This window comes from Aeromonas sp. 75A, from assembly GCF_051919425.1.
Taxonomy (GTDB): Bacteria; Pseudomonadota; Gammaproteobacteria; order Enterobacterales; family Aeromonadaceae; genus Aeromonas; species Aeromonas veronii.
The window spans coordinates 2704449-2760203 of sequence record NZ_JBQBES010000002.1; the positions used below are offsets into that span (position 1 = coordinate 2704449).

Genomic DNA, 55755 nt, shown 5'->3' on the forward strand with positions numbered 1-55755 from the left:
GAAGATGGGCGACAAGATCGGCCTCTCCGGCAACACTGGTCGCTCGACCGGTGCTCACTTGCACTACGAGCTGCGGATCAACAACCGCCCGGTCAATGCCATGACCGCCAAGCTGCCTATGGCTGAACCCCTGAGCGGCAAGGAGCGTCGTCAGTTCCTTGCCAAGGTGAAGAGCTACCGCAAGGAGTTGGCAGCGGGTTGATACCTGTCGTCACAGCCTGAAATGAAAGGCCCCGCCAGATTGGCGGGGCCTTTTTACATGCGCAGTGAGGGTTAGTAACCCTTGTCGAAGTCGATTTTGCCATCCAGTGGCTGGCCATCGATAAAGCGGATGTAGTTGCGCACAAAGATCTGGGCTACATCATCCGGGAAGCTGTAGGCGCTGTTGTGGGGGGTGATGATGAGGTTGGGTTGGCCCCACAGTGGACTGTCGGCGGGCAGTGGCTCCTGCTCGAACACATCCAGCACCGCCATCGCCAGCTTGCCGGTGCGCAGTGCGGTGAGCAGATCGCCCGAGTGTACGGCGCTGCCACGGCCGACGTTGAACAGGATGGCGCCCGGTTTGCAGTGTTCGAAGCGGGCGGCATTGAACAGATGACGGGTATCGCGGGTGGCAGGCAGCACGCTGACGATGACATCGGCCTGCGCCAGCATCTTGTTGAGCGCAGGGAGTTGATAAACCTGATCAAACCCGGCCCGCTCCCGACCGCTGCGGCTGATGCCCAGCACCTTCATGCCAAAATGTTTGCCGGTGTGGGCAATATGCTGACCAATGCTGCCGGTCCCCAGGATCAGCATGGTGCGCCCCTTGAGGCCCTGATAGGAGTGACTCTGCCACAGTCGCTGTTTCTGCTGTTCCCGATAAAGGGGAATTTGGCGCATCAGGCTGAGCAGATGACCAAAGACATACTCGCTCATCAGCGGGCCGAAGATGCCGCGGACATTGGTGAGCTGGTAGTCGCGGCGACTGTCAGGGTCGAGCAGCACATCGACTCCCGCATAGGTGGACTGGAACCAGCTCAGCTTGTTGGCTTTGGGCAGCAGCGGTTTGGCACGGGCCGGTTCGGCCATCAGAATATGGGCTTCGCCGATCAGCTTCTCGGCATCGCTCTGGTTATCGGCTCGCAGAATGCGCAGATGGGGGAGATTGGCGGCCTTGAGCAGCCGTTCGTAGTGAGCATTATCCTGGCTGAGCAAAAGAAGGGTACGTTGGCTCATACTCTTGTTCCTTATCAGAATTTGCGGCGCAACAAGATGCCGCTCTCGACCCATCTTACCTGACTTCATATCGCAACATAGCCGACCAGGGCGCTTTTTCGTTTTCGCCGCGCCCCTCGTGGGCTACAATCTGCCCCACATTTTGCAAAGGATCCGACTCCAGTGTTTGGTGACAAGTTTTATAAGCGACTGGCCGAGCTACAGCCTTGGCAACAGACCGTCTACACCCTGGCGCTGGCAGAGCGCATGTACCCCAACTATGCCCTGTTCTGTCAGGCTTCCGGCTTTGGCAATGCTGGTGCTTTCCGGCATGCGCTGGATCAGATGTGGGTCTACCTCACCGTCAAGGGATCCCGGGTCAATCTGGGTGCCATTCTCGAAGAGTTCGAGTCTCACATTCCGGATCCCCGCAAGTTTGAATCCTACGGTGCCTATCCCGCGCTGGATGCCTGTGTTGCGCTGGGCTGCGCCTACAACTCGGTGATCTGCCGGGTCGGCGAAGAGGCCAACGATGCCAGCCATGCGTCAGTCGGTACCGTGGCCGGTTTTATCGAGCTGCTGGAAGAGCGGGATCTGACCGAAGAGGAGCTCTACGAGCACGAGTACATGGAGGCCGAGCTGGAGTTCCAGGTTGAACTGCTCAAGCGGGTTGCCCATGAGCGCGACAGCGATCGTATCCTGGCTATCAGAGTATTCGCCTCTCAGGATGGCGTCTCCAATATCGGGATCAGCCTGGAAGAGTAATTCTCTGCGGCCCCTGATCGAAAAAAGCTCCCGTTCGGGAGCTTTTTTTATGCCTGAAATTGTTCAGCAGCTTATGCCTGCTCTTCGGTGAGGGGTCTGACGCTCAGCACCGGGGCGGCATCGATTTCGTCTGCATTCATCATGGAGGAGATGCGTTGCAGGGAGGAGAGCAGCAGGGTCTGTTCCCAGGTTTCAAGGGATTGAAAACGTTGGATAAAGCGCTCTTGCAGCGGGGTCGGGGCCTGAGCCAGCAGGGCGCGGCCTGCGTCAGTCAGTGTCGCGTGAACCTTGCGCTTGTCGGTATTGCTGCGAACGCGCTGCACCAGTTGGCGGCTCTCCAATCGGTCCATGATGGTGGTGGCGGTGGCCTGGCTCATGTTGGTGTGATCGGCCAGCTGACGCATGGAGATCTGTCCCAGCTCGTCGATCCCTTTTAGCAGCAAGAGTTGCGGAGAAGTGAGCCCGGCTTCTTTGATCAAGCGCCTGGAGTGCATGTCGATGGCACGAATAATCTGGCGCAGGGCGACCAGCACTTCATCATGTTTTTCCATGGGGTATGCGTCATTGGAAGGCTATGGAGAGGCGCAAAATTTTCCGCCTAATTCGTCACAAGGTCAATATGGTTTTTGTTGTAATAATTTCTGCTCTAATTAATTTTGTGTTAGGTTGACGGGCATTTCACGGAGTTCACCCTGACATTTGAGGAGCGAAATGATGAATGACGAGCTGGATATCAAGTCTCTGGTGGCCGAGTTACGTGTGGTCAGAGTGCGCTATGAACTGCCGGATACCTCGGCTTTTGTGCGCTATCAGCCTGCCTATGATGAAGACCCCAACAACCTCAAAGTACACCACTATGATGGTGAGTTACCCCTCTCTTGCAGTGAGACAGGTACTTTCAACCTAAAGGAGTTGGTGAATGAATTGCGCTACGCCTATGTGCTGGTGCACCTCTTTCCTGACGAAAGTGCCATGAACTTCTATCTGACCGGCCTCGATACCGGCCTGGCCCAGCTGGAGTTCATCGGTGGCTCTTACGACTTCAACCGCCTCTGGATCACCAGCGGTGTCTCCAATCTGGGTGTCCCCATGGCCATCTTCCTCGGCAAGCGTCACGCCGTGAACGGCCAGCCCTCGGTTTCGCTGGTAGATCACCGCGAACAAGCAGCTGGCAAACTGGTCTATCGCGCCATCGGCGGTGCCGGTGATCATGTGGGCGAAGACTTTTTCAACAACGACTAAGGAGGCTGGATGCGAGCAAGCAAAGGGCTATTGAAAGGCCTCAACCCCACCATGGCCATGACGGCCCTCACCGTGATCACCCTGTTTTTGCTGTTTGGCGTATTTGTTCCCGATACCGCGGCCGCCTGGTTTGTCGGTGCCAAGGATCAGATTATTGCCGGGTTCAAGTGGTACTACATTCTGGTGGTCGCCCTGTTCTTGTTCTTCGCTGTCTACCTGATGTTCAGCCGTTTTGGCAGCATCCGGCTGGGTGACGACGACCAGGTACCGGAGTTCGGCTACTTCGCCTGGTTCTCCATGCTCTTTAGCGCTGGCATGGGGATCGGTCTGGTGTTCTGGAGCATCGCCGAGCCGATGAACCATCTGCAGGGCAATCCGTTCATTACCGAAGGGATGACCCCGGAAGCGGCCCAGATCGCCATGCGCCTCACCTTTTTCCATTGGGGCCTGCACCCCTGGGCCATCTATGTGATCGTTGGCCTGTCACTTGCCTTTTTCAGTTATCGTCGCAAGTTGCCGCTGGCTATTCGCTCCGTGCTTTACCCCATCCTCGGTGAGCGCATTTACGGTTTCTGGGGCCATGCGGCCGATGTGCTGGCGGTGTTCGGCACTGTCTTCGGGGTGGCGACCTCCCTCGGTCTGGGGGTCTCCCAGATGAACACCGGCCTCAACCAGATGTTTGGTATGGCGGTGTCGCAGTCCAACCAGCTCTGGCTGATTGGTGGCATCAGTCTGATCGCCACTCTATCGGCGGTCTCCGGGGTCGGGCGCGGGGTGAAGATCCTCTCCGAGCTCAATATCTGGCTGAGCGTGTTCGTGCTCGCACTCTTTCTGGTGCTGGGGCCGACCACCTATATCCTCAACGCCTATGTACAGAACATCGGTGATTACCTGCAGAACATCGTCAAACTGAGCTTCTGGACCAACACCGAAGCCAACGGCACCTCGGCCTGGCAGTCGAGCTGGACGGCGTTTTACTGGGGTTGGTGGATTGCCTGGGCGCCGTTTGTCGGCATGTTTATCGCCCGTATCTCCAAGGGGCGTACCATTCGCGAGTTTGTGCTCGGTGTGTTGCTGGTACCCTCGCTGCTCGGCATGTTCTGGCTCACCGTGTTTGGCGGTACGGCGATGAATCTGGAGCTGTTCGGTGGTGGTGGCGTGGTCGCTGCGGTCAATCAGGATGTGACGCTGGCGCTCTACAAGACGGTCGAGCTGCTGCACTGGGATACCTTCGGCTGGATTGCCAAAGCTGTGCTGACCCTGCTCATCTGCACCTACTTCATCACCTCCAGTGACTCGGGTACGCTGGTCATCACGACTCTGCTCTCCATTGGTGATCAGGAGCCGCCGGTTCTGCACCGCGCAGTATGGGGTCTGGGGCAGGGGCTGGTTGCGGCCATCCTGCTGGTCTCCGGCGGTCTGGCAGCCTTGCAGGCGGCCAGCATCATAGCGGCGCTACCCTTCTCGGTGATCATGCTGGCGATGTGCTATTCGCTGATGCTGGGGCTCAAGCAGGAGAGCCAGCGCCAGTTCGAATATCGCCAGAATCTCAAGCGTCACGATGGCTCATCCCATATGAGCCTGATGGAGCGAATTGGTCCGGCATAACAGCACCAGCAGGTGTTAGCGCCCCTTTACATATAAACCTGGATGCAAAACGGCCGCCCTGGCGATGCTCTCCTTGCGGAGCTCATCATCAGGGCGGCCGTCTGTTATGGGGCCGAGGTTACTCCTCGATAAAGGTCCACTCATCCTTGATGCGGCTGATGGCATCGGTGCGCTTTTTGGCGAGCTGCTCCTTGATCTCTTCCCCCTTGTAACCCGCCGCCACTATCTCTTTGACCGGCACTGCCTGGGCGGCTGCCAACGCTTCGGCCACGTAGTCTGGTTCGGCGTAGACCCGCTCCTCGAAACCGGTGCGGCCGTGGAAGTCGGCGCGGCAGGCATCTAGCAGCTGGGCAAAGCGCTCGGGGCGACGCCAGGCATCAGCCTTGTCGAACACCTTGAGCAGGGTGGCGGGCTTGAGCTCAAAGGCGATATGGATGTGGGTGTGCAGATCGCTCACCAGCAGCGCCAGATCCCGGCACTCATTGGGTACCCGGAAACGCTCGCACAGAGCGCGAATAAGCGGCAGCCCTTTCTGGCCGTGACCGTGATGGCTTGGCCAGAACTCCTTGGGGGTTACTCCCTTGCCAAGGTCGTGGCAGAGGGCAGCAAAGCGGACGGTCAGCTCGGGGGAGAGCCGGCACGCCTGCTCCAGCACCATCAGGGTGTGGATGCCGGTGTCGATCTCTGGGTGCCACTTGGCCGGGGCAGGGACGCCGAACAGAGCGTCGATTTCGGGGAAGAGCGCCTTGAGGGCGCCGCACTGGCGCAGCACCTCGATAAAGATCTGCGGGGTTGGCCCCAGCAGCACTTTTTCCAGCTCCTTCCAGACCCGCTCCGGCGTGAGGTGGGCCAGCTCGCCAGCGGCTGTCATCTCGCTCATCAGGGCGAGGGTCTCCGGCGCTATGGTAAAGCCCTGAGCGTGGAAGCGGGCGGCGAAGCGGGCGACCCGCAGGATGCGCAGCGGGTCTTCGGCAAAGGCGGGGGAGACGTGGCGCAGCAGCCGTTTTTCCAAATCCTCGATGCCACCGTAGGGATCGTGGAGTTGGCCCTGATCATCTTCGGCGATGGCGTTGATGGTGAGATCCCGGCGCAGCAGATCCTGCTCGAGCGTCACATCGGGGGCGGCGTGGCAGACAAAACCGGTGTAGCCCTGACCCTGTTTGCGTTCGGTACGGGCGAGGGCATACTCCTGCTGGGTTTTGGGGTGAAGAAACACGGGAAAGTCGCGACCGACCTGGGTAAAACCCAGCGCCAGCATCTGTTCCACGGTGGCACCGACCACCAGATGATCCCTGTCGCCCTGCGGCAATCCCAGCAGGCGATCCCGCACTGCGCCCCCAACCAGATAAGTCTGCAAACCGTCTCTCCCGTCATCAATCGTGGGGCCGATTATATCGTCTTTGTTACCGCTTTGCTGCCTGACCACCACCTGCCCGCAGCGCCAGTCAGCGCGGCTTTGACTTGGGCGTGACGAGGCCTTACGCTGCCGCACCAGACAGCTGGCGCTGTGCTGCGGGATGACCTTTATGCCCGCGCAGGCCAGATGAGCCGAAGGAACCGCAGAGTTCCCCATATATCAACGACATGAGAACAACGTGAATCAATCAACCTTTGCAAGCCGGGTTCTGGAGTGGTACGAGCTTCATGGCCGCAAAACCTTGCCCTGGCAGCAGGAGAAGACCCCTTACCGGGTCTGGGTCTCGGAGATCATGCTGCAGCAGACCCAGGTCGCTACCGTGATCCCCTATTACCAGCGTTTTATGGCGCGCTTCCCCGATGTGGTGGCGCTGGCCGATGCCCCTGTCGACGAGGTGCTGCACCACTGGACCGGGCTTGGCTACTACGCCCGGGCCCGCAACCTGCACAAGGCGGCTCAGCAGATCCGCGATCATCACCACGGCCTCTTTCCCGAGCGCTTTGACGAGGTGATGGCGCTGCCGGGGATTGGTCGCTCAACCGCCGGGGCAGTGTTGTCACTCTCTCTGGGTCAGCCCCACGCCATCCTTGATGGCAACGTGAAGCGGGTACTCACCCGCTGGCTGGCGCTGCCGGGCTGGCCCGGCCAAAAACAGGTGGAGAACGAGCTGTGGGAGATCGCCATCCGGCTCACTCCCAAACTGGGCGTGGCGCAATACAATCAGGCGATGATGGATATCGGGGCCACTATCTGCACCCGCAGCAAGCCTGCCTGTGATCGCTGTCCGGTGCGGGCCGATTGCCAGGGGCTGTCGCAAGGCAAGCCTACCGCTTATCCCAACAGCAAGCCCAAGAAGAGCATTCCGGCTCGCGATGGCATCATGCTGCTGATCCGCCACGGCGATGAGTTGCTGCTGGAGAAGCGGCCGCCACAGGGGATCTGGGGCGGGCTCTACTGCTTCCCGCAGGTGGCCTCGCTGGCGGAGGTGGATGGTCTGCTGGCGTCCCTCGGCCTGAGCCATCACGGTTATCGTGAACTGGCCGGTTTTCGCCATACCTTCAGTCACTTCCATCTCGATATTCAGCCGCTGCTGATTGACATTGATGAGGCGCAGCCGCTGCGGCTCATGGAAGCAGATAGCCGACTCTGGTATAACTTACGCCATCCTGCCGAGGTGGGGCTGGCGGCCGCCACGGCCCGTCTCCTCGCCTATCCAGAGTTACAACCATAGAGGTCAACATGAGCCGTACTGTATTTTGCCAACGCCTGAAAAAAGAGGGCCCGGGTCTGGATTTCCAACTCTATCCCGGTGAGCTCGGCAAGCGGATTTTTGACAACATCAGCAAGGAAGCCTGGGCCGAGTGGCAGAAGAAGCAGGTGATGCTGATCAACGAGAAAAAGCTCAACATGATGAATCTTGAGCATCGCCAACTGCTGGAAAAAGAGATGGTCAGCTACCTGTTTGATGCAGGTGAAGTGCAGATCGAAGGTTACACCCCGCCTGCCCAGTAAGCTCTCCGCTGTTGTACGTGTGAACAGGTGCGGGAATGGCGCCACACTGGCGTGACCGCTTCTGAAGTCGCAGCAAATGAATGATGGGCAGCTCTGCTGCCCGGTTTGAGGATCCTATGGGCCGAATTTTTTGGCTGCTGTGCACCCTGCTGTTTCTCTCTGCCTGCTCATCCTCCCCCAAGCCCAGCGGGAGTGAGGATGACGATCTGGTCAACGGCAAGGACATCCGCGGTTTTGAACACATGATCAGCGCGCTCTCCCATAACGTGAACGAGATATGGGGGCGGGAGGCGCTGTTTGCGGGCAAGTTTGACTACGTCAAATACACGGATCAGTACAAGAGCCGGGCCCACATCGACTTCTCCAGCGGCCACATCATGGTGGAGACGGTATCTGGCATCGATCCCCGCGCTCACCTGCGTCGCGCCATCATCGAGACCCTGCTGACGCCGGACGATCCGGCCGAAGTGGATCTTTACTCCGATCGGGAAATTCTGACCGGCGGCGAGCCTTTCCTCTACGGTCAGGTGCTGGACAATCAGCGCCAGCCAATCCGCGCCTCCTGGCGCGCCGAGCGTTATGCCGATTACCTGCTCAACACGGCGATGAAGAAGCGCACTCTGGGTATTCGCACCATCTTCTTCGTCGATATACCCATGGTGGCCAACCATGAAGATCGACGGGGCTACAAGTATGCGGGGATCATCCGGGAAGCATCGCGCAAATACGGCGTGCCGGAGAGCCTGATCTATGCGGTGATCAAGACCGAGAGCAGCTTCAACCCCTATGCGGTGAGTCATGCCAACGCTTATGGCCTGATGCAGGTGATCCCGGCTACCGCCGGTCGTGACGTCTATGTTCGGGTCAAGGGCAAGAACGGCCAGCCGACCCGGGAGGAGCTGTTCAACCCGGCCTACAACATCGATGTTGGTACCGCCTATCTGCACCTGTTGCAGACCGTCTATCTGGCGGATATTCAGGATCCGCGCTCCCGTCGCTATGCGGTGATCTCCGCCTATAACGGTGGTGCGGGCGGGGTACTCAATACCTTCTCCAGCGATCGCAAGGCGGCGCCGGGCCGGATCAACAGGCTCTCCCCCGAGGCGGTCTATCAGGTGTTGACCGAACAGCATCCCAAAGAGGAGGCGCGCCGTTACCTCTACAAGGTCAATCAGGCCGAGAAGGGGTTCAAGAGAGCCTTTGCCAGTCGGGCTGGTTAAGCGGTGACGCCGGGTTAACCATGCAAAAGGGCGCTTGATATCAAGCGCCCTTTTAACGTCTGGCCAGTTCGTCGTTGAAGTGGCCTTATTTGGCAATAAAGCCGCCCTTGGTCTGCGGGGCCGCGCCCACTTTCTCCAGGGTTTTGACTTCCACTTCGGTCTTGTTCCAGCTGTGGTCCACTTCACCACGGATACGGATCTGATCATCCGGGCCCACTTCGGTGCCACGCCACACATCCTGATCCACTTCGACCTCCACCTCACCGCTGGCATCGCGGAACAGATAGTTCTCGCCGCCCAGGTGCTTGACCAGTTTCCCTTCCAGGGTGGCCCAGCTGTCATCGGCCAGATCTTTCAGTTGAGCAACGGAAACCTTGTTCTGCTCTTGCGGGCCGGTATAGGCCGCCATGGCAAAAGAGGAGACAGACATCAGGGTCAACAGTCCGATTACGCTTGCGCTTGCCTTGTTCATTTCATACTCCTGTCGTTGGTATGGGGGCATTGTGCCGGGGGGGGCGTGAAACAAGCGTGAAAGAAATAGGCTGGTGTGATTGTCTGTTTTGTGAGCGCAAGCGATTTCATCGGTGTCGGAACATGTGTGATTTCATCTGGAACTGTAATCTGTCGCCTTCACCAGAAGTCAGTGGCAGCAGACTCTTCCCATGCCTGTCGCCACTCGAGGAGAAGTCCGCAGGTCTCACCTGCTTAATCGAAGAGCATAACAATATGAAAAAATGGCTTGTTTGTTTATTGGGGTTAATGGCATTGACCGCGCAAGCGGCAGAGGGACGCCAACCTTTTTCCCGGGTTGTGATGTTTGGTGACAGCCTCTCCGACACCGGCAAGATGTACAAAAAGATGCGGGGGTATCTCCCCTCCAGCCCACCCTACTTCAACGGGCGTTTCAGCAACGGCCCGGTGTGGCTGGAGCAGTTGGGTGACGAGCGCTTCCCCGGTCTGGTCGTGGCCAACGAGGCGGAAGGCGGTGCAACCGCGGTGGCCTATAACCATCTGGGGGCCCTGAATGGCTGGCTCGGTTTCTGGTCCTGGGATCCCAAATATCAGGTGATCAACAACCTCGATTACGAGATCGATCAGTTCCTGAAAAAGGACAAGTTCCGTCCCGATGATCTGGTGGTGATCTGGGTCGGTGCCAACGACTATCTGGCCTATGGCTGGAACACCGAGCGGGATGCGGATCGGGTGATCGATACCATCCGGCTGGCATCTAATCGGTTGGTGCTCAACGGCGCGCAGCAGATCCTGCTGTTCAACATTCCTGATCTGGGGCAGACCCCGTCAGCCCGCAGCATGAAGGTGGTGGAGAAGGTGCGCCATGTGGCCAGCTACCACAACCAGAAGTTGCAGAACCTCACTCGCGAGCTGGCTCCCCTTGGCATCGTGAAGCTGTTCGAAGTGGACAAGCAGTTTGACGAGATGATGCGCGATCCCCAGCAGTTTGGTCTGAGTGACACAGAACACGCCTGCTACGGTGGTGGCTATACATGGAAGCCGTTCTCCGGCAGCGCCGCCGAGGTGGCTGCGACCCCGGCTTTGAGTGTCTCCGAAAGAGTGGCTATTGCCGGTAACCCGATCCTGGCGCAGGCGGTGGTGAGCGGGCAGGCAAAAGGGCGAGCAGCGACTCTCAACTGCGATGAGCATATGTTCTGGGATCAAGTGCATCCGACCAGGACGGTGCACAAGGTACTGAGCCAGCGTGTTGCTGACTTTATCGATCAGCACTACGAGTTTGTTCGTCACTGATATCGCTTCGGGCCAGCATGTTGCTGGCCTTTTTCTCCTATCTGCCCTCATCTGTGCGTCTTTTTGCGTCACATTCAGTTCAAATAACAAACGTTTGTTGCTGTTTTTGTAACGTGGTTGCGTTAGAGTGTTTTTTGTTAATTGATATCAGTGACTTGAAAATAGGCTAACGTTGATATGCTGCGATCGCTTTTGGGTGGTTGCACCTATAAGACGAGGTGATATCAATCAACCTCCTCCTACATAAAGTTGCAGAGGCTCAAACATGAAAAAATCATTGATTACCTTGCTGGTTACCGGCTTGCTGGCGGCCAATGCCCAGGCTGCCGGTCAAGACAACACCTGGTATGGTGGTGCCAAACTGGGTTGGTCCAACTTCTACGGCATTGATGAAAGCAACAGCTTTACCCTCGGCAATGAGACCAATGATGCTCTTGGGGCTGGTGTATTTGCCGGCTATCAGCTTAACAAGAACCTGGGCATCGAATATGGCTACGATTATCTGGGTAAGTACAAATATGATGCCCGCTCAGCCACGGGCGCAGCGTTTCAAGATGAAGTTCAGGCCCAACTTATTCATTTATCATTGAAGCTGGGCTTCCCTGTAACTGATAGCCTCGACCTGTACGGACGTATCGGCGGCGGTTATGCGGCCGCCAACAGTGATCTGAAAGGCGGTGATGGCCGGTTCAACTTTGTCAGCGCGCTGGGTGCCGAGTATGCCTTCAATCGTGATTGGGCTGCCCGTCTTGAATATCAATACACTACCCCCTACGGCAGTCGAGACAATACCGGGTTGCGTATGGACAATGGCCTGCTCTCTGTGGGCGCAGTCTATCGTTTTGGTCAGGTTGCCCCTGTGGCGCCCGCCCCGGCTCCGGAACCTGCTCCTGCACCTGTGATGGTTGAGAAGCAGTTCACCCTGAGCTCCGATGTGCTGTTTGACTTCAACAAGGCGACCCTCAAGCCAGAGGCCAGTCAGGCACTGGATAGCCTCTATAGCCAGATTGAAGAAGCACGACCCAAAGATGGCGTGGCAACCGTAATTGGTCACACCGACCGTATTGGTTCCGATGCCTACAACCAGAAGCTCTCCGAACAGCGTGCCCAGACCGTTGCCAACTATCTGGTTGGTAAAGGGATCCCGGCCGCCAAGATCAATGTGGAAGGGCGTGGTAAATCCTCACCCGTTACCGGCGACAGCTGCGTCAGCAAGTCCAAGCGTGAGCTGATCGTCTGTCTGGCTCCGGATCGCCGTGTTGATGTGAAAGTCGAAGGTGTCAGCGAGGTGCAGGAGTAATCCTTCACACTGAGCAGAGTTCCACTGGGGCTGGAATGAACAGCCCCTGTCGGAGCAAGAGAGACCAAAAAGCCAGTCAGTTGATCTGACTGGCTTTTTACATTGGCATTGCGGTCGGGCAGGGGACTAAATCAGGAAGGGAGCGGCATCACCCGGTTGCGCCCCAGCTCCTTGGCCTTGTAGAGCAGCTTGTCGGTACGTTCGACCAGACAGTCTGCGCTCTCCTGACCGTTGAACTCACCCACGCCAAACGAGGCTGTGATGTGGTCGATGCGGCGGCCCGATTTGCGATCCAGAATCGACATCCGCTCGATGGCGCGGCGCATGCTCTCCGCCATCTGTCTGGCCAGCGCCAGCGAGCGATGGGGGACCAGCATGGCGAACTCCTCCCCACCCAGCCGATAGGCGGTGACCCCCTCCTTGCAGGCATCGCGCAGCCGTTTGCTGAAGGCGCGCAGTACCTGATCGCCGAGCAGGTGCCCATATTCGTCGTTGAAGTTCTTGAAGCGATCGATATCGGCGAGGATCAGCGAGAAGGGGTGCTGGCTGCGGATCAACCCCTCCAGCTCCAGATCGAAGGCGCGGCGGTTGAGCAGGTTGGTTAGGGCATCCTCGTTGGCCAGTTTGCGTGTCTCGTTGAGCGCCGCCCGCAGCTCCTTGATCTCTTTCTCCGCATTGCTGAGCTGGTTGCGAAAGTGCATGGTGGACATGCGCACGTCCCGTGATTCGCGCACCAGCTCCCGCAGGATCCCCATGGTGTCTTCCAGGCTGAAGCCCTCGTCATCAATGCGGCTGAGCTTGTCAAAACTCTTGTCGAGCATTTCCTGAAACATGCCGGTATCGGAGATGGCGTCCTGCATGGAGTGGCCGAGCTCATTGGCCATGGCGGCGAGGCTCAGTTTCATCGCCTCCATCTGCTTCTCATCCTGAGCTGCCAGATACTGGTGATAGAGGCGCTCGCAGGTGGTGAGCGAGCAGGTTCCCTGCATTTTGACAGCCTGATCAATCGCCTGGTTGAGCTCGGGCATGCTGGCCGAGACATAGTTGTACCACAGGTGGTAATTGTCCGGCGTCGTGGGGATCTGGTACTTGATCATCAAGGGGACCGCCTGTTTGAGATAGGCGGCGGATTGGGCAAATGTGTCCTTACTCATGAGTTCTGTGTCTCATCATGCCAGCGAACTGAAGATAGTATGACAGAGAGATTGGCCAAAAGGCAGCCGATGGATGCCATTCGCCCCCCCCTCCGATATAATGGCACCGTTACCACCTACCCTAAGGCCTGCTTATGTCTCAAAAAGATCCTTTCCTCGAACGCGAGGCCGAAAAATACGATAACCCCATCGCCAGTCGCGAGTTGATCCTGGAACTCATCAAGGGCCATGAAAAGCCCATGTCCCGTGAAGAGTTGGCCAAGGTCCTCAAGCTGAAAGATGAAGAGCCGTTGGAAGCCTTGCGTCGTCGTCTGCGCGCCATGGAGCGTGATGGACAACTGGTATTCACTCGCAACCAATGTTATGCCCTGCCGGATCGCCTGAATCTGGTCAAAGGTTATGTAATCGGCCACAAGGATGGCTTCGGTTTTCTGCGTCCGGAAGGTGGTGGTCCGGATCTGTATCTGAACAACCGAGAGATGCAACGCCTGATGCATGGCGATTACGTGCTGGTTCAGCCGACCGAGATCGACCGCAAGGGTCGTCAGGAAGCGCGTCTGGTGCGCCTGCTCAAGTCCCGTGAGGCAGACATTGTCGGCCGTTACTTCGTCGAGAATGGCGTTGGTTTCGTGGTGCCGGATGACAGCCGTATCGGCCAGGACATCATCATCCCGGAAGGGGAGAACAAAGGGGCTCGCCAGAGCCAGGTCGTGGTTGTGCGCATCAATCAGCGTGCCACCTCCCGCATCAATGCCGTCGGCACCGTACTGGAAGTGCTGGGCGAGAACATGGCGCCGGGCATGGAGATCGAAATTGCCCTGCGTACCCACGGTATCCCGCACACCTGGCCGGAAGAGGTGACCAAAGAGGTTGCCGGTCTAGGCGAGCAGGTGCCGGAGAAAGCCAAAGAGGGGCGCATCGACCTGCGCGCCCTGCCGCTGGTGACCATCGACGGGGAAGATGCCCGTGACTTCGATGACGCCGTCTTCTGTGAAGCCAAGCGTGGTGGCGGCTGGCGCCTGTGGGTTGCCATTGCGGACGTTTCCGCTTACGTGAAGCCCGGCACGGCGCTGGATGCCGAAGCCTATCAGCGCGGCAACTCCGTCTACTTCCCCGAGTTCGTGGTGCCCATGCTGCCGGAGGTGCTCTCCAACGGCCTGTGTTCTCTGAACCCGCAAGTTGACCGCCTCTGCATGGTGTGCGAGATGACCATCTCCGCCGCTGGCCGCATGTCCGGCTACAAGTTCTACGAAGCGGTAATGAACTCTCACGCCCGTCTGACCTACACCAAGGTGGCGGCGATCCTCGACGGGGATCCCAAGCTGCGTCAGCAGTACGATCCGCTGGTGGGCCATATCGAGGAGCTCAACAACCTCTACAAGGCGCTCAAGCATGCCCGTCACCAGCGCGGTGCGGTGGAGTTCGAGAGCGAGGAGACCCGCTTCATCTTCAACGCCCAGCGCAAGATCGACCGCATCGTGCCGCTGGTGCGCAACGATGCCCACAAGATCATCGAAGAGTGCATGATCCAGGCGAACGTCGCCGCGGCCCGTTATATCGAGAAGAACGAAGCCTTTGCCCTGTTCCGGGTCCACGACCGTCCGGGTGAAGAGCGTCTGACCGGTTTCCGCGATTTCCTGGCCGAACTGGGTCTGGAGCTCAAAGGCGGCCTCGAGCCCGAGCCGAAAGACTTTGCCGAGCTGGCCGCCAAGTTTGAAGGGCGCCCGGATGCGGAGCTGCTCTCCACCATGCTGCTGCGCTCCATGCGTCAGGCCATCTATCAGGCCGACAACATCGGTCACTTCGGTCTGGCCCTGAAGTCCTACGCGCACTTCACCTCGCCGATCCGTCGCTACCCAGACCTGATCCTGCACCGGGCGATCAAGTACCAGACTGCCAAGGAGCAGCAGGGCAATCTGCGCCACAAGTGGACCCCGAGCGGTGGTTATCACTACCAGCTGGAAGAAGTGGACCCGATGGGCGAGCACTGCTCCATGACCGAGCGCCGTGCCGACGATGCCACTCGCGACGTGGCCGACTGGCTCAAGTGCGAGTACATGCTGGATCACGTGGGTGACGAGTTTGACGGCGTCATCGCCAGCGTCACCGGCTTTGGCTTCTTCGTCCGTCTGGCGGAGATCCACATCGATGGTCTGGTGCACGTCAGCACCCTCACCAACGACTACTACCAGTTTGATCCCCTGCACATGCAGCTGATTGGCGAGAACTTCCGCCGTCGCTACCGTCTGGGCGACAAGGTGCGGGTCAAGGTGATGGGCGTGAACCTGGATGATCGCAAGATCGACTTCGTGATGGTCGAAGAGCCGCTCAAGGCCACCGGCAAGAACGCCAAAGAGATGGCGCGCAAGCAGGCCGAGATCAAGAAAGAGAAGGCCAAAAGCGCCCAACGCCACGAAAAACGTAAAGAGGGCAAGGATCACGGCAAATCCGACAAGGGTGGCCGTGCCAAACCGAGCAACAGACGACCGAGCAAAAAGGCTCGCGATAAGGCCAAGAGCACTAAATGAGTACTGAACTGATCTACGGCATTCACGCTGTCACCGCGCTGCTGGAGCGCACACCCGAGCGTTTCATCGAGGTATGGGCCCTCAAGGGGCGGGATGACGACCGGCTGCAACCCCTGCTGAACGAGCTGGAATCCCTCGGTCTCAAGGTGCAGAGCGTGAACCGCAAGACTCTCGACGATAAAGCGGAAGGCAACAATCACCAGGGCATCATGGCCCGGGTGAAAGAGGCGCCGAAGCTCGCCGAGCACGATCTGGCCAGCCTGCTGGATGAGTTGGCGGCACAACAGAACCAGCCCTTCCTGCTGGTGCTGGATGGCGTTACTGACCCGCACAACCTCGGTGCCTGCCTGCGCAGCGCCGATGCTGCCGGGGCTCATGCGGTGATCGTGCCGCGGGACAAGGCCACGGGTCTCACCCCGATCGTACGCAAGGTTGCCTGTGGCGCCGCCGAAGTGGTGCCGCTGATCCAGGTCACCAACCTGGCCCGCACCCTGCGCGAGCTGCAGGAGCGCGGCGTCTGGATTGTCGGTACCGCTGGCGAGGCCGATCACGACCTCTATCAGGCCAAACTGACCGGCCCGATGGCGCTGGTGATGGGGGCTGAAGGTAAAGGCATGCGCCGTCTGACCCGCGAACATTGCGACGAGCTGGTGAGTATCCCGATGGCGGGGGCGGTATCCAGCCTCAACGTTTCGGTGGCGACCGGCGTCTGCCTGTTTGAAGCCGTGCGTCAGCGTCGCGGTTAATCATGCTGACTGACAGACCCCCCTTTGATTGGGCGCAGGTCGCAGATAAAGAGGAGGCCGCGCGCCTCCTCTCTTTTGCCCGCCCGCTGACCCTCAGCCCGAAAAGCTGCCTCTGGCATGCCGGCGACAGCCCGGATCTGCTGGTCAGGGTGGAGCAGGGGCTGCTGCGGGCCAAGCTGGTGCTGGAGGATGGCCGCGAGTACATCAAGGAGTTCTACTGGGAGGGGGACGAGTTTCTCGATTTCCACCACCTGCTCAGTGGTGAGCCTGCCCGCTACAGCGTGGAGGCACTGGAGCCCTGCCGTCTGCAGCTGTTCAGTCTGGCCGACTTGCGCCAGCTGCCCGGCTGGCCGCACTGGTATCAGCACCTGCTGGAGGTGCAGTTGCGCATCAAGGAGGAGAAGGAGCAGTTGCTGCTGACCGGCAGCCCGCAGGCGCGCTATCAGCACTTTCTCGACAGCTTTCCCGCGCTTGATGCCAGAGTGCCGGATCACCAGATCGCCGCCTATCTCGGTATCACTCCCATTAGTCTGAGCCGCATTCGCAAACGGCTGAAAGAACTTAACAAAGGTTAATGCAGGGCGCTGGCGCCACGATTATGCTGGCAGGCCGAACTGATAAGGAGTTGCCGATGAACTGGATCCTGAAACCCTGGTCTGAACTGACCACTGACGAGTTGTATGAGTTGCTGGCGCTGCGGGCCGAGGTGTTCGTGGTGGAGCAGACCTGCCCCTTTCAGGATCTGGACGGGCTCGATCGCCGCGAAGGGGTCTGGCACCTGCTCGGCTATCAGGGCGAGCTGCTGGCCGCCTATGCGCGGATTATGGCGCCCGGCATCGGCGACGAGAGCGGTGCCGCCATCGGCCGGGTGGTAACTTCACCCAAGGCGCGTGGCGGTGGTCTTGGTCACCAGCTGATCGGCGAGGCGGTCAAGGCGTGCGAGGTGCGCTGGCCGACTCACAGCATTTGGCTGGGGGCGCAGGCCCATCTGCAGGGCTTCTATGGCCAGCACGGTTTTGTGGCGGAAGGGGAAGGCTATCTCGAAGACGATATCCCCCATATGGGGATGCGCAGAGTGGTGGCATAACCACTCGTCAGAGTGATTCAGAATGCAGAAGGGCCATCCCGTTGGATGGCCCTTCTCTTTATCGCCTGGCGATCACTTCTTCTTTTTCTTCTTGGCGGACTTCTTCTTGTCGACCGGCTTTTTCTTCTTCACCGGTACCCGCGCTTCCTTGTGTTTCGGGCGCAGCTCGTCGATCACCCGGCGCTTGAGGCGCTCTTCGGTGTAGCGTTCGATCTTGGCGACCATCGCCATGTCGTGGGCTTCTACCAGGCTGATGGCGCAGCCACGGTTGCCGGCGCGGCCGGTACGACCGATCCGGTGGACGTAAACGTCGGCGCCGTAGGGCATGTCGTAGTTGATGACGTGGCTGACGTTCGGCAGGTCGATGCCGCGGGCGGCGACGTCGGTGGCGATCAGGAAGGGCACTTCCCCTTCGTGGAACTTGCGGATCGACTCGATACGCTTGCTCTGCTCCATCTCGCCACGGATCCAGGCGCAGGAGATACCTGCAGCCTGCAGCTGGCCGGAGAGCTCCGCCAGACGCTCGCGGGTCTTGACGAAGATGATGGCTTTCTGGGTTTCCGGATCTTTCAGGATATGAGTCAGCAGCGCCAGCTTGTGGGTGGCGTCATCGGCCAGATGGATCCACTGGGTGATGGGGCGACGTTCGCTGCGGGGCGGCTCGGCGTGCAGCTCCACCGGATCCTTGAGGATCTCGTTGGCGAACTTTTCGAGGCCTGCCCCTTCCAGGGTGGCGGAGAAGAGCATGGTGTGCTTGCGGTAGCGCGCCTCTGCCACGATGCGGTTCACATCCTTGATAAAGCCCATGTCCAGCATGCGATCCGCTTCATCCAGCACCAGCACTTCGATGTCGTGGCTCTCGAACTCCTCTTTCTCGATGTATTCGAGCAGACGACCCGGGGTGGCCACCACTATGTCGGTGGTCTTGGTCAGGGCAGGCAGCTGCTCTTCATGGCTGACGCCGCCGATGATGGTCTCGATGCTGAGGTTGGTGTGAGCCGCCAGCGCCTTGGCGTGGGCGGTAACCTGCAGCGCCAACTCGCGGGTCGGGGTCAGGATCAGCATGCGGCAGGGGCCCGGCTTGCGGCGCGGGAAGTCCAGCAGGTGCTGGAGTGCCGGCAGCAGGAAGGAGGCAGTCTTGCCGGTACCGGTCGGAGCGGATGCCAGAATATCGCGGCCGTCCAGGGCTGGCTCCAGCACCATCTGCTGGATGGTGGTGGGGCGGGTGAATCCCATCTCGGCCAAGGCCCGGTTGAGGGCTGGGTGCAGGTCGAAATCATCAAAGGACTGGCTCATGGCAATACTCGGTCATTAAGGAAACGGCAGATTATAGGCGATTATCTCGTCGGCTCCTATTGGTGAGTGTGTCTTAGCCGCTATAATCGCCCACCATTTTTGCAGATGACGGGGGCCAGATGGGACGTAGTCGCGGATTTACCTTCAAACAGTTCCATATCAATCACGATCGCTGCGCCATGAAGGTGGGCACCGATGGCATTTTGCTCGGTGCCTGGGCGCCGGTCGGACAGGCACGACGAGTGCTCGATATCGGCACCGGCAGCGGCCTGATCGCCCTGATGCTGGCCCAACGCAGCAGATCTGACTGCCGTCTTGATGCGGTCGAGCTGGATATTAATGCGGCCAGTCAGGCGCGGGAGAATGCGGCTGCCTCTCCCTGGGCCGATCGGGTGACCGTCATAGAGAGTGCCATTCAGGATTATCAGGCCGACCCTTATGATCTTGTCGTCTCCAACCCTCCCTATTTCTTGGCAGGCCAGTCATTTAGCGATCCGGCGCGGGCGTTGGCCCGCCATACCGGCACCCTCGACAGCCACGCATTACTGGCGGCCTGCGATCGTTTGCTGAGCCCGAACGGGCAGGTGGCGCTGGTGCTGCCGACGGCGATGGCCGATGAAATTTTATGCATTTCGGCGAATTATGATCTGCATGGCATTTGTTATACAGCTGTTATCACCAGAGAGGGTAAAGAGGCAAATCGTGTTTTATTGCTACTTGGCAGAGGATTAAACAGGTGTGAGAGGGGTGAAATTGTGATCCATTCTGCTGATGGGGCCTATTCCGACAGATATATCCAACTGACCAAACCCTTCTATTTGAAGATGTAAATTTCGTCTTGAACTATTTTTTCACGCCATTATGCTGGTTCCAGATCGAGCGCCCGCTCCAGACCAGCTAAAACCACTGGTTGCGATGAAAAAACATGCGGGGCTCTTTTTTTATACCCCCTGAACACACCCGGTCAGCGACCGATAAAAACTATAACAAGCAATAATTTACAAGACAGACGAGGTTGAACTTGACGAAATCACTCACATTGTCCGATGTACTCGGATTAGGGTTTATGACCTTCGCCTTCTACTTGGGCGCCGGTAACATCATTTTCCCGCCGTTGGCCGGTTACATGGCTGGTGAGCACCTCTCCCTGGCGATGTTTGGCTTTCTGGTCACTGCCGTGGGCCTGCCTCTGGTGACCATTCTGGCCGTGGCGAAAGCCGGTAACGGCTGGGCTGGTATGACCAAGCTGCTGCCTGCCGGTGTCGCGACTGCGCTGGCCGTTGCCATCTACATCATCATCGGCCCGGCCTTTGCCGCGCCCCGTACCGGTCTGGTTGCCTACGAGATGGGCCTCAAGCCGTTTATCGGTGACATGGGGCAGGCGGGTCTGGCTGCCTATACCGTGATCTTCTTTGGTGTGGCCATTCTGGTCTCCATGAACCAGGGCAAGCTGATGGACGCCATCGGCAAATACCTGACTCCGGTACTGATGCTGCTGCTGTTGACTCTGGCGGTCGGGGTATTCGTAGCGCCGCAAGGCTCCATGCCTGATGCGTCCGGTGACTATCAGAACAGCCCCTTCGTCAAAGGGATCCTGGAAGGCTACAACACCATGGACACCCTGGCGTCCCTGATGTTTGGCGCCCTGATCGTCGATCTGCTGCGCCAGAAAGGCATCAACGATTACAAGAGCCAGTTCAAGTATCTGGCCATTGCCGGCCTTATCTCTGCCGTTGGTCTGAGCGTGGTGTACGTCTCCCTGTTCCAGCTGGGTAACACTGCAGCCGGTGTGGCGACCGATGTCAGCAATGGTGGCGCCATCGTCAACGCCTACGTACTGAGCCTGTTTGGTCAGCCGGGTCAGTTCATTCTGGCGGCCATCATCACTCTGGCGTGCTTTACCACTGCAGTCGGTCTGATCTCCGCCTGTTCCGATTTCTTCCACAATCTGACCGGCATGGCTTACAAGAAGCTGGTGGTGTTGCTGGGCGTTATCTGTGCCGTGGTGGCCAACGTGGGTCTGAGCCAGTTGATCAGCCTCTCCATTCCGGTGCTGGTTGCCATCTATCCCGTTGCCGTGGCGCTGGTGCTGGTCACCTTCCTGAAGGGTTACTTCGGCCGTCCCCGTCTGGTGTTCCGTGGCGTGTTGATGGTTGCCTTCCTGTTCGGTTGCCTGGATGGTCTGGGTGCTGCCGGTATGAAGATGGATGCGTTTGCCTTCCTGCCGCTGTTCGACAAGGGCCTCGCCTGGCTGATGCCAACCCTGCTGGCCTGCGTAGTTGGCGTGATGGTGCGTCCAACCGAGATGGCTGCCGAAGCTGCCTGATCACGCCCGATGTGATATTGCCAAGAGCCTGCCCCGTGCAGGCTCTTATGTTTTCTGTGAGCCTAGCTTCTCGCCTCGCCTCGCCTCGCTTTGCTGCCGTAATTGTCACTGTACGCAGATAGCATCTGAGCAGCCGTATCTTGCCGCTATAACCAGTTCCCCCTTCTACAACCCCTTCTCACTTCCCATAGGGCACGTGCGACACCTGTTTATGGAGCGCCGAGTTGTTCGGCGATTAATTCCGCAGCGGTAAATTGTTTCAAGATATTAATTGGTGATTGAGATCGAACTCCTCTTCTTTATGCTAAAGATGGTGCGCCTCATCCGGTCCGCGGGCCGTGTGGGGGCGAGAGGTATTGTTACCGGTTATCTGCCAGGCAGTGGGTGCAATCAATAACAAGCTGATAAGGCAGATGAGGTTGAGTTTGACGAAATCATTGAAGTTGTCCGACGTATTCGGATTGGGGTTTATGACGTTTGCCTTCTATCTGGGGGCTGGCAATATCATTTTTCCGCCGCTGGCCGGTTTTATGGCTGGTGAGCATCTGTTGGCCGCCATGTGCGGCTTTTTGCTAACGGCAGTGGGCTTGCCGCTGATCACCCTGATTGCGGTGGCCAAGGGGAGTTCGGGGGGCGGCGCGAGTGGCTGGACTGGAATGACCCGCTATCTGCCCGCCGGGGGGGCGACGGCGCTGGCCATCGCCATCTATATCATCATGGGACCCGCCTTTGCCATTCCCCGCACCGGTCTGGTCGCCTACGAGATGGGCCTCAAGCCCTGGCTTGGCGATGCCGATCATGAGGGGCTGCTGATCTACACCCTTAGTTTCTTTGCGCTGGTGATCCTGGTGGCGCTCGATCGGGGCAAGCTGCTCGATGCGGTCGGCAAGTATCTGACCCCAGCCCTGATGGCGATGCTGCTTATTCTGGCGGTCGGGGTCTTTATGACGCCGCAGGGCACCATGCCTGATGCCAGCGGTGAGTACATAGATGCAGCCCTGACCAAAGGGATGCTGGAGGGGTACAACACCATGGATACCCTGGCCTCCCTGATGTTTGGCGCCCTGATCATCGGGTTGCTGCGCCAGAAGGGGATCGAGGATTATCGCAGCCAGTTCAAATATCTGACCATTGCAGGCTTGATCTCGGCAGTCGGGTTGTCGGCGGTGTATGTCTCGCTCTTTCAGCTAGGCAACAGCGCCGGTGGGGTGGCGAGCGATATCAGCAACGGCGGCGCCATCGTCAATGCTTACGTCCTGAGTCTGTTTGGTCAACCGGGTCAGCTTATTCTGGCTGCCATCATCACCCTGGCCTGTTTTACCAGTGCGGTCGGCCTGCTCTGTGCCGGTGCCGACTACTTCCATGGCCTGACAGGTTGGGCCTATCGCAACTGGGTCATGCTGCTGGGGGCGCTCTGTGCAGTGGTGGCCAATGTGGGGCTGAGCGAGCTGATCGGCCTCTCGATTCCGGTGCTGGTGGCCATCTATCCGGTTGCCATCGCGCTGGTGCTGGTGACCTTCCTCAAGGGATGGTTTGCCCAGCCACGGCTGGCGTTTCGCGGCGTGCTGACGGTCGCCTTTCTGTTTGGTTGCCTCGATGGGCTGGGGGCTGCCGGGATGGCGATGGACGGCTTTGCCTTCCTGCCGCTGTTCGACAAGGGGCTTGCCTGGCTGCTGCCGACTCTGCTGGCCTGCATCGTCGGCATCCTAGTGCGACCAAGCGGGAAGTTGGCTGCCGAAGCGGCTTGATTCAGAAACAACGAGATAGCAAAGAGGCCAGCAGCTGCTGGCCTCTTCTGTTTCTGCCGGATCCGTTACCGGATCAGATGTGCGGGCCTTTCGGCTTGGGTTTGCCCTCCAGACCATACCAGTGGGTTTCTACCCGTCCGGCATGCCACTCGAAGGTGCCCCAGGGCTGCTTGGCTTCCCAGCGCGGGAAGTTGATGAGCACCCGGTTATCTTCGTACTTGTAGAGGGAGGTGCTGATCTGAATGTCCGACAGGATCAACAGCAGGGCCCAGCAGATGAAAATCCATTTCAATGCTTTCCACATAGGGTTACTCGAAGCAGATTTCGATGGTAGCGCGACCGAAATCCGATTCGAACGGCATCATGATCTTGGTGCCATCGGCACGGTGGGTAATGGTGTGGTTGGGGCCGGAGACGATGATGGGGGTCGCCATGTCAAACTCGTAGCCCTTCTCGCCCAGCATCCGCTTTGCACCGCCGGTCACCATGTTGGTGATTTCACCGACCATGTCGGTCACCTCTTCGTTGATGTTGGCGGGAGCTTCCCCCAGCATGCGGCGCATGATCTCCAGCGCTAGCCCCTTCTCGAAGCTGATGGAGAGGGAGCCACGGGTCTGCGGGCCGACCATGCCAATAAGGCCTGAGACGTCGCCGCGCGCCAGCTCATCCATCTTGCGTTTCGGTTTGCCCGGTTTGAGTTCCAGCTGTGCCATGGTCGAGAGCACATTGAGCAGGGATAGCAGGAACGGATTTACAAAATCAGCCTTCATGATGACTTCCTACAGTGGGCGTACAACGGGCACATTGGCCATGTGCCTCTATCGTCTTATTGGTAATAGTAAAACCATGCAAGTGGGCCTGCTCGGAAAACGCGCTATCGATCGCCGTATCGTGAAGCTCGACCACATCCCCGCACTCGTCGCAGATCAGCAACTGCATCGGGTGAGCGTGATCGAAGTGGCAGCATAAGATAAACGCGTTGAGAGATTCCACCTTGTGAGCAAAACCCTGCTCGAGCAAAAAATCGAGTGCCCGATAGACGGTTGGCGGCTTGGCATTGGCTTCGGTTTGCTGCAGCTGGGCCAACAAATCATAGGCGCTGATGGCGTTGCCGTGTGCCGCCAGCAGGCGAAAAACCTGACGTCGGGTCGGGGTGAAGCGGATCCCTCGCTGTATACAGAGTCGCTCGGCTCGTTGTAAAAGTTGGTCTTGATTCATGATCGCGCAGATACCCTTTCTATTAGCCGGATACTATCACAGGGCCTCGCATGGCGCGGCGACAAAATTCATTTTCTGGGGCTGCTTCACGTTGTGATAAAATCCGCCCCTTTCTTTAGCCAACCCGGATGATTTTTATGCAGGCGCAGCGTTTTTCCATCGCCCCCATGCTGGACTGGACTGATCGGCATTGCCGTTACTTTCATCGACTGATGAGCCGCCAGACCTTGCTCTATACCGAAATGGTTACCACCGGCGCCATCATCCACGGCAAGGGGGATTATCTGGGTTACAGCGAGCAGGAGCACCCCATCTCCCTGCAGCTGGGTGGCAGCAATCCGGCCGATCTGGCGCGCTGTGCCCAGTTGGCCGAGGAGCGCGGCTATGACGAGGTGAATATCAACGTCGGTTGCCCCTCCGATCGGGTGCAGAACGGTCGCTTTGGCGCCTGCCTGATGGGTGAACCGGCGCTGGTGGCTGACTGCGTCAAGGCGATGCGCGATGTGGTCGATATTCCGGTGACGGTGAAGACCCGTATCGGTATCGACGATCAGGACTCCTACGAATTTCTGCAGGCCTTTATCGAACAGGTGCGCGATGCCGGTTGCGATACCTTCATCGTCCATGCCCGCAAGGCGTGGCTGAGCGGCTTGAGCCCCAAGGAGAACCGCGAGATCCCGCCCCTCGATTATCCCCGCGTCTATCGGGTCAAGCAGGATTACCCGGATCTCACTATCGCCCTCAACGGCGGCGTCACCTCCATGGAGCAGACCCTTGAGCATCTGCAACACGTCGATGGCGTCATGATGGGGCGTGAAGCCTATCAGAACCCCTACATTCTGGCGCAGGTGGACAATCTGGTGTTCGGTCAGAACAACGCTGTGCCGAGCCGCCACGAGGTGGTGCGGATGATGCTGCCCTATATCGAGCAGGAGCTGGCCAAGGGCAACTACCTTTCCCACATGACTCGCCACATGCTGGGGTTGTTCCAGAACATGCAGGGGGCCCGCGCCTGGCGCCGTCACCTGAGCGAGAACGCCTGCAAACCGGGCGCCGGTATTCAGGTGGTGCTGGATGCCATGGCCAAGGTGCCGGAGTTTGCCGCCAGCGAGACGGCAGAATAAGCCAGTTGTGCTAGGGCAATAGCAACAAAAAGCGCGTCAGTTGACGCGCTTTTTTGATCGCTGTCGCTTCAATATCTGAACTGGTTGATCAGCCGCGAGAGATCCTGCAGCCGCTCTACCAGCAGGGTGATGCCATCGAGGGCCTGCCTGCTGTTGTCGGCGGTGTGGCTGGCCAGTTGGTGGATCTGGTGTACCCCTTCATCGAGGGTCGCCGTGACGTCGGCCTGCTGACTCACCGCCTGGGCGATCTCGTCGCTGGTGCGGGTTACCTGCCCCAGCATCCTGTTGATCTGGGTGAGCACGTCGGCGGTGGTGCCCGCGTGCTGCTGGCAGCGTACCGAGGTCTGCGCCCCTTGCGTCATCCCCTCCGACAACTGTCGTGTAGTCTGTTGCAGCGCCTGGATCATCTCGTGGATCTCGCTGGTTGAGGCGCGGGTCTTCTGGGCCAGCGCCCTCACTTCGTCCGCCACCACGGCAAAACCGCGCCCCTGTTCGCCCGCCCGGGCGGCCTCGATGGCCGCATTGAGGGCGAGCAGGTTGGTCTGGTCGGCGATTTGACTGATCACCTCCAGAATACCGCTGATCTTCTGGCTGTCGCTGGTGAGCTGGGCCAGCACGGCATGGTTGGCATCCAGCTCCTGATGGAGTTGGTTGACGGCAGAACGGGTGGTCGCCAATGCTTGCAACCCCTCATCGGAGACCTGCTGTACCTCTATAACCAGATTGCTCGCCTCATGGGCACTGTGGGCCACATCCCGAATGGAGTGGCTCAGTTCGGTGATGGCGGTCGCCAGCTGCTCGCTATGGGCGCGCTGCTGCTGCAGGTGGGTATCGATGGTCTGGATATTGCCCCGGTCATCTTCGGCTGCCTGCAGGATCTGCTGGTTGGTGTCGGCGCTGCGCCCGACCACAGCCTTGAGCTCGGCCTGCTTCATCCGCAGGGCCAGTTCGACGGCCGCCAGGGTATCGCGCCGTCGGGTGTAGAGCACCTGACAGAGGTGGGTTCCCTTGTCTTGATCGGCAAGGGTGAGCAGATGAGCCAGCCGCTGCTGCAATCGCCAGCCGTGGATTGCCTGTGCCAACAGCAACAAGGCGGTGGGCAGCAGCCATAACAGGTTGCCGGTGGCAAAGGTAGCAAGGATGGTGAGCAAGGCAGAAGCGGAGAGCCAGAGGGTCAGCTGACCCGGTTCAATGTGAAACCGGCTCAGCCAGGGAAGTGCCTTGCCGCTGCGCAGCAGGCCATAGAGCTGCTCGGCCCAGGCCACATCGCTGGCGGCGGGTTTGGTGCGCACCGACTGGAACTCGACGATCTCCTTCTGCGCATTGAGGATCGGGGTGACGTAAGCGTTTACCCAATAGAACTGACCGCTTTTGGCGCGGTTCTTGACCAGCCCCATCCAGCTTTTGCCCTGTCGCAGCCGCTGCCACATGTCGGCGAAGGCCGCTTTGGGCATGTCGGGGTGTCGCACCAGATTGTGGGGTACCCCTTCCATTTCGGCAGCACCATACCCGGCTACATCACAGAAGTGCTGGTTGGCATAGGTAATATGACTGGCGGGATCCGTGGTCGAGATGAGTGCGATGTTGTCGGGGAAGTGTATCTCCCCCTCCTGATGGAGTCTGGTCATGTGTCGTTCCTGAAAAAGCCAAATAACTGATAAATATATTTTTTATTGTCGTTCTCAGTTAATCATTCTAAGGCTCTTCAGTGACCCGAACTTGGCTTGGGTCAATTAATCAACACAATGAATTGATGAAGTGAGTGTCAGCTGGCCGGTGTGAAATCGTGAACTTCGCCGCTTCTCGGTTTAAAGCGCGGATCGCTATCTTTGTAGCTGCGCACCAGCTCCATCGTCTTGCAAAAGCTGGTCTGCTTGTCGTACTCCTGACGAGCCAACTCGATGGCCCGCTCGGCCCGGCGCCGTTCCATCTTGTCAGACTTGCGATCGCTGAACTGTTGCTGCTGGTGCAGCATCCAGCCGACAAACTCTTGCTGGCATTGGGATTCGCTATTGGCCTGAGCAGGCAGGGTCCACAACAATGAGAGCAGTATCAAATAACGCATGTCTGACTGGGTATTGAAGATTAATTGAACAGAAGGGGCGGCATTTTAGGCTGTAAATCGGGGTGTGAACAGTATCAATAGCGAGGCCCTGCGGGGCCTCGCATCGTTGTGGCCGGTGTCAGTGTTTGATCAGGTACAGCTGGCGGCTGTAGGCCACATCTTCCGAGTTGTTGATGGGGTAGCCCTTGAGCCATGGCTTGATGAGTCGGGCATTGGTGTACTGGTAAATGGGGGCGATGGGGGCCTGATCCAGCAGGATCGTCTCCGCCTCGCCAAACAGCTTGCTGCGGCTGGCGGCATCCTGAGTGCTGGCCGCCTCTGCCAGCAGTTGGTCATAACGGGCATTCGCAAAGCCTGCCATATTGCCGCTGTGACGGGAGCCCCACAGGCCAAGGAACGCTGAAGGGTCGTTGTAATCGGCGACCCAGGAGGAGCGGATCACCTCGAACTGACCGCTCTGGCGGCTGTCGAGATAGGTTTTCCACTCCTGATTGGTCAGCTCGACCTCGGCGCCCAGCTTCTGCTTCCACATGCTGGCAATCGCCAGTGCCATCTTCTTGTGAATTTCCGCGGTGTTGTAGAGCAGGGTCAGCTTGAGCGGCTTGTCCGGGCCGTAACCGGCCTCCTTGAGCAGGGCCTTGGCCTTGCTGTCCAGCTCCGGCTGGCTGCTGGTCGAGAGCAGGTTGGAGGCCGGGGTAAAGCTGGCGGTCACATCCGGAGTGAAGTGATAAGCCGGTTTCTCGCCGGTACCGAGCACTTTGTCGGCGATCAGGGCGCGGTCAATGGTGTAGGAGAGCGCCTTGCGCACCCGCACATCGTTCAGTGGTGCCTGACGGGTATTGAAGGCGTAGTAGTAGGTGCCGAGCTGGTCCGGGGTGTAGACCTCATTCGGGATCTGCTGCTTCAGCTTGTCGTACTGCTCCTTGGGGAAGGATTCGGTGATATGCAGATCGCCAGCCAGGTAGCGGTTGGTGGCCGCGCTCTCCTGATTGATCGGCATGAAGATCACCTTGGTCAATACGGTATGGGCCCGACCCCAGTAATAAGGGTTGGGGGTCAGCTCCAGCTTCTCGTTGACCACCCGGTTGTTCAGCACAAAGGCACCGTTGCCCACCAGTTTGCCGGGTTGGGTCCACTGGTTGCCGTACTGCTCGATGCTGGCCTGATGGAGCGGCGACAGGCTGGGGTGGCTCAGCAGGTTCAGGAAGTAGGGCACCGGCTGGGAGAGGGTCACTTGCAGGGTGTGATCATCAAGGGCCTTGACCCCCAGCTCGCTGGCAGGCAATTTGCCAGCGACTATCTCGTCCACCTTGTCGAAACGGGCCAGTTGGGCAAACCAGGCGAAGGTGGCCGCCTCTTTCGGGTCGACCAGCTTGCGCCAGCCGTAGACGAAGTCGCCAGCCTTGACCGGATCGCCGTTGGACCAGCGCGCATCCGGGCGTAGATGGAAGGTAAAGAACTGGTTGTCCTTGTTCTCCCAGCTGGCCGCCACCCCGGCAACCGGTTTGCCATCCGGCCCCTGGGTCAGCAGCCCCTCGAACAGATCCCGCAGTACCTGCAATTCCGGCAGGCCGACCAGCTTGAGCGGGCTCAGGCTCGCAGGTTCATCCTTGAGGTGGCGAACGACAATCTGCTCGGCGGCGAGTTGTGTTCCGGCGGGAATATCGGCAGCCTGGACAGCAGCACAGCCCAGCAGGGCCAGCAAGGGGGTCCATCCTTTCATGGGTCGGATCCTTCAAATAGTGTGAAGCGGGGAGAAAACTCGGCGAGAAAATATCGCCGACAGATGGGAAATCATGATATCCCGTTTGCTGGTCTGACCGCCAGCATTCGACTCTCACTCCCCATCGGGGTAGAAGAGCGTTCCCGGCGTCTGTGCAGTTCAATGTGGTGAGGAGTGTCAAACGATGAAAGCATGGTTATTGCTGGCCTGTGTGTTGAGCCAGAGTGCCTGGGCGTTGGCCCCGTGCCAGAGCGACACGGCGGTGGGCAACTGGTGCGAGATCGGCATTGATGCTTTGCACCCGACCCAGGGGGGCGTCGGCCAGATCCAGGTCGATGAGATCCAGGCCACATTGGCTGGCATGAGCGCAAAGCAGCTCGACAAGTTGATGAAAAAGAAAGAGATCCCCGTGGTGATTGCGCCGGATGGCAGCTACTGGCTGGTGGACAGGCACCATCTCACCAAGGCGTTGTGGCAGCAGGGCGTCAAGGATGCCCGGGTCAAGGTGATTGGCCGCCTGCAGGACAAAGCCAACTTCTGGAGCCAGATGCAGAACAACCATTGGGCCTGGCTCAAGGATGAGAAGGGGCAACCGCTGACCCCGGAGCAGTTGCCGACCAGCATCGACAAGCTGCCTGATTACCCCTATCGCACCCTCGCCGGACTGCTGCAGAATGCGGGCTACTTTCGCAAGGACAAACAGGTCTATTTCGTCGAGTTTGCCTGGGCCAGCTGGCTCGGCAAGCAGATGCAGTGGATGCCGGTGGACAGCGCCAATCTGGCGGCCCGCCTGCAACAGGCCAAACGGCTCGCCTGCGGCAGCGATGCCAAGGATCTACCCGGTTATCCCGGCAAGCAGTGCAGCCTCAACCAGTCCAAAAGCGCGCAGTGAGTGGATGTGCGATGACGGCATCCAGAGCATGCCGGAGATAAAAGAGGGCGACCCCGGGGTCGCCCGTATGCTGTCAGCTACTGGTTAGCGGTGGTCACTCATGGCGCTCCGCCCAGCGGGCAGCCGCCTGCTCAAGCAGGGCGACGTCACCTTGCTGGATCAGCGGTAGCAGATCGTTGACCTGTTGATCCAGCCAATCCCACCAGGCGAGGGCCTGTAGCCGGGCAATTTCCTCCTCGCCAAAGCGCATCCGCACCACCCTGGCCGGGATGCCCGCCACCATGGCATAGGGCGGCACATCCTGATTGACCAGCGAACGGGCGGCGATGATGGCGCCGTCGCCGATGGTGACGCCGGGCATGATCATCGCCTCCATGCCGATCCAGACATCGTTGCCGATGCGGGTATCGCCTGCGGGGCGGTAGCTGCGCTTGAGCGCCGCCAGATCGGCGAACGGATAGGTGCTGATGAAGGACGTGTTGTGGGTGTGGTTGCCACCCATGATGATCTTTACCCCGGCGGCAATCTGCACATAGTCGCCGATATGGAGCCGGTCGATATGCCAGAGCGGCTCCCAGCCGGTTTCCGGGCTGCGGCTGAAGGGATCGCCATGGAGGTAGCGCACCGCCACCTCTTCGAAGGGGCCATCCCAGGCACCCGAGTAGTAGCTGTGCTGCCCTTTGAGGCAGATATTGGGGTTGGTCACCGTCAGGTGCAGGTATTCGACCTGCGACCAGTGTTGGCAGGTGCTCATATTGGTACTCCTTTGCTGAATGGATCGGATGGGTTGCGTTCGCGTGAGCGCAGCTAATAGATCCAGACCAGCATGCGGGGCACGCAGAGCAGGGAGCAGCCCAGCATCTGCGGGAGGCGTGGTCGCATTGTGGTGTGCTCCAAAAGAGGGGGAAGGGCACGATCATAAGGTCGGGCACATGCTTTGCCAAGGTGATGAGAGATCCTGCACTAACCCTCTGGTTGATATTTATTCTCAATTAGCCATGATAACACTCCCACCATGACGGACTCGGGAGAGCGAGATGACACCGCAAAGTTGGCAACGATACATGCTGGAGGCGGAGCGTGCCTGGCAGGCCGGTTCGCTGGGGGCGGCGATCTGCTTTTATCAGCAGGCGCTGGGGGATGTTTACGAGATGACCCAGGTCGAGTTGACCGAACTGGCCACCATGCGGGTCGCCACCTGTCACCGGTTGGCCGACTTCTGGCGGGCGATGGATGAGCCGACTTACGAGCTGCGCTACCTGAAGCTTGCCTCCGAGCTGGTGACTGCGCTGGTGCCACAATGCCCGAACCGGGAGTGCGAGGCGCTGATCAGCGAGCTGGGTTGCTGTCGCGGTGCCCTGCTCGCGTTTCTCAAGCGTCACCCCAATCCGGAAATTGCCCGGCTGATCCAGTTACAGGACAAGGTACAGGGCTGCGAGCTGATCGGCCGTTTTCGACTCAACTGACTGGCGTTGAGCGGCAGCTCAGCTCCGCCGTTTGAGTTTCTGGGCGATGCGCTGTTGCGCCTCTTCCCCTTGCAGTGCCTGGGCGAAGGCGCGCGCCTCCAAATCGATGACAAAGTGCACTGCTTGTTTGAGCTCCTGTTTCAGCAGCGCCTTGCTCTTTTGCAGCGATCTGGGCGGTTTGGCAGCCAGCTTCAGTCCCTGCTCGCGGGCAAAGGGGAGCAATCCATCGGCCGCCACCACCTTGTTGGCGAGCCCGAGTCGCAGCGCCTCCTCGGCATCAATCGTCTCGGCCAGCAGCAACAGCTCGGCTGCCTTGAGGTGCCCCACCAGACGCGGCAGCAGCAGGCTGGAGGCAAACTCCGGCACCAGTCCCAGCTCGACAAAGGGGAGCAGCAAGCGGGCGTTATCCGCCAGATAGACCAGATCGCAGTGCAGCAGAATGGTGGTACCAATTCCCACCGCCGGGCCTGCAACGGCGGCGATCACGGGTTTGGGGAAGTCGGCCAGGGTGTGGAGGAACTGCAGGATGGGGTCGTCGGGCTCCAGCGCGCTCTTGCCCATAAAGTCGACCAGATCATTGCCCGCGGTAAAGCAATCCTGCTGCCCCTGCAACAGCAGGACATGCACCTCCTCATCGGCAGCCGCCTCTCGCAGCACTGCCACCAGTTGCTTATACAGCTCGGTATTGAGAGCGTTGCGTTTGTCGGGGCGGTTGAGGGTCAGGGTGAGCAAGCCATCCTGCTGCTCGGCAATGAGAATGGGGGCCATGTCTAAATCCTTGTTATTGAAAGGTGCAAAAAAGGTTGCTGCTGGGGTAACCTTGGCGCCGTTTAACAACATCATAAAAGGATTTCAACCATGTTTAAACGTGCGTTTTATTCTCTGCTGGTTCTGGGGATGACTGTGCCTGCACTGGCCAAGGTCGAGGCCGTCGACGGCTATGTGCGCCTGTTGCCGCCGGGCTCCCCCAACACTGCCGCCTTTATGGTGCTGAAGAATGACGCCGACCAGCCGGTCAAGCTGGTGGCGGCGGCTTCTGCTGCGGCCGGGCGTGCCGAGCTGCACACTCACCTGCACGAAAATGGTGTGATGAAGATGCGTCAGGTCGAGAATATCGAGATCCCGGCCAAGGGCGAAGCGGTGCTGAAACCGGGCAGCCTGCACATCATGTTGTTCGAGGTGGGCACGCTCTCCGAGCAGACCCCTTTCCCGCTCACCCTCACCATGGACGATGGTCAAAAGCTGGATCTGTCACTGCCGGTGAAGCCGATTGAGCCGATGGCAGAGATGCAGCATATGAAGCACTGACATTTGTCGTCGTTTGTTCAGGATTGACGCTGGGTATTTTGGCTGCACCGAGTAAAATAGTGCTCTTTTCCATGTATGCAAGAGGAAGTGACGTAATGAAAAAGACGCTGATTGCCGGTTTTGTGCTGGCTCTGTGCAGCCAGAGTGCCATGGCCGCTGACGACTGGCGTTTTGCCGCCGGTGCCGATGTATGGGCCGCCAAGGGCAGTGGTCAGGCTTATGGCACCAGTGCTGATGGCAGCTATGACGACAGCTACAACTGGAACGGCTATCTGCAACTGGAACACGGCATCATCTTCCTGCCGAACGCCAAGTTTGAAGTCTCCGATTTCAGCACCTCCGGCGGCAACTTCAAAAACGATCTGACCGCCTACGATCTGAGCCTCTACTACCGTCTGTTCAACAACGATCTGTTCAAGATCGATCTGGGTATGACCGGTCGTCACTACGATGGCGAGCAGGTCTACTCCGGTCGCAAGGGTTATGACGAAGATACCCTGATGGCCTATGCCGGCAGCGAAGTGAAGATCCCGGGCACTGGCATCGCCTTCTTCGGCGATCTGCGCACTCACGATGCGGACAACTATGACTACCGTCTGGGTGGTTCCTACAAGTTCTCCTCCATGCCGATCAAGCTGCGTGCCGGCTGGCGTGAAGCTAATGTGGACTTCGACAACGTCGACCAGCGTATCGACGGCTGGTTCATGGGCGGCGAATTCACCTTCTAATCTGAGCGTCTGACGACAAGGAGAAGTAATGGGCTACATCATAGTGACGGGGGCCGGTTCCGGTCTGGGCCGCGCCTTGACCGCAGGGCTGGTTGAGCGGGGCCATCGGGTTGCCATGATGGGGCGCCGTTATCAGCGGCTGCAGGAGCAGGAACAACTACTCGGCAGCGCGGTGATCGGCATCGCGGCCGATCTGGCGCACCATGAAGAGGTGGAGATGGCCTTTGCCGCAGCCGTCGAGTGGGGCGGCCTGCCCGAGATGGTGATCCACTGCGCCGGGGTTGGCGAGTTCGGCCCGGTCGGTGTCTACACCGCCGAGCAGATCCGCCGGGTGGTGGAGAGCAATCTCATCTCCACCATTCTGGTGGCCCAGCAGACGGTGCGGCTTATCGGCGACAAGGGCGGAGTGCTGGCCAATGTGCTCTCCTCCGCCGCGCAGGTGGGCAAGGCCAACGAGAGCCTCTACTGCGCCTCCAAATGGGGGATGCGCGGCTTTCTCGAATCCTTGCGCGCCGAGCTGAAAAGCTCGCCACTGCGGCTGGTCAACCTCTACCCGAGCGGGATCCGCAGCGAATTCTGGGATAACTCGGATCATGTGGACCCGAGCGGCTTCATGACCCCGGAAGATGCGGCGGCCTATATGCTCGACGCGCTGGAAGCCAGAAGCAGTTGCCACGTGACCGATCTCTTTATCGGTCGCAATCCCTGAGGCGAAACCCGCCATCCGGTTGCCGTCGTCAGAATACGGAAACAAAAAGCGCGCCAAATGGCGCGCTTTTCTATTCAGGTAAGGGGGGCGGAATTAACGGCCCAGCTTGGCCTTGAGCATGGCGACGATGTCGCTGATGGCCACTTCCTGCTTCTCGCCGGTGCGGCGGCACTTGTACTCCACCACGCCGTTGTCCAGACCGCGATCGCCGATGACGATGGCGTGCGGGATGCCCAGCAGCTCCATGTCGGCGAACATCACGCCCGGGCGCTCTTTACGGTCGTCGAACAGCACGTCCACACCAGCGGCTTTCAGCTCGGCGTAGAACTGTTGTGCCTGCTCGGCCACGCGTTCGGACTTGTGCATGTTCATCGGCACGATGGCCACTTCGAACGGAGCGATGGCGTCCGGCCAGATGATGCCGTACTGGTCGTTGTTCTGCTCGATGGCGGCAGCTACCAGACGGGAAACCCCGATCCCGTAGCAACCCATCTCCATGGTGACGGACTTGCCAGCTTCGTTCAGCACGCTCGCCTTCATCGCTTCGGAGTACTTGGTACCCAGCTGGAAGATGTGGCCCACTTCAATACCGCGCTTGAGCAGCAGCTTGCCCTGGCCGCACGGGCTCGGGTCGCCTTCCACCACGTTGCGCAGGTCGGCAACTTCGTAGGTAGCGATGTCACGATCCCAGTTGGCACCGGTCAGGTGGAAGCCGGTCTCGTTGGCGCCGCAGACGAAGTCCGCCAGATGGGCGGCGCTGCGATCGACGATGATGCGACCGGCAAAGCCGACCGGGCCGATCGAGCCTGCATCGCAACCGGCGGCCGCTTTAATCTGCTCGTCGTTGGCGAAGGTCAGCGGGTTGGCCACGCCAGCCAGTTTCTCTGCCTTGATTTCGTTCAGTTCGTGGTCGCCACGCAGTACCAGCGCGATTACGGCCTGCTTGCCGTGCTCATCTTCCTCTGCCAGTACCAGCAGAGTCTTGGCAATGGCGGTCGGTGCCACGTTCAGGAAGGCAGCCACTTCGTCAATGGTGTGTACGTTCGGGGTGGCAACCTTGGTCAGGGCTGCGGTGGCGGCAGCGCGCTCACCAGCCGGTGCCAGCGCTTCGGCCATCTCGATGTTGGCGGCGTAATCGGAGCTGTCGGAGAAGGCGATCAAGTCTTCACCGCTCTCGGCCAGCACCTGGAATTCGTGGGAACCGGTACCACCGATGGAGCCGGTATCGGCCTGTACCGGACGGAAGTTCAGACCCATGCGGGTGAACGCCTTGCAGTAGGCGGCGTGCATCTTCTCGTAGGTATCGACCAGAGACTCTTTGTCGATGTGGAAGGAGTAGGCATCCTTCATCAGGAATTCGCGGCCGCGCATCACGCCGAAACGGGGGCGTACTTCGTCGCGGAATTTGGTCTGGATCTGGTAGAGGTTGAGCGGCAGCTGCTTGTAGCTGTTCACTTCGTAACGCACCAGCGCAGTGATCACCTCTTCGTGGGTCGGGCCCAGCACGAAGGGACGGTTGTGACGGTCGGTCAGACGGCACAGCTCGGGACCGTAGTCATCCCAGCGGCCGGACTCCTGCCACAGCTCGGCGGGTTGTACCACCGGCATGGAGACTTCGACGGCACCAGCATTGTTCATCTCTTCGCGAACAATGTTCTCGATTTTCTTCAGTACCCGCAGACCGGTTGGCAACCAGGCATACATGCCGGAGGCCAGTTTACGGATCATCCCGGCGCGCAGCATCAGCTGGTGGCTGACAACTTCAGCGTCGGAGGGGGTTTCCTTGAGAGTGGAAAGCAGATATTGGCTGGTACGCATCGCGGTAGACCTTAGCTAGAACGGGCGCGGGGCCCAGGATAATTTCAAGGGCGGAATTTTAACAGGCTGGGCGTTATGGCCCAAGGGCTAAATTTGCCGCAGCCCGAAAGGTGGCCACGCCCGGCAGATAGCCTGGGGTAATGACCATTGCAACAAGCAGGCTTTTTATGCCTGCAATTTGGCCGGATCTCCGCTAAACTCTGCCACCTTTTCTTGATGGGCATGGCTCTGCCGCGTTCATCACCCCCCATTTTTAGTACTTTTGGAGCCGCTCATGCCGTTAGTGGGACATCAACACCAGATCGAGATCCTGGAACTGACCGACAAAGGAGATGGCAAAGGACGCCTGTTCGATCGCCCCCTGTTTGTCGAAGGTCTGCTGCCCGGTGAGCAGGCGCTGGTGGAGCTGACCGAGGTCAAGCCGAACTATCTGCACGGCAAGGTTGCCGAGCTGCTCCAGCCCTCTGCCGATCGGGTTGCCGATTTCTGCCCCAACACCGAGTGTGGTGGCTGTCAGGTTCGTCCGCTGGCCTATCCGGCCCAGCTCAAGCTCAAGCAGGCACTGGTGCAGAGCGCACTGGAACAGGCCGGGCTGGGTGACACCCCGGTCAAGGATATCCTTGGCATGGAAAGCCCGTTCGCCTATCGCAACAAGGCGCAATATGCGGTGCGTGGCTGTGACGCCGGTGCCGAGATCGGTTTTTATCGCAAGCATTCTCACGATCTCATCACCGCCGATGACTGTGCGGTGCAGGATCCGCTACACGTCGAGCTCAACGCCCGGGTGCGCAACTGGATGCGCGAGCACGACATCGCCGCCTATGACGAAGTAAACCACAGCGGCTGCGTGCGCAACCTGATGACCCGCAAGGGCTTCAAGAGCGGCGAACTGATGGTGGTGCTGGTGACCCTGGGCGAGGAGCTGCCGTTCGAAGCCGAACTGTTGGCAGCTCTGAGCGATCTGCCGGTTACTACTCTGGTGCAGAACATCAACAACGAGCGTACCAACCGCATTCTGGGCGCGACCAACCGGGTGCTGCTCGGCGAAGGGGTGATCCGCGACAAGATCCACGAGCTCGAGTTCGAGATCTCGCCGCTCTCCTTTTTCCAGAACAACCCGACCCAGACCGATGTGCTCTACTCTAGCGCCCTCGAGTATGCCGAGCTGACCGGTAACGAGACAGTGTTCGACATCTATTGCGGTATCGGCACCATCTCCCTGTTCCTGGCTGGTAAGGCCGCCAAGGTCGTCGGGATCGAGTCGGTGGAGAGCGCCATCAGCGATGCCCGTCGCAACGCCGCCCTCAACGGCATCGAGCACACCGAATTCCACGTCGGCAAGGCCGAGCTGCTGATGCCCGAGCTGCACGCGCAGGGCGTGACCGCTGACGTGGTGGTGATGGATCCGCCCCGCAAAGGCTGTGACAAGGCGGTGCTGCAGACCCTGGTCGCTATGGCGCCCCGCCGTCTGGTCTATGTCTCCTGCAACCCGCAGACCCTGGCCCGCGACCTTGCCTGGCTGGTCAAGCAAGGCTTCGTGCTGGACGAAGTGCAGCCGGTCGATATGTTCCCGCACTCCATGCATGTGGAAGCGGTAGCTCGCCTGAGCCTGCCCGCCAAGGCATAAGTCGCCCCTGATTCTTGCCCATAAAAAAACGACGCCAGCTGGCGTCGTTTTTTTCTATCTGATACTCGCAGGTTGATGTGCTCAACCCTGCTTGCGCACCTCGGCGGCAATCTGGTCGAGCAGCTGTTGCCAGCCCTGACCCAGCTCGTTCACCAGTGCGTTGTAGCCATCGGCCGGCAGTACCCGCTCCTGACGGAAGGGGGCATCGCGCAGCACGGTGCCATCTTCCGCCAGCAGGCGCCAGCGTCCGCTCAGCACGGCGCTGCCGTCATGACGGCCCTGAAAGCGCTCAACCAGAATGGTCAGCACCGGCCCCTTGCGGGCGCCATCCTGTCGCACCACCCAGCCCGGCAGGCGGGTGGAGAGGCCATTGAGGGTGAGCTGGTTGAGCTGATCGTCCAGCGCACCGGCCCAGCGATGGTACTCGGTGAAGTGGAGCTCTTGCCCTTCCAGCTGATAGACCAGACTGATCCGGTCGAGCTGGCTGGCCAGCGCCACCGGGCGCAGCACCAACTGGTGCTGCGGTTGGGCCGGGGCCGTCACGGGTTGCTGACTATCGGCATCGAGCGAGTAGTAGTGCAGACTTGGTTGGCTGCTGCAACCCGCCAGCAGGCCCAGCAGGGCCAGCGTCAGGATCTCTTTTTTCATTGTTTGCCTCGCTTGGGCTCAGGGTCCGATGGATGCGCGCGATCGAAGATCAGCGAGCTGGGCTGCTCGTTGAGGGAGTGCACCAGCGGCTGCAGTTCGCGCATCAACTGATTGAGGGTCTGCACCGACTGACGCAGATCCTGATTGGTCTGCGATTGGGCGTCATAGGCCTGCAAGGTCTCCTGCAACTGCTTGAGGCTCTCGTTGAGCGAGGCCGGCAGCTGCTGGGTGGAATCCTTGGCAGTGAGCTTGTTCAGGTTGGCGCTGACTGCACTGATGTTCTTCAGGGTGCCATCCAGGGTGGTGAGTGACCCGTTGACCTTGGTCAGGGTGGTTGCCATGTCCATGTCGACAAACTTGTCGAGGATGAGGTTCACCTTGCGCTCGATCTGATCCAGCCCGCCCTGCACGGTGGGGAAGACCTGATAACCGGCCAGCTTGGCCTGTTCGAAACGTGGCGCGTCCGGATAGAAGTTGAGGTCGATGATCTTGCCGCCAGTCAGCAGGCTCGAGGTCTTGAGGCTGGCACGCAACCCCTCCTTGAACTGCTTGCCGAACAGGGCACGCCACTGATCCTTCTCCGCCTTGGCATAGCGGTGGGAGAGGCGCTGCACCTCGATGCGGGCCAGCACCGGGATCTGGCGGCTCTTGAAGATCTGCACGCCCTTGTCCTCGATGAGGTAGGGGGCGGAGATGACGGTACCGACCCGAATGCCCCGATACTGCACCGCCGCGCCCGGGTGCAGGCCACCCACGTTGTCATCGAACAGGAAGACGTAGTCGATGAACTGATCCAGACTACCGGCCAGCACGCTCGCCTCATCCTGGAACAGGGTGAACCCTTCCATCTGTTTGACCGGCTCGCCAGGCGCCCAGCCGGGTGGCAGACCCATGGTGATGCCGCCATCGATCAGGCTCTCCAGCGAATCCATCTTCACCTTCATCCCCTCGCTGCTCATGGAGACCTCGAAGCCCGGGGTCATCCAGAAGCGGGAGTTGCTGCTCACCAGAATGTCATAGGGGGCGTGGATGAAGATTTGATACTGCATCTCGCTCTTTTCCGGCAGGAACTTCGCCTCTTCCACCTGACCTATGGTGAAGCCCTGATAGTTGATGGGGGAGCCTTCCCCCAGCGCGCGGGTGTCGCGACTGCTGAGGGTGAGACGCAGCCCCTTGGCATCGAGGGAGGCGAGCGGTGGTTTGTCGAGCATGGCGTACTCGTCCCGCGCCCGACCTTTCTTGCCGGGGGCGAGCTCGATATAGGCGCCGGAGAGCAGGGTGCTCAGACCCGATACCCCTTCACGGCCCACTCTGGGCTTGACCACCCAGAACTGGCTGTCACCGCGCAGCATGCCGGAGGCGGCATTGGTCAGCCGTCCTTTCAGCACGGCATGGCTATAGTCATCGCTCAGCTCGACGGCTTCGATGCGGCCGACGTCCACTTCGCGGGAGCGGATCACCGTCTTGCCAGCGACTATGCCCTCGGCAGTGGCGACTGTCAGGGTGAAACTGGGGCCCTGGGAGTACCAGTGCTGGAACAGCATCCAGAGACCGATGAACAGCGCCAGCAAGGGCACCATCCAGATTGCGGCGGCAGAGCTCAGAAAGTCAGAGCCCGGTTTCCACCTTTTTTTACGCTCACTCACGTTCGCGTTCTCCTTGTTGTAAATCCCAGATCAGGCGGGAGTCGAAACTCATGGCGGCGACCATGGTGATCAGCACCACACCAGCAAATGCGACGGCCGCAGGGCCGGGGTAGATGGTCATCAGATTGTCGAGCCGGATCAGGCCCGCCAGAATGGCCACCACGAAGACGTCGATCATCGACCAGCGTCCGACAAATTCGGTCATGCGATAGAGTTTGAGCTTGCCGAGGGGGGAGGTGACATTGCCGCGCTGCACCATATAGCAAAGCCAGAATAGCGCCAGTATTTTCACCAGCGGCACCACCACGCTGGCGAAAAAGATCACCGCCGCTATGGGGTAGGAGCCCATGGCCCAGAGCAGCACCACACCGCCGAGGATGGTGGAGGGGCTGTCATCACCGAGAAACACCGTATCCATGATGGGATAGACGTTGGCCGGAATGTAGAGAATGGCGGAGGTAAACAGCAGCGCCCAGGTGCGGTTCAGGCCGCCCGGCTTGCGCGCATGCAGCTTGCCGCCGCAGCGGGAGCAGCTGTGGCTGCCCACCTCGCTCAGGGCGCCACAGATATGGCAGCCCACCAGACCTGATTCCAGCGCACCCGCTTCCGGGTCGATATCCCGTGACTCGGTTGGGCCGAACAGCCGCTGCCACAGCCACATCTGATCCAGCGAGGAGATCATCTTGATGAGCAGCACGGTGTAACCGACGAAAGCCCAGAATGACAGCCCCATCTTGATGTCGGCCATCCCCATCAGCTTGACCAGCGAGATGAGCACCCCCACCAGAAAGACATCCACCATCAGCCAGGGTTTGATCCGGCAGAGCAGACGGCCGAGGGAGCGCAGAGCATTGCTGTGCAGATCTTTATCGACCCGCCACAGCACCAGCATGATGGATCCCATATAGACCAGCGGCAGGCCGATCAGGGTCAGGCTCAGTACTGCGCCGAGAAACAGATAGCCCTCATCCACCAGGGTGGTGATGCTCTGCAAAAAGGTCATCTCCTGGCCCACCCCTTTGGCCGAGAAGGACATAAAGGTAAAGGCATTGGCGAGCACGAACATGATGAGTGCCGCGAACCCGTAGGAGATCGGCCGTAACTCCTGCTGTGGCAGGTGGCGACTCAGGGTGTGTCCGCAACGGGGGCAGCAGCTGGCCTGTCCCACCTCGAGCGGTGTGGCCGGTATCAGCAGGTCACACTCTTCGCAGGCAGTGGCATCATGGACATAGGTGGTGTGGTGTTGGTGTGAAACCGGATGCAAGATAAAACCCCAGATAAGGCCCGTGGTAGAGCCAGAGCTGGCGATTATCGCAGTTGTGCTGGTCAGCGACCAGCCCCCGGAGGCCGCTATTGCTGGCGGGAGTGAGAATGACTTTGACAAGCCAGTGCCCATTTAGCACAATCAAACGCCACTTTTTTTCCGCGGGACAATAATTTATGACAACTGAATCCCCCAGCTACTCCACGATTGAGCAAGCCTTCTCCCTCGGGAACGGGCAAGATTCTGCCCTCAACTGGTTGCGCAAGAACCGCAGTCAGGTCGCTATTTTTCTGGTGAGCGGCATCAAGCTGGAAGGCACCATCAGCGGGTTTGACCAGTACAGCGTGCTGCTGACCGATGCTCATGGTAACCAGCAGCTGGTCTACAAGGCCAAGATCTCCACCATCGCCATGCACACCGGCCGTCCGCAGGTGAATATCCAGCGTGCTCGCAAGCCGCGTGTCTCCATGGCGCCGCGCCCCCACGGTGCGCCGGGTCGTTATGACGACAATCAGGGCGGCGGCAACAACGAGTAATCGTCTGCCTCACACTCCCCGTTGACGCGCCCTGCGTCAGCGGCTGACGGAACCTGCTCTCATTTTTCATTCATGTCCCGTATGAGAGCCGGTTCCGGTTATCGCCCCTTGCAGGGCGATATTTTTTTCCGCACTACACGGTTATCCCGACCGGTTGACCCTCTTTGACCATGCAGGTCTGCATACCCGCTGCCTCTCCGGCCTGTACCCCGATACCGGTATCTTCAAACACCAGACAGCCTGATGGCTCGACCCCCAGCTTGCTGGCGACCAGCAGGAAAGTGTCCGGATTGGGCTTGTGCAGCTCCACATCGTCTGCGGTGACCACCACGGAGAAATAGCGATCCAGCCCGGTGTTGCGCAGCACAGCCTCGGCGTTGACGCGAGGCGAGCCGGTGCCGATCCCCATCGGGATGACGCCATGATAGCGCTCGACCAGCGCCTGCATGGCGGGAAAGACGGTCGCCTTGTGCAGGTTGGCAACATAGTGGGCGGTCTTGCAGCGGGTGACTTCGAGCGGATCGAGAGGGAGCTGCTGCTCCTGGGCCACCAGCAGGGCTATCTTGCGGCTCGGCATGCCACCCAGCTCATAGAACCAGTCGGCATTGAAGTGAAAGCCAAACTCGCGGGCGGTATGTTCCCAAGCGGCGAGGTGCAGCGGCATGGAGTCGACCAGGGTGCCATCAAGGTCAAAGACCAGGCCTTGGAATCCGGAAAGCGTCATGGTGCGGGTCAGTCTCTGAAAAAAGGGAACCCATTCTAGCCAGTGGCTCCCCGCCTCGCCATCACCTAGCTGGTGAGAAACGCTTGCCCCCACATTTGTGACTGAAAATAGACGGGGGTGAGCTGGGCCGGATCGAGTTGATATTTGGGGGCAAGCTGTTCCAGCAGAGCCCAGTTACCTTGTTCATAGGTGCTGACCAGCTGAAATAGATGAAAGAGTGGCCCTTCGTGCAGTTCGATGGCGCGCTGCACGCTCTTGGGCAGGTGGGCCATCAACGGCTCCGACAGCAGGGAGCCATCGAGCACCAGTCCCACCAGAAAGGCCCAGCTTGCCTCCGCTTTACCGAGGGCGGTGAGGGCAATCAACTCGCAGAAGCGGCCGCGGGCGATGGCCATGCGGGTGCAGGCCTCCGGCATGTGCTGACTTACCCGGGCCAGACCGTTGATCAGCACGAACTTGCGGATCTCCTGCTCCCCCAGATAGGAGAGGGCGCGGGGCACCGAGGTGATGGGAGCGGCATGATCGAAGCCGGGGGCGTTGACGTAGGTGAGCAGCAGGCCGGGCAGCCAGGCATCCTGCTCCAGCAGGCGGGCCACCTGGGTGAAGGAGAACTCCTCGTGGCAGATGAGCTGGAGGATCTGTTGTACCAGCGCCATATCGGGCTGGTTGGCCCGCTGATTGATCAGCTCGGGACGGGCGAGAAAGCCGCCGGCAAAGAAGTCGACCCCGGCCTCCCGCAGCGGGAGAAAATCCGCCCAGGTTTCGATGTTCAGCGCCATCCGCTTGTGCTCGGTGGGCTGGCAGATCCCCTCTTCTCCCATCCAGTACACCAGCAGGCGGCTGGCGCCGAGCCAGCGTGGGGCCCGGTTGGCGCCATGTACCGCCAGTCTGCGCCGACTGTCGCGCCACTGCTCCAGCACCGGGAACGAGTTGGGCTGGCGTTCACTGGAGGCTTCAACCAGCGGGATCGCGTCCTGATCCAGCAGCATGGGACGCTGTTCATCGAGCTGTTCGTGGGTGAAGGGCACCAGATATTGACGCCCCTGCGCCAGCAGGCGGCAATGTTGCGCCAGTGAAGGCCATTCGGCCGGTGAACTGAGCTGATAGTCGATGCCGTAGGCCACCAGAGCCAGGCGACGATTGAAGATAGGGTAGCGACGCAACAGCATGGGATCACCGATAGGCCAGAGTGCGCGCCCTCCCTTGTGACTTGGCGTGGTAGAGCGCCTGGTCAGCCTGTTCGGTCAGGGTCTGCCATGCTCCGTCCTGGGAGGGAACCAGATAGCTAAAGCCTATGCTAACCGTAATGAAATCAGCAACCCGCGAGGCGGGATGGGGCATTTTTAAGCGGGCAAGACCATCGTGGATCCGTCCGGCCAGCTGTTCGGCCTCACCGGGTTGGGGGGCGCAGAGCAGAATGACGAACTCCTCGCCGCCGTAACGGGCTACCAGATTGGTGCAGCGCCGTTCAGCATCCCGCAGCACATGGGCCACCTGTTGCAGGCAGAGATCCCCCTTGGCATGGCCGAAGTGGTCGTTGTAGGCCTTGAACTCGTCCACATCGATCATCAATACCGCCAGCAGGTTCTGGGTGCGTCGTGCCCACTCCCACTCCCGCTGCATGGTGATGTCCCACTGGCGCCGGTTGGCGATGCCGGTGAGGGGATCTTCCAGCGACAGCAGGGAGAGGCGGTGATTGGCCTCCTCCAGCGCACGGTTGGTCTCGGCCAGTTGCATGGTGCGCTCGGCGACCCGGGCCTCCAGCTGGCGGTTGAGGGTTTCCAGCTGCTCCTGAGTACGCTGGCGGATCAGCAGTTGTGACAGAATGGCGGCGTACTGTTTGAAGATCTCGCTCTGATAGGCCTTGAGCGGACGGTGCCAGAGCAGGTTGTCGGCGGCGATCCAGCCGATGGGAGTGGTGCCATCCCATAGCGATACCATGGCGTTCCAGCCACGGCCCACCTGCTGCTTCTCGTAGTAGAGGGGGGTATCTTCCATCACCAGCACGTAGTCCTTGCGCCTGAGCGCCTCTTGCACCGTGGGGTGATCCGGAATGGGGCTGATGAAGTTGTGTTCATCCATCAGCTCGCCCTCTTCGCTGGTGCCCCAGGTGCCGCGCATGGTCTTGCCATCGGGTTCGATCAGGAAGATGGCGACCCGATCGAACTGCAGCTCCTTGCGGGCCAGCAGCACGGCATCCCGCAGCAGATCGTTCTCGCTGCGACTGCGGGAGAGGGTAACGCTGACCATGTGCAGCGCCTGCAACATGGTGAGGAAGGAGCCCTGCAGTGCCTGACTCTGTACCAGATCGGTCTGGGTATGGAGCCGCTGGTCCCGCTCCTGATTGACCTGGCTGGAGAGCAGGTGATTGCTGAGCTCGGCCGTCAGATAGTGGATAAGGAGCTGGATGCCCTGACGCTGGTGGGAGGAGAGGCGGTCGATGCGGCGGCGGGTCTCCAGATAGATGACCCCTTCCAGTTTCATGTGACGCTTGAGAGGGAAACAGGCGCGTAACTGTGGCTGGGCTGGCTCCACATTTTCGCCGGGATCCGGCGGTGGCTGGAGCTGCTCGATCACCAGTTGTCCCTTCTCCATTGCCTTGTCGATCAGGTGGTGGGGCAGGGTCAGTTGACCGAGATGGGCGAGATCAAGCGTGGTCAGCCCCTGATCGAGCTGAAAGCTGTAGAGCTGCGGTTCGGGGGCTTTCAGCCAGAGGTAGAGGCGTTCGGCATCGGTCTTTTCACGGATGGTGGCGAGGCTCACTTCGCATAACTGAGCGAAGTTGGTGAAGTGTTCCGGGTCCCATTCCTGCATGCCAATATCCCTTGGATTGTACCCAAGCGAGTATAGACATATTTCTCCTTGATTAATATGTCAGAAAGGAGAGGCAGCGCACATAACGGTTGCTTTCAGCCTTGCTGGTGGAGACATTCACTGCGTTCTCTGCCAATCGTGGATAGAACTGTGTGCCATAACGGTATATATGGCAGCTTGTAGGGCGGGATGCCGGGCAAAAAAGAGCCCGCACGATGGCGGGCTCTCGGGCAGATCAGATGATTCTGCGTGGCTTATTCTGCCTTGGGGGCAGTCTCAGCGGGCGTTTCACTGCCATCGGCTGGCGCACTCTCGGCCGCCGGGGCTTCCGGTGCCGGGCCAGGCACCAGATCCACAGCCGGTTTGGCGATAAGGGAGCGGGTCTCTTCCACCGCTTCGGTCAGCTTCACCTCGATGATCTGGCCGAGCTCATAAACCACTTCGGTCTTGTCCAGATAGACGCGACCGTTGTCCCAGTTGCACTCCAGTCGATCCTTGTTGTCGAGAATATGGCGGGCAGGCAGGAAGACCACGGCGCCGTTCTCCTGCAGACGCAGCTTGAGACCGGCACGCATCACGTCGATGATCTCGGCGTTGAATACCTGATCGGTGCCAGCCGCGGCTTTCAGGTAGCGAACATAGAGCCAGTCGCCGATGTCACGCTCCACCATGCGGTGCAGGCGGCGGCAGGCGGTCAGATGCTCGGTGAGCTCCTGACTCGGGCGCTCACCTGGGGTCTTGCCGGCGATGACGGCTTTCAGCAGACGATGGTTGACCATGTCGCCGTATTTACGGATCGGGGAGGTCCAGGTGGCGTAAGCATCCAGACCCAGACCGTAATGGGCGCCCGGTTCGGAGGACATCAGCGCATAGCTCTGGAAGCGGCGGATCTTGCCATCCAGCCAGCGGGTGTCGAGGTTGTCGATCCAGCGACGCAGGGCGCAGAAGCCGGAGAGGCTGGCGATCTCGTCGCGCTCGAACGGGGCTTCGGCACTCTTCAGCAGGTCGATGGCGCCGTCGAGGGACTCTTCGTCAAAGCCGGTGTGAACGTTGAAGATGCCGTAACCGACGCTCTTGCCCAGCACGCGACCGGCGCAGATGTTGGCGGCGATCATCGACTCTTCCACCATGCGGTTGGCGATGCGGCGCGGCTCGACGTGGATGGCCAGCACTTCGCCATTCTCGCCCAGCTCGAAGTCGTAGTCGGGACGATCCGGGAACACCAGGGCATGCTCGGTGCGCCACGCGATGCGCGCTTCGGTCATTGCCTTCATCAGCGGCAACTGGGCCAGCACGCCGGCGTCGATGGCCAGCTCTTTGCCGTGTTCGGCCCAGTCGGAGACGTCGTCATAGTTGAGGCGGGCGTGGGAGCAGATGCGGGCGGCGAAGAACTCGGTCTCCTCCAGCAGCAGACCATCTTCGGCGATGAGCAGACGGGCGCACAGGGTGTTGCGCTCCTCACCCTCTTTCAGGGAGCAGAGCTCGTCGGAGAGGGTGCGCGGGATCATCGGCACGTTGCGGCCCGGCATGTAGACGGTAAAGGCGCGCTGGGCGGCCTCTTTGTCCAGCTCGCTCCCTTCGGCCACATAGGCGGTCGGGTCGGCGATGGCGACCAGCAGTTCCCAGCCGTTGTCCAGCTTGGTGATGGCCAGCGCATCGTCCATATCCTTGGTCTTGGCACCGTCGATGGTGAAGAAGGGCACCTTGGTCAGGTCACGACGGGGCAGCTCCTCCTCTTCGATGACCTTCCACTCCGGCAAATCAGCCGGCTCGACCTGGGCCAGATTGTGGCGCGCCAGCACCACCCACCAGGGCACATTGTGATCTTCCTGGGCGGCGATCTTCTGGATGATCTCGGCAGAAAAGTTGCCGTCGACCAGCGCATGGCGCTTGAGAGTAGCCACCACCCAGTCACCTTCCTTGAACTCTTTCTCATCCAGACCCTTCTTGACGCGGGCCTTGATGGCATCCTTGATCAGCGGATGGTCGGCAACCACGTTGAGGCGGTCACGGAACATCTTGACCCGGGCCACGAAGCGGGTGACGGACTGCTCCAGCAGGGTATCCGGCTCGGCCACTTCCTTCTCTTTTTCGGTGCGGATCAGGGCGGTCACCCGGTCACCGTGCATCACCTTCTTCATGTAGGGAGGCGGCACGAAATAGCTGGTCTTCTCATCGACTTCCAGAAAGCCGAAGCCCCGGTCCGAGGCGCGGATAACACCCTCTTTCTTCGGGATGTTTTCGCGGATTTGTTGCTTGAGCTGGGCCAGCAGCGGATTGTCTTGGAACATAAGTGAGGAACCTGAAGTGAAAACCTGGGTGGAGACCTGATGAAGGATCGCCCAGCACTATACGTTTTTAGCCCTGCAAAGCCAAGGTGAATGGCCTGCTCAGCGTGGTTTCAACTGCGATCTGGCATGGTCGATAAGGCGTTGGGATAGCTGCTTGTGAACCCCTTTTTCCAGTACCCAGCGGTGCCAGTAGAGGCGTTCCGTCAGGACGTGGTCGGGACTGAGGTTGAGCAGTGACCCGCCTGCCAGCTGGCCTCTTATCTGCAATTCGGGGATGAGACAATAGGCCAACCCCTGTTCGGCCATGGCGACGAAGGCCTCTGACGAGTGGACCGTATGGCAGGGATAACCGCCGGGCTCCAGCCCGAAGTGTTCCCTCATAAAGCTCACATGCATGTCATCGCGCTGATCGAACGCCACCGCCGGTGCCTTGGCCAGCGCATCGCGGGTCAGGCCGCGAGGGAAGTGGCGGGCAACGAAGGCGGGGCTGGCGGTGAGCAGGTAGTTCATCTCACCTAGCTCGTCGACGCAGCAACCCGCCAGCGGCTGGGGATGCAGGCTGACCGCGCCAAAGGCCTGACCCTCGCGGACCTTGTCGAGGGTGCGGCTCTCGTCATCGACCAGCAGGTTGAGTTCGATGGGGTGCTGTTTCAACAAGGGGGCAATGGCGGGCAAAAACCAGGTGGCCAGGCTGTCGGCGTTCACTGCGATGCTGATCCGGATTGGCCCTTGCGGTTGGTCGGGGGTCAGCTCCCCCGCCAGTTCGAGCTCGAGCTGATGTACTTGCTGATAGTGTGCCAGCAGCTTCTGGCCGAGTGACGTGGCCTGCAGCGGCTGGCTGCGAATGAGCAGCGGCTCGGCAAACTGTTGCTCCAACTGCTTGATCCGCTGGGAGATGGCCGACTGGGTGATATGGAGCGACCTGGCTGCCCGATCGAAGTTCTGTTCCTGCAGTACCGCATCCAGCGCCCGCAGCAGTTTGTAGTCCAGCTCTTTCATCTTCTCCCCCTTCCGTTGCCCAAGGGCTGACTCTACGTCACTCGGCAGGGGACAACAATGGGCGGCGGAAGGGGCGCTGCGCTGTGATTTTTGACAGTAGTGGTCAGGCCATTGAGGGAGGATACTCTCTGGTGCCGCATGGGGTAGCCCTGCGCAGATCGTAGCGACATCTTTATCCCGGGTCTGTTTTCCCGGGATTTTTTATGAGTGAACTGCCAGCACCGGTGACGGTTGCTGCAGTGGATAATGGCTGGTTTGATAATGGCCCAGCAGAGGTTGGGAGACCGCCTGCGCGAAGCGCTCATCCAGATGGAAGCGGATGCCAACGCCCCTTACCGCACCCAGATCGACCGCCTGCCGATGACCGAGCCGCTCGATGGGCAGGCCAAGTCGGCGGAAGATGCGCTCCACCGGCAGGCTGACGACGGCGACCAGCTCCCGGATCCCGTGGGCATTGGCGAAGGCATAGACCTCGCGGAAGATGACGCAAGTGAGTTCGCTGACGCCATTGCTCATGCGCGGTGCGCGCTGGGCATCGATAGCCAGACGGGTGAGTTCCCAGACATCGGGGGTGCGTGGCGCGCTTTCACCGGCAAGGGCGGTGGGGAAGATGGTGGGCAGCATATAGGCATCGGCACAGTTGAGCAGACGAATACAGCCACACAGCCCTTGTTCGTCCTCGATCAGAACCCAATGGGTGTCTGGCGTGTCGAAGCTGTCACGCTCCAGGCCCCGATGAGACTCGACATCCCAGCCTAGCCGGTCGGAAAAGACGCGATTTCGAAAGCGATAGAGTTCATTCTCCACCTCATTTCGTGGATGTTCTCTCAATTTTCCTTTAAAAACCAACATTATGGACCCTCTATCTTGCTATTCGCCGTTATAATCACATGTCTGGCCAAGGGGGCTTTCATATGAACAGAGACCAACTGCTTGAGTACCTCGAACATTTCACTTCGGTGACGGACGGCAATCGTCTGGCCGAACTGATCGGTCGCTTTACGCTCGGGATGGGCTATGACTACTATCGCTTCGCCCTGATCCTGCCGATGTCGATGCAAAGGCCCAAGGTGGTGCTGTTCAACCAGTGCCCCGATTCCTGGGTGCAGGCCTATACCGAAAACAACATGCTGGCGTGCGATCCGGTGATCCGGCTGGCACGCAAGCAGACGCTGCCCATTTACTGGAACCGCCTTGATGAGCGGGCCAGTTTTCTGCAGGAGGGAACCATGGACGTGATGGGGTTGGCAGCCGAGTTCGGGTTGCGTAACGGCATCTCCTTCCCTCTGCACGGTGCTGCCGGGGAGAACGGTATTCTCTCCTTCATCACCTCCGAGCGGGCCTCGAGCGACCTGCTGCTGGAGTCCTCGCCGATCCTCTCCTGGATGTCCAATTACATCTTCGAGGCGGCCATTCGGGTGGTGCGTTTCAGCATGATGGACAGTGCGGGTAAAGACCCCTTGACCGAGCGCGAGACCGAGTGCCTGTTCTGGGCCAGCGAAGGGAAGACCTCTAGCGAGATCGCCTGCATCCTCGGGATCACGGAGCGCACGGTCAATTACCATCTCAATCAGGTCACCCGCAAAACCGGCTCAATGAACCGCTATCAGGCCATTGCCAAAGGGGTTAGTACGGGGCTGTTGCTGCCCAATCTGGAGCAAGTTGTGGTGACCAACTTCCCCAGATTGCTGCAGTAGGCTGAGCCCACAGGCGCAACAGATTCTCCTGCCGCACTCTGAGGGTCACAATTGTCAGATCCGGTAATTGACAAGGGCTGGAACAGCGGCTGGGTATGCCGGTTTTTATTAGCAAAATGAATCAATCAGTAAATCAATGAATTTCTAAGAGGGAACTACCATCGCTATAGTGCCGCTCATTCATCATTTCGAACGGTACTCTCCATGATGCTCGCAACGACACTGCAAGGCTTCACCATCGGTCTGGCCATGATCATCCCCATCGGCGCCCAGAATGCCTTTGTGCTGAGTCGGGGCATCCATCGCAATCACCATCTGCTGACGGCCACGCTCTGCAGCCTCTGCGATCTCACCCTGATTGCTATCGGCGTATTTGGCGGAGCCAATGTGCTGGCCACCAGCCCCCTCGGCATGGCACTGCTCACCTGGGGAGGCGTGCTGTTTCTCGGCTGGTTTGGTGGCCGTTCCCTGCTCAGTGCCTGGCGTGGCAAAGGGGAGGGGCTTGCCGAGTCTGCTCAGCAGATGGGGGCCAAAAGCGTGCTGGCGATGACGCTGGGAGTTACGCTGCTCAATCCTCACGTCTATCTCGATACCCTGATGCTGCTTGGCTCCCTTGGCAGTCAGGTGAGCGAGTCCTTGCGTCCGGCCTTTGCTGCGGGGGCCATGCTGGCCTCGTTGGTGTGGTTCTACTCGCTGGCGCTGGGTGCTGCGGCACTGGCGCCCTGGCTGGCCCGCAGCCGGGTGCAGCAGGGGATCGACCTGCTGGTTGGCATCATCATGCTGAGCCTGGCTATTCAACTGGCCATAGGACGTTTAGGAAGTTAAGGCGGCAGGAATGAGCGACCGGTAACAAAAAGATGCCACTCACATGAGTGGCATCTTTGCTATTGAAAGGGGTCAGACCCTGAACTGGGAGAGCAGGCGCTGTTGCAGCAGGCTGGCCTGATGGAGCGAGGAGGCGAGTTGCAGACACTCCTGCGCCTCCTGTTCGCCGGTTCTGGCTTGCAGACTGATGCCGGAGACCTTGTCAGAGGAGTGGCTCAGGGTGTGTGACAGTTGCCCTGTGGCTACGGCCACCTGCTGCACCATGTCGGCCAGCTGGTCGATGGCGCCTTCCACCTTGAACAGGATCTGCTTGGTGTTCTCGGAGTCCTGCATGCCGGACTCTACCGTCTTGAGGTTGCGCTGCATCATCAGATAGGCGGTTTCGGTCTGCTGCTGGATGCTGCTGATCACCTGGCTAATTTCAGCGCTCGATGTTGCGGTGCGATTGGCCAGGGTGCGCACCTCGTCCGCGACCACCGCAAAGCCACGCCCCATCTCCCCCGCGCGGGCCGCTTCTATGGCCGCATTGAGGGCCAGAAGGTTGGTCTGTTCCGAGATGCCGCTGATGGTGGAGATGATCTGGCCAATTTGACCAGCCTGCTCCTTGAGGGAGTTGATGGCGATGGCACACTCGCTCACCTCCTGTACCACCCGTTGCATGCCCGCGCTGGCGGAGGCGACATACTGGCTGCTCTCGGTGGTCAGCTGGCGCACCTCATTGGCATTGTGGGCCGCCATGCTGCAGTTGTCCGAGATACCGGTGGCGACTTGCACCATCTGTTCACTGTCGTGGTGCAGGGCCAGCGCATGTTCGGCGGTCTGGCGGCTGCTCTGGCTGATTGCCTCCACCCGGTTGACCGAGGTGTGAACGTGTTCGCTGATGTGTTGGTTGTTGTCCATGGTGGAGCTGATCATCTTCTGCAATTTCTCGATGAAACGATCCACGCTGTTGGCCAGCGAGCCTATCTCGTCATCCCGTTGCAGGTTGATGCGGGCGTTGAGGTCCCCCTCGCCGGCGGCGATATCCTGCATTCGTTTGTCCACTTGCAGCAGTGGGGTTACCAGTTTGCGGGTCAGCCAGAAGCCGCAGAGGGTGACCATGATCAGGCTCAGCAACAGGCCACCCAGCAGCAGGGTTCGGATCTGGCTGATGATGCCGTTGAGCTGGGCCACCTGATCCTCGACAGTGGCATCGCCGCTCTCCTCGATGGCAACCAGCTGTTGTCGCAGCTCATCGGCACTGACCTCATAGGCGGACTGCTGGGCCTGATAGCTGCCGAGCGCATCGACCCACTGTCCCATCAGTTGCTGATGCCGGGCCAACAGGGCGCGATACTCTGCCGACAGTGTCTTGCCGGCAAATTCCCCGGTTCCCTCGATATCGAACAGCCCGGTGCCGAGCATGCTGTCGATCGCTTCGTGGTAGAAATCGGTCGCCTCTTTTAACTCGACCTTGATCGCCTCTGTGACTCCTTGTCTGCGCATCTTCTCCAGCGCATAGAGTTGGCGCAAAAAGCCGATGTTGGATTCCATCCCCCCATCGGCCGCTTCCCAGCGAGTGGAGAGGCCGCTGTTCCAGCTGATGGTCTGGTCGGGGGATTGGGTCAGCGCCTCGACCGCGCCGTCGCCGATCACCTCCAGCTGGGTCGAGAGGCGGGCCATCAGATCGGCGTTATGATGCAGTGCCTGATCTACCTCTGTATACGCGTGATAGAGCTCCAGCAGCTTCTCTTGTTGCTGTTGATAGTCCTGCTTGTGCTGTTCCATGGTGGCAAGGGCTGCACCATCAATGAGCTGCCCCTGGCTGACCCGGGCCAGCGCATCATCGGTCGCCGCCTTGGCAGCATCGAGTTCGGCGCGATTGAGCGGGGTGCCGTTTTGCATCTTCTGAATCTGTAGCTGTTGGTTGCCCAGCTCTATGGAGCCCTCCATGGCTCCGTCGGCGGTCTGCCAGGCGGCGCCCAGTACGTAGGAGAGCAGATTGGCTAGCCGCTGGCTGCCATACCAGCCAACGACCCCCATGCCCAGCGTACAGCCGAGCAATATGGCAAGACCCAGATTGGAGGTGGTAACAATTTTCATGTGATGGCCTTCCTTGGTATCGACATTGGCACCAGTTTCGGTTCCGAACGGGTTTAGTGTAGTGGTTTATCCCCCGCTCGGGGACCGGTGCGGCGCTGAAACATCCCGTGCACTGGTTGCACCCGATCAAGCATGGTGGAAAATTGGATAAAAAGCCTCTCTGACTACGCGGGTGTTGCTGCCCTATGCTGGATACTTATCCAGTTATTCTTTATGCTATGAGCCAATTTACGAATAGTTGTATTGGTGAGGAGAGAGCCGTGATTGGTCGCTTGAGAGGCATTGTCATTGAAAAGCAGCCCCCCGAGGTTTTGCTGGAAGTGGGTGGCGTTGGCTACGAGGTGCAGATGCCAATGAGCTGTTTCTATGATTTGCCGGAAATCGGCAAGGAGGCGACCATCCACACCCATTTTGTGGTGCGTGAGGATGCCCAGCTGCTCTATGGTTTCAACCACAAGCAGGAGCGGGCCCTGTTTCGCGAGCTGATCAAGACCAACGGGGTCGGCCCCAAGCTGGCGCTGGCGATTCTCTCCGGTATGACGGCCAGTCAGTTTGTCATCTGTGTCGAGCGTGAAGAGATAAGCTCACTGGTCAAGCTGCCAGGGGTAGGCAAGAAGACGGCTGAACGGCTGGTGGTGGAGATGAAGGATCGCCTCAAGGGGGGGGTCAGCCATGATCTCTTCTCCCCGGCAGCGGTCACCTTGCCATCTCGCGAGCCGGAACTGCGAGCACCTGATGCCGCGGAAGAGGCGGCCAGCGCCCTGGTGGCGCTCGGTTACAAGCCGCAACAGGCGAGCCAGATAGTCAGCAAGATCGCCAAAGATGGCATGTCGGTGGAAGACATCATCCGCGAATCCCTGCGTAGTCTGGTGTGAGGTAGCAGATGATTGAAGCAGATCGTCTCATTTCGTCCAGTGCCGCCCGCGAGGACGACATTATCGACCGTGCCATCCGCCCCAAAAAACTGGCGGACTATACCGGTCAGGATGCTGTTTGCGAGCAGATGGAGATCTTTATCGAGGCGGCGCGGCAGCGGGGGGAGGCTCTCGATCACCTGCTGATCTTCGGCCCGCCGGGTCTGGGCAAGACCACCCTCGCCAACATCGTTGCCAACGAGATGGGGGTCAACATCAAGACCACCTCTGGCCCCGTATTGGAGAAAGCGGGTGATCTGGCTGCATTGCTCACCAACCTCGAACCGCACGACGTTCTCTTCATCGACGAGATCCACCGCCTCAGCCCGGTGGTGGAAGAGGTGCTCTATCCGGCGATGGAGGATTACCAGCTCGATATCATGATCGGGGGGGCCGGCGGCCCGCTCCATCAAGCTCGATCTGCCCCCCTTTACCTTGATCGGTGCTACCACCCGGGCCGGCTCTCTCACCAGCCCGCTGCGGGATCGCTTCGGCATCGTGCAACGCCTCGAGTTCTACAACGTCAAGGATCTCACCGATATCGTCTCCCGCAGTGCTCGCTGTCTGGGGCTAGACATGACGGAAGATGGTGCCATTGAGGTCGCCCGTCGCTCTCGCGGCACGCCGCGGATTGCTAACCGTTTGTTAAGGCGGGTGCGCGACTTTGCCCAAGTGAAATCCGATGGCCGGATCGACGGCCCCATTGCTGCCCGCGCCATGGACATGCTGGATGTCGATAATGAAGGCTTCGACTTCATGGACCGCAAGTTATTGTTGGCTGTGATAGACAAGTTTATGGGGGGCCCGGTGGGTCTCGATAATCTGGCCGCCGCGATCGGGGAAGAGAAAGATACTATCGAAGATGTGTTGGAGCCTTATCTGATCCAGCAAGGGTATCTGCAACGTACACCCAGAGGACGGATTGCGACCACACGAGCCTACGCTCATTTCGGTCTTCAGCGACCAGATGAGAAGTAAAAACAGTCGTTTGAACATGAAACCGCCGTCAAAGGCGGTTTTTTATTATCCGGGCAAAAAAAAGCCCACGGCGGATGCGGTGGGCAAAGACAATTCAGGATGGATGTTCACAGACAGTGAGTGCGTCTGGACACAGACCGGAAAATAAACAGGTGAGCCGTCGCGAGCTCTCAGAGTCGGTTCAGTTGATAGAGCTGAACAAAGGAAAGCTTGTAGTAACGGATGGTTTTAGCAACAAACTTTTTCATCTTCGATTCCAATAGACAGGTTCAAATTGATCGTCGAATACGTACCGTGAACCCGGATTAACCGGCCTGTATCCAAGGGTATGCCCTCACTGCGAGGCGCATTGTAGGAGTTCGAATCGACCCCGGCAAACAAGAAAAATTGCACTCTTCAAATTAGTTTATCTAATGTCTTTATTGATGAAATTGGTTCGCATGAGTATGCATTCTTTGCAATTTTAAATTGAGTTTTCGAATCAGATTGCCTGACTCGGATAACATGGAAAAAGGCGCGTCATTCACGCTTTTCAAATTAAACCGAGTGGCGGGATGTTAAATTCTTAAATTGATTTAAATCAATGTTTTACGCTTTATCGTGTTTTGTGATCTGGCTCGCGTCAATAATCGTGAAATAGATTAAAAATGCCTTTCAAAGCCATGTATGGCGGGTCCTTTTACATTGATTTCAATCAAATAAAGGTGATATAAAAACCCGGTCATCATGGGCGAGAATAAATTTAGGCT

Annotated in this window: 52 protein-coding genes and 1 pseudogene (1 of these 53 cut by a window edge); 28 read left to right on the forward strand and 25 right to left on the reverse strand. The window is 59.3% G+C overall.

Annotated features, from left to right (window positions below):
* A protein-coding gene (gene mepM / locus ACTG2T_RS12685; RefSeq protein WP_042081590.1) for a murein DD-endopeptidase MepM crosses the window boundary here: on the forward strand, positions 1-202 show its 3' end. It extends 1136 nt beyond the left edge of the window; 202 of the gene's 1338 nt are visible here — the last part of the coding sequence; the start codon falls outside the window, past its left edge; it ends in the stop codon at positions 200-202.
* Between the two features lie 71 nt (positions 203-273).
* Here the strand turns inward: mepM and ACTG2T_RS12690 are convergent, their stop codons facing one another.
* Entirely contained in the window at positions 274-1218 is a 945-nt protein-coding gene (locus ACTG2T_RS12690) for a D-2-hydroxyacid dehydrogenase (protein ID WP_330125462.1), read from the reverse strand.
* A gap of 162 nt (positions 1219-1380) precedes the next feature.
* Here ACTG2T_RS12690 and ACTG2T_RS12695 point away from each other — a divergent pair, with 162 nt between their 5' ends.
* A complete protein-coding gene (locus ACTG2T_RS12695) occupies positions 1381-1962 on the forward strand; it encodes a YjaG family protein (protein WP_005335839.1) in 582 nt (193 codons plus the stop codon).
* A gap of 71 nt (positions 1963-2033) precedes the next feature.
* Here the strand turns inward: ACTG2T_RS12695 and ACTG2T_RS12700 are convergent, their stop codons facing one another.
* Positions 2034-2513 carry a MarR family winged helix-turn-helix transcriptional regulator gene (locus ACTG2T_RS12700; RefSeq protein WP_042081587.1) on the reverse strand — a complete coding sequence of 160 codons (480 nt, stop codon included), beginning with the start codon at positions 2511-2513 and terminating at the stop codon, positions 2034-2036.
* A 163-nt stretch (positions 2514-2676) separates the two neighbouring features.
* On the opposite strand from ACTG2T_RS12700, the gene ACTG2T_RS12705 reads away from it, so the two are divergent.
* Both ACTG2T_RS12705 and ACTG2T_RS12710 read left to right on the forward strand, forming a co-directional pair.
* A complete protein-coding gene (locus ACTG2T_RS12705) occupies positions 2677-3204 on the forward strand; it encodes a hypothetical protein (RefSeq protein WP_069526903.1) in 528 nt (175 codons plus the stop codon).
* A gap of 9 nt (positions 3205-3213) precedes the next feature.
* Positions 3214-4812 (forward strand): BCCT family transporter, encoded by a 1599-nt coding sequence (locus ACTG2T_RS12710; protein WP_005335834.1) that lies wholly within the window; start codon positions 3214-3216, stop codon positions 4810-4812.
* A gap of 118 nt (positions 4813-4930) precedes the next feature.
* Here the strand turns inward: ACTG2T_RS12710 and ACTG2T_RS12715 are convergent, their stop codons facing one another.
* The gene (locus ACTG2T_RS12715) at positions 4931-6169 is read right to left on the reverse strand and encodes a multifunctional CCA addition/repair protein (RefSeq protein WP_330125463.1); all 1239 of its coding nucleotides are present in this window, start codon (positions 6167-6169) and stop codon (positions 4931-4933) included.
* Between the two features lie 238 nt (positions 6170-6407).
* On the opposite strand from ACTG2T_RS12715, the gene mutY reads away from it, so the two are divergent.
* The 3 genes from mutY to mltC all read left to right on the forward strand — a co-directional run bounded on the left by mutY (position 6408) and on the right by mltC (position 8961).
* The gene (gene mutY, locus ACTG2T_RS12720) at positions 6408-7460 is read left to right on the forward strand and encodes an A/G-specific adenine glycosylase (RefSeq protein WP_204380629.1); all 1053 of its coding nucleotides are present in this window, start codon (positions 6408-6410) and stop codon (positions 7458-7460) included.
* Between the two features lie 8 nt (positions 7461-7468).
* The gene (locus tag ACTG2T_RS12725; RefSeq protein ID WP_005335828.1) at positions 7469-7741 is read left to right on the forward strand and encodes an oxidative damage protection protein; all 273 of its coding nucleotides are present in this window, start codon (positions 7469-7471) and stop codon (positions 7739-7741) included.
* 116 nt (positions 7742-7857) lie between these two features.
* Entirely contained in the window at positions 7858-8961 is a 1104-nt protein-coding gene (gene mltC / locus ACTG2T_RS12730; RefSeq protein WP_005354839.1) for a membrane-bound lytic murein transglycosylase MltC, read from the forward strand.
* 85 nt (positions 8962-9046) lie between these two features.
* Here the strand turns inward: mltC and ACTG2T_RS12735 are convergent, their stop codons facing one another.
* Positions 9047-9433, reverse strand: coding sequence for a YgiW/YdeI family stress tolerance OB fold protein (locus tag ACTG2T_RS12735; RefSeq protein WP_005335826.1), 387 nt, complete (start codon positions 9431-9433; stop codon positions 9047-9049).
* 254 nt (positions 9434-9687) lie between these two features.
* Here ACTG2T_RS12735 and ACTG2T_RS12740 point away from each other — a divergent pair, with 254 nt between their 5' ends.
* Positions 9688-10725 carry an SGNH/GDSL hydrolase family protein gene (locus ACTG2T_RS12740; RefSeq protein ID WP_042081581.1) on the forward strand — a complete coding sequence of 346 codons (1038 nt, stop codon included), beginning with the start codon at positions 9688-9690 and terminating at the stop codon, positions 10723-10725.
* 265 nt (positions 10726-10990) lie between these two features.
* Entirely contained in the window at positions 10991-12025 is a 1035-nt protein-coding gene (gene ompA / locus ACTG2T_RS12745) for a porin OmpA (RefSeq protein ID WP_108614112.1), read from the forward strand.
* Positions 12026-12156: 131 nt separating this feature from the next.
* Here the strand turns inward: ompA and ACTG2T_RS12750 are convergent, their stop codons facing one another.
* Positions 12157-13179: a GGDEF domain-containing protein gene (locus tag ACTG2T_RS12750; protein WP_019445736.1), complete on the reverse strand. Its 1023-nt coding sequence runs from the start codon at positions 13177-13179 to the stop codon at positions 12157-12159.
* A gap of 134 nt (positions 13180-13313) precedes the next feature.
* Between ACTG2T_RS12750 and rnr the strand changes: the two genes are divergently transcribed.
* Genes rnr through ACTG2T_RS12770 form a run of 4 tightly spaced genes read left to right on the forward strand, consistent with a single transcriptional unit; the run spans position 13314 to position 17540 of the window.
* Positions 13314-15707 (forward strand): ribonuclease R, encoded by a 2394-nt coding sequence (gene rnr, locus ACTG2T_RS12755; protein WP_005354835.1) that lies wholly within the window; start codon positions 13314-13316, stop codon positions 15705-15707.
* On the forward strand, positions 15704-16453 hold the full coding sequence (gene rlmB, locus ACTG2T_RS12760; protein WP_330125464.1) for a 23S rRNA (guanosine(2251)-2'-O)-methyltransferase RlmB: 750 nt from the start codon (positions 15704-15706) through the stop codon (positions 16451-16453). The genes rnr and rlmB overlap by 4 nt, the downstream gene beginning before the upstream one ends.
* Before the next feature lie 2 nt (positions 16454-16455).
* Positions 16456-17028, forward strand: coding sequence for a Crp/Fnr family transcriptional regulator (locus ACTG2T_RS12765; protein WP_320545766.1), 573 nt, complete (start codon positions 16456-16458; stop codon positions 17026-17028).
* A gap of 56 nt (positions 17029-17084) precedes the next feature.
* Positions 17085-17540 carry a GNAT family N-acetyltransferase gene (locus tag ACTG2T_RS12770; protein WP_330125465.1) on the forward strand — a complete coding sequence of 152 codons (456 nt, stop codon included), beginning with the start codon at positions 17085-17087 and terminating at the stop codon, positions 17538-17540.
* A gap of 72 nt (positions 17541-17612) precedes the next feature.
* Here the strand turns inward: ACTG2T_RS12770 and srmB are convergent, their stop codons facing one another.
* A complete protein-coding gene (srmB, locus tag ACTG2T_RS12775; protein WP_058059701.1) occupies positions 17613-18836 on the reverse strand; it encodes an ATP-dependent RNA helicase SrmB in 1224 nt (407 codons plus the stop codon).
* A 119-nt stretch (positions 18837-18955) separates the two neighbouring features.
* Between srmB and ACTG2T_RS12780 the strand changes: the two genes are divergently transcribed.
* The 3 genes from ACTG2T_RS12780 to brnQ (ACTG2T_RS12790) all read left to right on the forward strand — a co-directional run bounded on the left by ACTG2T_RS12780 (position 18956) and on the right by brnQ (ACTG2T_RS12790) (position 22910).
* A complete protein-coding gene (locus ACTG2T_RS12780; protein ID WP_330125466.1) occupies positions 18956-19666 on the forward strand; it encodes a tRNA1(Val) (adenine(37)-N6)-methyltransferase in 711 nt (236 codons plus the stop codon).
* Positions 19667-19857: 191 nt separating this feature from the next.
* Positions 19858-21162, forward strand: a complete 1305-nt coding sequence (gene brnQ / locus ACTG2T_RS12785) for a branched-chain amino acid transport system II carrier protein (protein WP_041236099.1) — start codon at positions 19858-19860, stop codon at positions 21160-21162.
* Between the two features lie 470 nt (positions 21163-21632).
* On the forward strand, positions 21633-22910 hold the full coding sequence (brnQ, locus tag ACTG2T_RS12790; RefSeq protein WP_330125484.1) for a branched-chain amino acid transport system II carrier protein: 1278 nt from the start codon (positions 21633-21635) through the stop codon (positions 22908-22910).
* A 73-nt stretch (positions 22911-22983) separates the two neighbouring features.
* Here the strand turns inward: brnQ (ACTG2T_RS12790) and ACTG2T_RS12795 are convergent, their stop codons facing one another.
* From ACTG2T_RS12795 to zur, 3 genes are read right to left on the reverse strand one after another with little or no spacing between them, the layout of a single operon-like run.
* Positions 22984-23214, reverse strand: coding sequence for a hypothetical protein (locus ACTG2T_RS12795; protein ID WP_100645087.1), 231 nt, complete (start codon positions 23212-23214; stop codon positions 22984-22986).
* Between the two features lie 4 nt (positions 23215-23218).
* Positions 23219-23680, reverse strand: coding sequence for a chemotaxis protein CheX (locus tag ACTG2T_RS12800; protein ID WP_005335807.1), 462 nt, complete (start codon positions 23678-23680; stop codon positions 23219-23221).
* Positions 23670-24128 (reverse strand): zinc uptake transcriptional repressor Zur, encoded by a 459-nt coding sequence (gene zur, locus ACTG2T_RS12805; protein ID WP_330125467.1) that lies wholly within the window; start codon positions 24126-24128, stop codon positions 23670-23672. Before zur ends, ACTG2T_RS12800 begins: the two co-directional genes overlap by 11 nt.
* Positions 24129-24265: 137 nt before the next feature.
* Here zur and dusA point away from each other — a divergent pair, with 137 nt between their 5' ends.
* Positions 24266-25252: a tRNA dihydrouridine(20/20a) synthase DusA gene (gene dusA / locus ACTG2T_RS12810; RefSeq protein WP_330125468.1), complete on the forward strand. Its 987-nt coding sequence runs from the start codon at positions 24266-24268 to the stop codon at positions 25250-25252.
* Between the two features lie 68 nt (positions 25253-25320).
* Here the strand turns inward: dusA and ACTG2T_RS12815 are convergent, their stop codons facing one another.
* From ACTG2T_RS12815 to ACTG2T_RS12825, 3 genes are all read right to left on the reverse strand, one after another.
* Positions 25321-26880, reverse strand: coding sequence for a methyl-accepting chemotaxis protein (locus tag ACTG2T_RS12815; protein ID WP_330125469.1), 1560 nt, complete (start codon positions 26878-26880; stop codon positions 25321-25323).
* 137 nt (positions 26881-27017) lie between these two features.
* Complete coding sequence (locus ACTG2T_RS12820) at positions 27018-27317, reverse strand: hypothetical protein (RefSeq protein ID WP_005335795.1); 300 nt, start codon at positions 27315-27317, stop codon at positions 27018-27020.
* A gap of 118 nt (positions 27318-27435) precedes the next feature.
* The gene (locus ACTG2T_RS12825; RefSeq protein ID WP_330125470.1) at positions 27436-29040 is read right to left on the reverse strand and encodes a peptide ABC transporter substrate-binding protein; all 1605 of its coding nucleotides are present in this window, start codon (positions 29038-29040) and stop codon (positions 27436-27438) included.
* Positions 29041-29224: 184 nt separating this feature from the next.
* On the opposite strand from ACTG2T_RS12825, the gene ACTG2T_RS12830 reads away from it, so the two are divergent.
* Positions 29225-29932: a ParB-like protein gene (locus ACTG2T_RS12830; RefSeq protein WP_330125471.1), complete on the forward strand. Its 708-nt coding sequence runs from the start codon at positions 29225-29227 to the stop codon at positions 29930-29932.
* A gap of 94 nt (positions 29933-30026) precedes the next feature.
* On the opposite strand, the gene ACTG2T_RS12835 is transcribed toward ACTG2T_RS12830, so the two are convergent.
* A complete protein-coding gene (locus tag ACTG2T_RS12835; RefSeq protein WP_330125472.1) occupies positions 30027-30686 on the reverse strand; it encodes a CatB-related O-acetyltransferase in 660 nt (219 codons plus the stop codon).
* 283 nt (positions 30687-30969) lie between these two features.
* Here ACTG2T_RS12835 and ACTG2T_RS12840 point away from each other — a divergent pair, with 283 nt between their 5' ends.
* Positions 30970-31398 (forward strand): DUF2753 family protein, encoded by a 429-nt coding sequence (locus ACTG2T_RS12840; RefSeq protein WP_005335785.1) that lies wholly within the window; start codon positions 30970-30972, stop codon positions 31396-31398.
* Between the two features lie 18 nt (positions 31399-31416).
* Here the strand turns inward: ACTG2T_RS12840 and ACTG2T_RS12845 are convergent, their stop codons facing one another.
* Positions 31417-32166, reverse strand: a complete 750-nt coding sequence (locus ACTG2T_RS12845) for an enoyl-CoA hydratase-related protein (protein ID WP_330125473.1) — start codon at positions 32164-32166, stop codon at positions 31417-31419.
* Between the two features lie 90 nt (positions 32167-32256).
* Between ACTG2T_RS12845 and ACTG2T_RS12850 the strand changes: the two genes are divergently transcribed.
* The 3 genes from ACTG2T_RS12850 to ACTG2T_RS12860 all read left to right on the forward strand — a co-directional run bounded on the left by ACTG2T_RS12850 (position 32257) and on the right by ACTG2T_RS12860 (position 34143).
* The gene (locus tag ACTG2T_RS12850) at positions 32257-32706 is read left to right on the forward strand and encodes a copper chaperone PCu(A)C (protein WP_330125474.1); all 450 of its coding nucleotides are present in this window, start codon (positions 32257-32259) and stop codon (positions 32704-32706) included.
* Between the two features lie 95 nt (positions 32707-32801).
* The gene (locus tag ACTG2T_RS12855) at positions 32802-33434 is read left to right on the forward strand and encodes a TIGR04219 family outer membrane beta-barrel protein (protein WP_330125475.1); all 633 of its coding nucleotides are present in this window, start codon (positions 32802-32804) and stop codon (positions 33432-33434) included.
* 28 nt (positions 33435-33462) lie between these two features.
* Positions 33463-34143: an SDR family oxidoreductase gene (locus ACTG2T_RS12860; RefSeq protein WP_330125476.1), complete on the forward strand. Its 681-nt coding sequence runs from the start codon at positions 33463-33465 to the stop codon at positions 34141-34143.
* Between the two features lie 93 nt (positions 34144-34236).
* Here the strand turns inward: ACTG2T_RS12860 and ACTG2T_RS12865 are convergent, their stop codons facing one another.
* On the reverse strand, positions 34237-35961 hold the full coding sequence (locus ACTG2T_RS12865) for a proline--tRNA ligase (protein WP_204478142.1): 1725 nt from the start codon (positions 35959-35961) through the stop codon (positions 34237-34239).
* Positions 35962-36235: 274 nt separating this feature from the next.
* Between ACTG2T_RS12865 and rlmD the strand changes: the two genes are divergently transcribed.
* Positions 36236-37588 (forward strand): 23S rRNA (uracil(1939)-C(5))-methyltransferase RlmD, encoded by a 1353-nt coding sequence (rlmD, locus tag ACTG2T_RS12870; protein WP_330125477.1) that lies wholly within the window; start codon positions 36236-36238, stop codon positions 37586-37588.
* A gap of 81 nt (positions 37589-37669) precedes the next feature.
* On the opposite strand, the gene ACTG2T_RS12875 is transcribed toward rlmD, so the two are convergent.
* Genes ACTG2T_RS12875 through ACTG2T_RS12885 form a run of 3 tightly spaced genes read right to left on the reverse strand, consistent with a single transcriptional unit; the run spans position 37670 to position 41146 of the window.
* Positions 37670-38236 carry a PqiC family protein gene (locus ACTG2T_RS12875; protein WP_075116002.1) on the reverse strand — a complete coding sequence of 189 codons (567 nt, stop codon included), beginning with the start codon at positions 38234-38236 and terminating at the stop codon, positions 37670-37672.
* Positions 38233-39882 (reverse strand): intermembrane transport protein PqiB, encoded by a 1650-nt coding sequence (gene pqiB / locus ACTG2T_RS12880; protein WP_005335774.1) that lies wholly within the window; start codon positions 39880-39882, stop codon positions 38233-38235. Before pqiB ends, ACTG2T_RS12875 begins: the two co-directional genes overlap by 4 nt.
* Complete coding sequence (locus ACTG2T_RS12885) at positions 39875-41146, reverse strand: paraquat-inducible protein A (protein WP_013723466.1); 1272 nt, start codon at positions 41144-41146, stop codon at positions 39875-39877. The genes pqiB and ACTG2T_RS12885 overlap by 8 nt, the downstream gene beginning before the upstream one ends.
* A gap of 176 nt (positions 41147-41322) precedes the next feature.
* Here ACTG2T_RS12885 and hfq point away from each other — a divergent pair, with 176 nt between their 5' ends.
* Positions 41323-41682: an RNA chaperone Hfq gene (hfq, locus tag ACTG2T_RS12890; protein WP_005335772.1), complete on the forward strand. Its 360-nt coding sequence runs from the start codon at positions 41323-41325 to the stop codon at positions 41680-41682.
* A gap of 133 nt (positions 41683-41815) precedes the next feature.
* On the opposite strand, the gene ACTG2T_RS12895 is transcribed toward hfq, so the two are convergent.
* The 6 genes from ACTG2T_RS12895 to ACTG2T_RS12920 form a co-directional block, all read right to left on the reverse strand.
* On the reverse strand, positions 41816-42406 hold the full coding sequence (locus tag ACTG2T_RS12895; RefSeq protein WP_323928197.1) for an HAD family hydrolase: 591 nt from the start codon (positions 42404-42406) through the stop codon (positions 41816-41818).
* A gap of 65 nt (positions 42407-42471) precedes the next feature.
* Positions 42472-43575 (reverse strand): EAL and HDOD domain-containing protein, encoded by a 1104-nt coding sequence (locus tag ACTG2T_RS12900; protein ID WP_330125478.1) that lies wholly within the window; start codon positions 43573-43575, stop codon positions 42472-42474.
* Between the two features lie 4 nt (positions 43576-43579).
* Positions 43580-45220: a sensor domain-containing diguanylate cyclase gene (locus tag ACTG2T_RS12905; protein ID WP_108612054.1), complete on the reverse strand. Its 1641-nt coding sequence runs from the start codon at positions 45218-45220 to the stop codon at positions 43580-43582.
* A 254-nt stretch (positions 45221-45474) separates the two neighbouring features.
* Positions 45475-47511: an exoribonuclease II gene (locus ACTG2T_RS12910; protein WP_330125479.1), complete on the reverse strand. Its 2037-nt coding sequence runs from the start codon at positions 47509-47511 to the stop codon at positions 45475-45477.
* A 99-nt stretch (positions 47512-47610) separates the two neighbouring features.
* Positions 47611-48510 carry a LysR family transcriptional regulator ArgP gene (locus ACTG2T_RS12915; RefSeq protein ID WP_330125480.1) on the reverse strand — a complete coding sequence of 300 codons (900 nt, stop codon included), beginning with the start codon at positions 48508-48510 and terminating at the stop codon, positions 47611-47613.
* Positions 48511-48711: 201 nt separating this feature from the next.
* Complete coding sequence (locus tag ACTG2T_RS12920; protein WP_123172351.1) at positions 48712-49362, reverse strand: acyl-homoserine-lactone synthase; 651 nt, start codon at positions 49360-49362, stop codon at positions 48712-48714.
* Positions 49363-49424: 62 nt separating this feature from the next.
* Between ACTG2T_RS12920 and ACTG2T_RS12925 the strand changes: the two genes are divergently transcribed.
* Together ACTG2T_RS12925 and lysE are read left to right on the forward strand one after the other, a co-directional pair.
* Positions 49425-50207 (forward strand): LuxR family transcriptional regulator, encoded by a 783-nt coding sequence (locus ACTG2T_RS12925; protein ID WP_005335753.1) that lies wholly within the window; start codon positions 49425-49427, stop codon positions 50205-50207.
* A 207-nt stretch (positions 50208-50414) separates the two neighbouring features.
* On the forward strand, positions 50415-51032 hold the full coding sequence (lysE, locus tag ACTG2T_RS12930; protein WP_330125485.1) for an L-lysine exporter: 618 nt from the start codon (positions 50415-50417) through the stop codon (positions 51030-51032).
* A 72-nt stretch (positions 51033-51104) separates the two neighbouring features.
* Here the strand turns inward: lysE and ACTG2T_RS12935 are convergent, their stop codons facing one another.
* Positions 51105-53114: a methyl-accepting chemotaxis protein gene (locus ACTG2T_RS12935; protein WP_330125481.1), complete on the reverse strand. Its 2010-nt coding sequence runs from the start codon at positions 53112-53114 to the stop codon at positions 51105-51107.
* 260 nt (positions 53115-53374) lie between these two features.
* On the opposite strand from ACTG2T_RS12935, the gene ruvA reads away from it, so the two are divergent.
* Both ruvA and ruvB read left to right on the forward strand, forming a co-directional pair.
* The gene (gene ruvA, locus ACTG2T_RS12940; RefSeq protein ID WP_330125482.1) at positions 53375-53989 is read left to right on the forward strand and encodes a Holliday junction branch migration protein RuvA; all 615 of its coding nucleotides are present in this window, start codon (positions 53375-53377) and stop codon (positions 53987-53989) included.
* Positions 53990-53997: 8 nt separating this feature from the next.
* A pseudogene (gene ruvB / locus ACTG2T_RS12945) lies at positions 53998-55006 on the forward strand (Holliday junction branch migration DNA helicase RuvB).
* Positions 55007-55755 lie beyond the last annotated feature (749 nt).

Coding starts and splice junctions, on each gene's coding strand:
- ACTG2T_RS12920 (WP_123172351.1), bottom strand. CDS start 49,362: ATGTTGGTTTTTAAAGGAAAATTGAGAGAACATCCACGAAATGAGGTG.
- ACTG2T_RS12915 (WP_330125480.1), bottom strand. CDS start 48,510: ATGAAAGAGCTGGACTACAAACTGCTGCGGGCGCTGGATGCGGTACTG.
- ompA (WP_108614112.1), top strand. CDS start 10,991: ATGAAAAAATCATTGATTACCTTGCTGGTTACCGGCTTGCTGGCGGCC.
- lysE (WP_330125485.1), top strand. CDS start 50,415: ATGCTCGCAACGACACTGCAAGGCTTCACCATCGGTCTGGCCATGATC.
- ACTG2T_RS12840 (WP_005335785.1), top strand. CDS start 30,970: ATGACACCGCAAAGTTGGCAACGATACATGCTGGAGGCGGAGCGTGCC.
- ACTG2T_RS12865 (WP_204478142.1), bottom strand. CDS start 35,961: ATGCGTACCAGCCAATATCTGCTTTCCACTCTCAAGGAAACCCCCTCC.
- srmB (WP_058059701.1), bottom strand. CDS start 18,836: ATGAGCCAGTCCTTTGATGATTTCGACCTGCACCCAGCCCTCAACCGG.
- ACTG2T_RS12735 (WP_005335826.1), bottom strand. CDS start 9,433: ATGAACAAGGCAAGCGCAAGCGTAATCGGACTGTTGACCCTGATGTCT.
- ACTG2T_RS12710 (WP_005335834.1), top strand. CDS start 3,214: ATGCGAGCAAGCAAAGGGCTATTGAAAGGCCTCAACCCCACCATGGCC.
- ACTG2T_RS12910 (WP_330125479.1), bottom strand. CDS start 47,511: ATGTTCCAAGACAATCCGCTGCTGGCCCAGCTCAAGCAACAAATCCGC.
- dusA (WP_330125468.1), top strand. CDS start 24,266: ATGCAGGCGCAGCGTTTTTCCATCGCCCCCATGCTGGACTGGACTGAT.
- ACTG2T_RS12705 (WP_069526903.1), top strand. CDS start 2,677: ATGAATGACGAGCTGGATATCAAGTCTCTGGTGGCCGAGTTACGTGTG.
- mltC (WP_005354839.1), top strand. CDS start 7,858: ATGGGCCGAATTTTTTGGCTGCTGTGCACCCTGCTGTTTCTCTCTGCC.
- ACTG2T_RS12850 (WP_330125474.1), top strand. CDS start 32,257: ATGTTTAAACGTGCGTTTTATTCTCTGCTGGTTCTGGGGATGACTGTG.
- ACTG2T_RS12830 (WP_330125471.1), top strand. CDS start 29,225: ATGAAAGCATGGTTATTGCTGGCCTGTGTGTTGAGCCAGAGTGCCTGG.
- ACTG2T_RS12740 (WP_042081581.1), top strand. CDS start 9,688: ATGAAAAAATGGCTTGTTTGTTTATTGGGGTTAATGGCATTGACCGCG.
- ACTG2T_RS12875 (WP_075116002.1), bottom strand. CDS start 38,236: ATGAAAAAAGAGATCCTGACGCTGGCCCTGCTGGGCCTGCTGGCGGGT.
- ACTG2T_RS12765 (WP_320545766.1), top strand. CDS start 16,456: ATGCTGACTGACAGACCCCCCTTTGATTGGGCGCAGGTCGCAGATAAA.
- ACTG2T_RS12795 (WP_100645087.1), bottom strand. CDS start 23,214: ATGTGGAAAGCATTGAAATGGATTTTCATCTGCTGGGCCCTGCTGTTG.
- ACTG2T_RS12905 (WP_108612054.1), bottom strand. CDS start 45,220: ATGCAGGAATGGGACCCGGAACACTTCACCAACTTCGCTCAGTTATGC.
- ACTG2T_RS12860 (WP_330125476.1), top strand. CDS start 33,463: ATGGGCTACATCATAGTGACGGGGGCCGGTTCCGGTCTGGGCCGCGCC.
- ACTG2T_RS12815 (WP_330125469.1), bottom strand. CDS start 26,880: ATGACCAGACTCCATCAGGAGGGGGAGATACACTTCCCCGACAACATC.
- ACTG2T_RS12935 (WP_330125481.1), bottom strand. CDS start 53,114: ATGAAAATTGTTACCACCTCCAATCTGGGTCTTGCCATATTGCTCGGC.
- rlmD (WP_330125477.1), top strand. CDS start 36,236: ATGCCGTTAGTGGGACATCAACACCAGATCGAGATCCTGGAACTGACC.
- ACTG2T_RS12895 (WP_323928197.1), bottom strand. CDS start 42,406: ATGACGCTTTCCGGATTCCAAGGCCTGGTCTTTGACCTTGATGGCACC.
- ACTG2T_RS12855 (WP_330125475.1), top strand. CDS start 32,802: ATGAAAAAGACGCTGATTGCCGGTTTTGTGCTGGCTCTGTGCAGCCAG.
- ACTG2T_RS12700 (WP_042081587.1), bottom strand. CDS start 2,513: ATGGAAAAACATGATGAAGTGCTGGTCGCCCTGCGCCAGATTATTCGT.
- ACTG2T_RS12835 (WP_330125472.1), bottom strand. CDS start 30,686: ATGAGCACCTGCCAACACTGGTCGCAGGTCGAATACCTGCACCTGACG.
- ACTG2T_RS12825 (WP_330125470.1), bottom strand. CDS start 29,040: ATGAAAGGATGGACCCCCTTGCTGGCCCTGCTGGGCTGTGCTGCTGTC.
- rlmB (WP_330125464.1), top strand. CDS start 15,704: ATGAGTACTGAACTGATCTACGGCATTCACGCTGTCACCGCGCTGCTG.
- ACTG2T_RS12845 (WP_330125473.1), bottom strand. CDS start 32,166: ATGGCCCCCATTCTCATTGCCGAGCAGCAGGATGGCTTGCTCACCCTG.
- ACTG2T_RS12820 (WP_005335795.1), bottom strand. CDS start 27,317: ATGCGTTATTTGATACTGCTCTCATTGTTGTGGACCCTGCCTGCTCAG.
- zur (WP_330125467.1), bottom strand. CDS start 24,128: ATGAATCAAGACCAACTTTTACAACGAGCCGAGCGACTCTGTATACAG.
- ACTG2T_RS12800 (WP_005335807.1), bottom strand. CDS start 23,680: ATGAAGGCTGATTTTGTAAATCCGTTCCTGCTATCCCTGCTCAATGTG.
- hfq (WP_005335772.1), top strand. CDS start 41,323: ATGACAACTGAATCCCCCAGCTACTCCACGATTGAGCAAGCCTTCTCC.
- ACTG2T_RS12900 (WP_330125478.1), bottom strand. CDS start 43,575: ATGCTGTTGCGTCGCTACCCTATCTTCAATCGTCGCCTGGCTCTGGTG.
- ACTG2T_RS12925 (WP_005335753.1), top strand. CDS start 49,425: ATGAACAGAGACCAACTGCTTGAGTACCTCGAACATTTCACTTCGGTG.
- ACTG2T_RS12725 (WP_005335828.1), top strand. CDS start 7,469: ATGAGCCGTACTGTATTTTGCCAACGCCTGAAAAAAGAGGGCCCGGGT.
- ACTG2T_RS12780 (WP_330125466.1), top strand. CDS start 18,956: ATGGGACGTAGTCGCGGATTTACCTTCAAACAGTTCCATATCAATCAC.
- rnr (WP_005354835.1), top strand. CDS start 13,314: ATGTCTCAAAAAGATCCTTTCCTCGAACGCGAGGCCGAAAAATACGAT.
- ACTG2T_RS12690 (WP_330125462.1), bottom strand. CDS start 1,218: ATGAGCCAACGTACCCTTCTTTTGCTCAGCCAGGATAATGCTCACTAC.
- ACTG2T_RS12750 (WP_019445736.1), bottom strand. CDS start 13,179: ATGAGTAAGGACACATTTGCCCAATCCGCCGCCTATCTCAAACAGGCG.
- ACTG2T_RS12770 (WP_330125465.1), top strand. CDS start 17,085: ATGAACTGGATCCTGAAACCCTGGTCTGAACTGACCACTGACGAGTTG.
- brnQ (WP_330125484.1), top strand. CDS start 21,633: ATGACGTTTGCCTTCTATCTGGGGGCTGGCAATATCATTTTTCCGCCG.